53 protein-coding genes and 1 pseudogene (2 of these 54 running past the window's edge) are annotated in these 56,547 nt (G+C 63.9%); 32 read left to right on the plus strand and 22 right to left on the minus strand.

Features of this window, described 5'->3' with window-relative positions:
• The 5 genes in view from lepA to recO are tightly spaced (at most 23 nt apart) and all read left to right on the plus strand, a layout consistent with a single transcriptional unit that may run on beyond the window.
• A protein-coding gene (gene lepA / locus CAL22_RS06460) for a translation elongation factor 4 (RefSeq protein ID WP_094811533.1) crosses the window boundary here: on the plus strand, positions 1-992 show its 3' portion. 802 nt of this gene lie to the left of the window's left edge; 992 of the gene's 1,794 nt are visible here — the last part of the coding sequence; the start codon falls outside the window, past its left edge; it ends in the stop codon at positions 990-992.
• A 23-nt stretch (positions 993-1,015) separates the two neighbouring features.
• Entirely contained in the window at positions 1,016-1,900 is an 885-nt protein-coding gene (gene lepB, locus CAL22_RS06465; protein ID WP_094811535.1) for a signal peptidase I, read from the plus strand.
• Between the two features lie 5 nt (positions 1,901-1,905).
• Positions 1,906-2,661, plus strand: coding sequence for a ribonuclease III (gene rnc, locus CAL22_RS06470; protein ID WP_167383570.1), 756 nt, complete (start codon positions 1,906-1,908; stop codon positions 2,659-2,661).
• A complete protein-coding gene (gene era, locus CAL22_RS06475) occupies positions 2,658-3,548 on the plus strand; it encodes a GTPase Era (RefSeq protein WP_094811539.1) in 891 nt (296 codons plus the stop codon). Before rnc ends, era begins: the two co-directional genes overlap by 4 nt.
• Positions 3,541-4,128 carry a DNA repair protein RecO gene (recO, locus tag CAL22_RS06480; protein ID WP_094811541.1) on the plus strand — a complete coding sequence of 196 codons (588 nt, stop codon included), beginning with the start codon at positions 3,541-3,543 and terminating at the stop codon, positions 4,126-4,128. The genes era and recO overlap by 8 nt, the downstream gene beginning before the upstream one ends.
• A 16-nt stretch (positions 4,129-4,144) precedes the next feature.
• Here the strand turns inward: recO and CAL22_RS06485 are convergent.
• The 5 genes and pseudogenes from CAL22_RS06485 to CAL22_RS06505 form a co-directional block, all read right to left on the minus strand.
• A pseudogene (locus CAL22_RS06485) lies at positions 4,145-5,340 on the minus strand (GGDEF domain-containing protein).
• A 193-nt stretch (positions 5,341-5,533) separates the two neighbouring features.
• On the minus strand, positions 5,534-6,244 hold the full coding sequence (locus CAL22_RS06490; RefSeq protein WP_094811543.1) for a Bax inhibitor-1/YccA family protein: 711 nt from the start codon (positions 6,242-6,244) through the stop codon (positions 5,534-5,536).
• A gap of 94 nt (positions 6,245-6,338) precedes the next feature.
• Entirely contained in the window at positions 6,339-6,587 is a 249-nt protein-coding gene (locus CAL22_RS06495) for a hypothetical protein (protein ID WP_094811544.1), read from the minus strand.
• Between the two features lie 18 nt (positions 6,588-6,605).
• Entirely contained in the window at positions 6,606-7,046 is a 441-nt protein-coding gene (locus tag CAL22_RS06500) for a DNA polymerase III subunit chi (RefSeq protein WP_094811546.1), read from the minus strand.
• Positions 7,047-7,062: 16 nt separating this feature from the next.
• Positions 7,063-8,574, minus strand: a complete 1,512-nt coding sequence (locus CAL22_RS06505; RefSeq protein WP_094811548.1) for a leucyl aminopeptidase — start codon at positions 8,572-8,574, stop codon at positions 7,063-7,065.
• Between the two features lie 54 nt (positions 8,575-8,628).
• On the opposite strand from CAL22_RS06505, the gene lptF reads away from it, so the two are divergent.
• Positions 8,629-9,747 carry an LPS export ABC transporter permease LptF gene (gene lptF / locus CAL22_RS06510; RefSeq protein WP_094811550.1) on the plus strand — a complete coding sequence of 373 codons (1,119 nt, stop codon included), beginning with the start codon at positions 8,629-8,631 and terminating at the stop codon, positions 9,745-9,747.
• A 2-nt stretch (positions 9,748-9,749) separates the two neighbouring features.
• On the opposite strand, the gene CAL22_RS06515 is transcribed toward lptF, so the two are convergent.
• Positions 9,750-10,673 carry a LysR family transcriptional regulator gene (locus CAL22_RS06515; RefSeq protein ID WP_094811552.1) on the minus strand — a complete coding sequence of 308 codons (924 nt, stop codon included), beginning with the start codon at positions 10,671-10,673 and terminating at the stop codon, positions 9,750-9,752.
• Between the two features lie 158 nt (positions 10,674-10,831).
• Between CAL22_RS06515 and CAL22_RS06520 the strand changes: the two genes are divergently transcribed.
• From CAL22_RS06520 to CAL22_RS06535, 4 genes are all read left to right on the plus strand, one after another.
• Positions 10,832-12,049 carry an ABC transporter substrate-binding protein gene (locus CAL22_RS06520; RefSeq protein ID WP_094811554.1) on the plus strand — a complete coding sequence of 406 codons (1,218 nt, stop codon included), beginning with the start codon at positions 10,832-10,834 and terminating at the stop codon, positions 12,047-12,049.
• 63 nt (positions 12,050-12,112) lie between these two features.
• Positions 12,113-13,606, plus strand: coding sequence for a CoA-acylating methylmalonate-semialdehyde dehydrogenase (locus CAL22_RS06525; protein WP_094811556.1), 1,494 nt, complete (start codon positions 12,113-12,115; stop codon positions 13,604-13,606).
• 158 nt (positions 13,607-13,764) lie between these two features.
• The gene (locus CAL22_RS06530; protein ID WP_094811558.1) at positions 13,765-14,709 is read left to right on the plus strand and encodes a CysB family HTH-type transcriptional regulator; all 945 of its coding nucleotides are present in this window, start codon (positions 13,765-13,767) and stop codon (positions 14,707-14,709) included.
• Between the two features lie 199 nt (positions 14,710-14,908).
• On the plus strand, positions 14,909-15,244 hold the full coding sequence (locus tag CAL22_RS06535; protein ID WP_094811560.1) for a DUF2325 domain-containing protein: 336 nt from the start codon (positions 14,909-14,911) through the stop codon (positions 15,242-15,244).
• Between the two features lie 197 nt (positions 15,245-15,441).
• Here the strand turns inward: CAL22_RS06535 and CAL22_RS06540 are convergent, their stop codons facing one another.
• Positions 15,442-16,107, minus strand: a complete 666-nt coding sequence (locus CAL22_RS06540) for a C40 family peptidase (RefSeq protein ID WP_094811562.1) — start codon at positions 16,105-16,107, stop codon at positions 15,442-15,444.
• A 180-nt stretch (positions 16,108-16,287) separates the two neighbouring features.
• On the opposite strand from CAL22_RS06540, the gene CAL22_RS06545 reads away from it, so the two are divergent.
• The 6 genes from CAL22_RS06545 to ltaE all read left to right on the plus strand — a co-directional run bounded on the left by CAL22_RS06545 (position 16,288) and on the right by ltaE (position 24,100).
• A complete protein-coding gene (locus CAL22_RS06545; RefSeq protein WP_094811564.1) occupies positions 16,288-18,243 on the plus strand; it encodes a propionate--CoA ligase in 1,956 nt (651 codons plus the stop codon).
• Positions 18,240-18,647, plus strand: coding sequence for a heme-binding protein (locus CAL22_RS06550; RefSeq protein WP_094811566.1), 408 nt, complete (start codon positions 18,240-18,242; stop codon positions 18,645-18,647). The genes CAL22_RS06545 and CAL22_RS06550 overlap by 4 nt, the downstream gene beginning before the upstream one ends.
• Positions 18,648-18,730: 83 nt before the next feature.
• Positions 18,731-19,957 carry an MFS transporter gene (locus tag CAL22_RS06555; RefSeq protein WP_094813465.1) on the plus strand — a complete coding sequence of 409 codons (1,227 nt, stop codon included), beginning with the start codon at positions 18,731-18,733 and terminating at the stop codon, positions 19,955-19,957.
• A gap of 150 nt (positions 19,958-20,107) precedes the next feature.
• Complete coding sequence (acs, locus tag CAL22_RS06560) at positions 20,108-22,087, plus strand: acetate--CoA ligase (RefSeq protein ID WP_094811568.1); 1,980 nt, start codon at positions 20,108-20,110, stop codon at positions 22,085-22,087.
• A 96-nt stretch (positions 22,088-22,183) separates the two neighbouring features.
• Complete coding sequence (locus CAL22_RS06565) at positions 22,184-23,068, plus strand: DMT family transporter (protein WP_094811570.1); 885 nt, start codon at positions 22,184-22,186, stop codon at positions 23,066-23,068.
• 18 nt (positions 23,069-23,086) lie between these two features.
• Positions 23,087-24,100, plus strand: a complete 1,014-nt coding sequence (gene ltaE / locus CAL22_RS06570; RefSeq protein WP_094811572.1) for a low-specificity L-threonine aldolase — start codon at positions 23,087-23,089, stop codon at positions 24,098-24,100.
• A gap of 19 nt (positions 24,101-24,119) precedes the next feature.
• On the opposite strand, the gene CAL22_RS06575 is transcribed toward ltaE, so the two are convergent.
• Positions 24,120-24,953 (minus strand): NAD-dependent epimerase/dehydratase family protein, encoded by an 834-nt coding sequence (locus CAL22_RS06575; RefSeq protein WP_094811574.1) that lies wholly within the window; start codon positions 24,951-24,953, stop codon positions 24,120-24,122.
• A 51-nt stretch (positions 24,954-25,004) separates the two neighbouring features.
• Positions 25,005-26,651: an electron transfer flavoprotein-ubiquinone oxidoreductase gene (locus CAL22_RS06580; protein ID WP_167383571.1), complete on the minus strand. Its 1,647-nt coding sequence runs from the start codon at positions 26,649-26,651 to the stop codon at positions 25,005-25,007.
• Positions 26,652-26,783: 132 nt separating this feature from the next.
• Between CAL22_RS06580 and CAL22_RS06585 the strand changes: the two genes are divergently transcribed.
• From CAL22_RS06585 to ftsB, 16 genes are all read left to right on the plus strand, one after another.
• Positions 26,784-27,230 (plus strand): acyl-CoA thioesterase, encoded by a 447-nt coding sequence (locus CAL22_RS06585; protein ID WP_094813469.1) that lies wholly within the window; start codon positions 26,784-26,786, stop codon positions 27,228-27,230.
• Positions 27,231-27,342: 112 nt separating this feature from the next.
• Positions 27,343-28,041: a CoA transferase subunit A gene (locus CAL22_RS06590; RefSeq protein ID WP_094811576.1), complete on the plus strand. Its 699-nt coding sequence runs from the start codon at positions 27,343-27,345 to the stop codon at positions 28,039-28,041.
• A 12-nt stretch (positions 28,042-28,053) separates the two neighbouring features.
• Entirely contained in the window at positions 28,054-28,707 is a 654-nt protein-coding gene (locus tag CAL22_RS06595) for a CoA transferase subunit B (protein WP_094811578.1), read from the plus strand.
• A gap of 200 nt (positions 28,708-28,907) precedes the next feature.
• Positions 28,908-29,792 carry a MurR/RpiR family transcriptional regulator gene (locus CAL22_RS06600; RefSeq protein ID WP_094811580.1) on the plus strand — a complete coding sequence of 295 codons (885 nt, stop codon included), beginning with the start codon at positions 28,908-28,910 and terminating at the stop codon, positions 29,790-29,792.
• Positions 29,789-30,769 carry an isoaspartyl peptidase/L-asparaginase family protein gene (locus CAL22_RS06605; protein ID WP_094811582.1) on the plus strand — a complete coding sequence of 327 codons (981 nt, stop codon included), beginning with the start codon at positions 29,789-29,791 and terminating at the stop codon, positions 30,767-30,769. The genes CAL22_RS06600 and CAL22_RS06605 overlap by 4 nt, the downstream gene beginning before the upstream one ends.
• 37 nt (positions 30,770-30,806) lie before the next feature.
• Positions 30,807-32,687 (plus strand): dipeptide ABC transporter ATP-binding protein, encoded by a 1,881-nt coding sequence (locus CAL22_RS06610; protein ID WP_094811584.1) that lies wholly within the window; start codon positions 30,807-30,809, stop codon positions 32,685-32,687.
• A gap of 74 nt (positions 32,688-32,761) precedes the next feature.
• Positions 32,762-34,315 carry a glutathione ABC transporter substrate-binding protein GsiB gene (gene gsiB, locus CAL22_RS06615; protein WP_094811586.1) on the plus strand — a complete coding sequence of 518 codons (1,554 nt, stop codon included), beginning with the start codon at positions 32,762-32,764 and terminating at the stop codon, positions 34,313-34,315.
• A 62-nt stretch (positions 34,316-34,377) separates the two neighbouring features.
• Complete coding sequence (gene gsiC / locus CAL22_RS06620; RefSeq protein ID WP_094811588.1) at positions 34,378-35,298, plus strand: glutathione ABC transporter permease GsiC; 921 nt, start codon at positions 34,378-34,380, stop codon at positions 35,296-35,298.
• A 7-nt stretch (positions 35,299-35,305) separates the two neighbouring features.
• Positions 35,306-36,199: a glutathione ABC transporter permease GsiD gene (gene gsiD, locus CAL22_RS06625; RefSeq protein WP_094811590.1), complete on the plus strand. Its 894-nt coding sequence runs from the start codon at positions 35,306-35,308 to the stop codon at positions 36,197-36,199.
• A gap of 76 nt (positions 36,200-36,275) precedes the next feature.
• The gene (locus CAL22_RS06630; protein WP_244193804.1) at positions 36,276-37,358 is read left to right on the plus strand and encodes a P1 family peptidase; all 1,083 of its coding nucleotides are present in this window, start codon (positions 36,276-36,278) and stop codon (positions 37,356-37,358) included.
• Positions 37,359-37,369: 11 nt separating this feature from the next.
• Positions 37,370-38,188: a M55 family metallopeptidase gene (locus CAL22_RS06635; RefSeq protein ID WP_094811592.1), complete on the plus strand. Its 819-nt coding sequence runs from the start codon at positions 37,370-37,372 to the stop codon at positions 38,186-38,188.
• A 14-nt stretch (positions 38,189-38,202) separates the two neighbouring features.
• Positions 38,203-39,999 carry an aminopeptidase P family protein gene (locus CAL22_RS06640; protein WP_094811594.1) on the plus strand — a complete coding sequence of 599 codons (1,797 nt, stop codon included), beginning with the start codon at positions 38,203-38,205 and terminating at the stop codon, positions 39,997-39,999.
• 239 nt (positions 40,000-40,238) lie between these two features.
• Positions 40,239-41,891: a CTP synthase gene (locus CAL22_RS06645; RefSeq protein ID WP_094811596.1), complete on the plus strand. Its 1,653-nt coding sequence runs from the start codon at positions 40,239-40,241 to the stop codon at positions 41,889-41,891.
• A 172-nt stretch (positions 41,892-42,063) separates the two neighbouring features.
• Positions 42,064-42,348: a DUF1330 domain-containing protein gene (locus tag CAL22_RS06650; RefSeq protein ID WP_094811598.1), complete on the plus strand. Its 285-nt coding sequence runs from the start codon at positions 42,064-42,066 to the stop codon at positions 42,346-42,348.
• 4 nt (positions 42,349-42,352) lie between these two features.
• Positions 42,353-43,639: a phosphopyruvate hydratase gene (gene eno, locus CAL22_RS06655; protein WP_094811600.1), complete on the plus strand. Its 1,287-nt coding sequence runs from the start codon at positions 42,353-42,355 to the stop codon at positions 43,637-43,639.
• A gap of 74 nt (positions 43,640-43,713) precedes the next feature.
• Entirely contained in the window at positions 43,714-44,079 is a 366-nt protein-coding gene (ftsB, locus tag CAL22_RS06660) for a cell division protein FtsB (protein ID WP_094811602.1), read from the plus strand.
• Positions 44,080-44,098: 19 nt separating this feature from the next.
• On the opposite strand, the gene CAL22_RS06665 is transcribed toward ftsB, so the two are convergent.
• The 13 genes from CAL22_RS06665 to CAL22_RS06725 all read right to left on the minus strand — a co-directional run.
• Positions 44,099-44,755, minus strand: a complete 657-nt coding sequence (locus tag CAL22_RS06665) for a hypothetical protein (protein ID WP_094811604.1) — start codon at positions 44,753-44,755, stop codon at positions 44,099-44,101.
• A gap of 54 nt (positions 44,756-44,809) precedes the next feature.
• Entirely contained in the window at positions 44,810-45,730 is a 921-nt protein-coding gene (hslO, locus tag CAL22_RS06670) for an Hsp33 family molecular chaperone HslO (RefSeq protein ID WP_094811607.1), read from the minus strand.
• A 38-nt stretch (positions 45,731-45,768) separates the two neighbouring features.
• On the minus strand, positions 45,769-46,290 hold the full coding sequence (locus tag CAL22_RS06675) for a gamma carbonic anhydrase family protein (protein ID WP_094811609.1): 522 nt from the start codon (positions 46,288-46,290) through the stop codon (positions 45,769-45,771).
• 21 nt (positions 46,291-46,311) lie between these two features.
• Positions 46,312-47,976, minus strand: coding sequence for an acyl-CoA synthetase (locus tag CAL22_RS06680; protein WP_094811611.1), 1,665 nt, complete (start codon positions 47,974-47,976; stop codon positions 46,312-46,314).
• 195 nt (positions 47,977-48,171) lie between these two features.
• Positions 48,172-49,011, minus strand: a complete 840-nt coding sequence (locus CAL22_RS06685; RefSeq protein WP_094811613.1) for a UDP-2,3-diacylglucosamine diphosphatase — start codon at positions 49,009-49,011, stop codon at positions 48,172-48,174.
• Positions 49,012-49,092: 81 nt separating this feature from the next.
• Positions 49,093-49,617 (minus strand): RDD family protein, encoded by a 525-nt coding sequence (locus tag CAL22_RS06690; protein ID WP_094811615.1) that lies wholly within the window; start codon positions 49,615-49,617, stop codon positions 49,093-49,095.
• Positions 49,618-49,800: 183 nt separating this feature from the next.
• Complete coding sequence (locus tag CAL22_RS06695) at positions 49,801-49,986, minus strand: hypothetical protein (protein ID WP_167383572.1); 186 nt, start codon at positions 49,984-49,986, stop codon at positions 49,801-49,803.
• 233 nt (positions 49,987-50,219) lie between these two features.
• On the minus strand, positions 50,220-51,854 hold the full coding sequence (locus CAL22_RS06700) for a THUMP domain-containing class I SAM-dependent RNA methyltransferase (protein WP_094811617.1): 1,635 nt from the start codon (positions 51,852-51,854) through the stop codon (positions 50,220-50,222).
• Between the two features lie 27 nt (positions 51,855-51,881).
• Positions 51,882-52,304 (minus strand): CopD family protein, encoded by a 423-nt coding sequence (locus CAL22_RS06705; RefSeq protein ID WP_094813476.1) that lies wholly within the window; start codon positions 52,302-52,304, stop codon positions 51,882-51,884.
• 59 nt (positions 52,305-52,363) lie between these two features.
• Positions 52,364-53,824, minus strand: a complete 1,461-nt coding sequence (locus CAL22_RS06710) for a bifunctional 2-methylcitrate dehydratase/aconitate hydratase (protein WP_094811619.1) — start codon at positions 53,822-53,824, stop codon at positions 52,364-52,366.
• Positions 53,825-53,879: 55 nt separating this feature from the next.
• Complete coding sequence (gene prpC / locus CAL22_RS06715) at positions 53,880-55,070, minus strand: bifunctional 2-methylcitrate synthase/citrate synthase (protein WP_094811621.1); 1,191 nt, start codon at positions 55,068-55,070, stop codon at positions 53,880-53,882.
• Between the two features lie 73 nt (positions 55,071-55,143).
• A complete protein-coding gene (gene prpB / locus CAL22_RS06720; protein WP_094811623.1) occupies positions 55,144-56,037 on the minus strand; it encodes a methylisocitrate lyase in 894 nt (297 codons plus the stop codon).
• 208 nt (positions 56,038-56,245) lie between these two features.
• Positions 56,246-56,547, minus strand: the end of a protein-coding gene (locus CAL22_RS06725) for a malate dehydrogenase (RefSeq protein WP_094811625.1). The gene runs 688 nt beyond the window's last position; the window shows 302 of its 990 coding nt (coding positions 689-990); its start codon lies off the right edge, out of view; it ends in the stop codon at positions 56,246-56,248.

The following is a 56,547-nucleotide window of genomic DNA, read 5'->3' on the forward strand; positions in this document are numbered from 1 at the left end:
CCAAGGTAGGCGATACGATCACGCTGGCTGGCAAGCCCGCGGCCGAACCGCTGCCGGGTTTCAAAGAGGTCAAGCCGCAGGTGTTCGCCGGCCTGTATCCGGTGGAAAGCTCCGAGTATGACCAGCTGCGCGACTCGCTGGAAAAACTCAAACTCAACGACGCCGCGCTGATGTTCGAGCCCGAAGTCTCGCAGGCGCTGGGTTTTGGTTTCCGTTGCGGCTTCCTGGGCTTGCTGCACATGGAGATCGTGCAGGAGCGGCTCGAGCGCGAGTTCGACATGGACATCATCACCACCGCTCCGTCGGTGGTCTATGAGGTCCAGGAGCGCGATGGCTCGGTGCTGACCATCGAAAGCCCGTCGCGCATGCCGGAAGTGGGCAAGATCGCGGATATCCGCGAGCCCATCGTCAAGGTCACTTTGTTCATGCCCCAGGAGTATGTGGGGCCGGTCATGACGCTGTGCAACAACAAGCGCGGCTCGCAGATCAACATGAGCTATCACGGCCGCCAGGTGCATCTCACCTATGAGATCCCGCTCGCCGAGATCGTGCTGGATTTCTTCGACCGCCTCAAATCCGTGTCGCGCGGTTATGCCTCCATGGACTATGAGTTCCTGGAGTATCGCTCGGCGGACGTGGTCAAGGTGGATTTGCTGATCAACGGCGACCGCGTGGATGCGCTGGCCATGATCGTTCACCGCTCCAATGCCCGCTACCGTGCGCGCGAGGTGGTCTCGCGCATGCGCGAACTCATCCCGCGCCAGATGTATGACGTGGCCATTCAGGCCGCCATCGGCGCGGAAGTGATCGCGCGCGAGAACGTCAAGGCATTGCGCAAGAACGTGTTGGCCAAGTGCTATGGCGGCGATATCACCCGCAAGAAGAAACTGCTGGAAAAGCAGAAGGCCGGCAAGAAACGCATGAAGCAGGTCGGGACGGTTGAAATCCCGCAAGAGGCCTTTCTCGCCATTCTGCAAGTCGAAGACAAGTAGCAAACGTATAGGCGGTAGAGACAATGAGTTGGAATTTCGCCCTCATCCTTTTCGTGCTGTTGGTCGTGACCGGCGTCATCTGGGCGCTGGATCTGCTGATCTGGCGCAAGGCGCGCCGCCGTCGCGCGCAGGTCGCGGCCGAGCAGGTTCAGGCCGCCGGCATCAGCGATCCGGTGGAAGCCGAGCGCCAGCGCCAGGAGGCGGTGGACCGCGCCAACAAGATGCCCTGGTGGATCGAGTATGCCGTGAGTTTTTTTCCGGTCATTCTCTTCGTGTTCGTGCTGCGCTCTTTTGTGGTCGAGCCGTTCCGCATCCCCTCGGGTTCGATGCTGCCCACCTTGCAATCGGGCGATCTCATCCTGGTCAACAAGTTTGGCTATGGCATCCGGCTGCCAGTCATCGATAAGAAGATCATTGATCTGGGCTCGCCCCAGCGTGGCGACGTGGTGGTGTTCCGTTACCCTGTCGATCCCGATGTGGATTACATCAAGCGTATCGTCGGCTTGCCGGGTGACGAGGTTGCCTACCTGGACAAGAAACTCTATATCAACGGCGAGTTGGTGCCCCACGTGCGTGATGGTGACTACTTCGAGCCGGACAGGGTGTCTTACGTGGCGCAGTACAAAGAAAAATTAGGCGACGTTGAGCACAAAATCCTGCTGGATGAGAACAAGTTCCAGGATTATGGGCCGATTTGGAAGTTTCCTAACCAGGAAAACTGCCAGTATTTGCGCAATGGAGTACGCTGCAAGGTACCCGAAGGCCAGTACTTCGCCATGGGTGATAACCGTGACAATAGTGCCGATAGCCGTTACTGGGGTTTCGTGCCTGACAGTAATATCGTAGGCAAAGCATTCTTTGTCTGGATGAATTTTGGCGACTTGAGCCGCATAGGCCGTTTTCACTGATAGTCATGTCCCTAGCCACGCTGGAAACCCGCCTCGGTCATCATTTTGGCGACCAGGCCTTGCTTGAGCAGGCGCTCACGCACCGTAGCCACGGTGCGCGCCATAACGAGCGCCTGGAGTTTCTTGGCGACTCCGTGCTGAACTTTGTCGTTGCCGCCATGCTGTTCGAGCGGTACGCCAAGCTCGATGAGGGCGATCTGTCGCGCGTGCGTGCCAATCTCGTCAAGCAGGCCTCCCTGGCCGATATTGCGCAGCGGCTGGATCTGTCGCCCTATCTGCGTCTTGGCGAGGGCGAATTGAAGAGCGGCGGATTTCGCCGGCCGTCCATCCTGGCCGATACGGTGGAGGCGCTCTTTGGCGCGGTGTTTCTGGATGCCGGATTCGCCGCCGCGCGTGCGGTGATCGAGCGGCAGTACGATCCCGTGCTGGCCAGTGTGGATCTGCAAACCCTGGGCAAGGATGCCAAGACGCTGCTGCAGGAGTTTCTCCAAGGCCGCAAGATGGCTTTGCCCGTCTATACGGTTGTGGCCACGCACGGTGCCGCCCACAGCCAGCAGTTCGAGGTGGAGTGCGCCATTCCACCGCTCGAGATCAAAGTGACGGCCGCCGGCGCAAGCCGGCGTGCCGCCGAACAATCGGCTGCCAAGCTGGCCCTGGAGGCCGCGCAGGCGGTCAGTCCGCGCGTGGCACGCAAAGGCGGCCGCGCCCGCAAGACAGCACAACTGTCGCTGCCTGTGGCAGTGGCTCAAGAGGTTAAATGAGTTCTCCCGCTTTCCGTACCGGTTTCGTCGCCATCGTGGGCCGCCCCAATGTGGGCAAGTCCACGCTGACCAATGCCTTGATCGGTTCGAAGATTTCCATCGTCTCGCGTAAGGCGCAGACCACCCGCCATCGTATTCATGGCGTGCTCACGCGCGAGGACGAGCAGTTCGTGTTCGTCGATACGCCAGGGTTTCAGACGCGGCATGGCGGCGCGATGAACCGCATGATGAATCGCGTCGTGACGCAGGCCCTGGCCGACGTCGACGTGGTCGTGCATGTGGTGGAGGCCGGGAAGTGGTCAGACGGCGACGCCAAACTGCTGCCGCTGCTGCCCAAGGCGGAGCGCACCATTCTGGCCATCAGCAAGATTGATGCCCTGAAGAATCGCGACGACCTGTTCCCCTTTGTGGCCAAGATCATGGCCCAGCATCCTTACGGGGCCGTGGTGCCGGTCAGCGCTACCAAGAATCAGCAGCTCGATCAGTTGCTCGCCGAAATCGCGCAGCGCCTGCCGGAAGGCGAGGCCATGTTCGAGGAGGATACGCTGACGGACCGCTCCATGCGTTTCATCGCCGCTGAACTCGTGCGCGAGAAGATCTTCCGCCTGGTCGGCGATGAGTTGCCCTATGGCTGCACGGTGGTCATCGAGCAATGGGAAGAAAGCGAGGCCCATGCGCGCATTGCCGCCTGTGTCGTGGTCGAACGCGACAGCCATCGGCCGATTCTTCTTGGCTCGGGCGGCCAGCACATGAAGCGCATCGCCACCGAAGCGCGCCAGGATATTGCCAAGCTGCTGGATAAGCCGGTGCATCTGGAGGTGTATATCAAGGTGCGCAAGGGTTGGTCGGATCGCGAAGGCGCGTTGCGCGATCTGGGTTATGAGTAAGCGCGCTCAGCGCATTCACGATAATCGTGCCTATATGCTCCACGCCACGGCGTGGCGCGAAACCTCACTCATCGTTCAGGCTTTTTCGCGTGATCACGGCTGTGTGGCCCTGGTCGCCAAGGGCGCAAAACGGCCTTATTCCGTGTTGCGTCCGGTGCTGTCGGCTTTTCAGCCGCTGCTGATGTCCTGGACGGGCGGAGGCGAGGTCAAAACGCTGACGCGTGCCGAGGTGGCTGGGGTGCACCCGCTGGGCGGCGCTTCGTTGATGTCGGCCTGGTATTTGAATGAGCTGTTGCTACGGCTCTTGCCGCGTGAAGACGCGCATCCGCTGTTGTTCGATGCCTATGAGACCGCGTTGCAGCAACTGGCAGGCGGCACGCGGGCGGCGGGCGCATTGCGGCGTTTCGAGTGGATTTTGCTGCGCGAGACCGGCTACGGCGTCGATGAGCGGGAGCCGGATTTCAATGATCCTCGTATCGAACCGGAGTTGCGCCGCGAGTTGCGCGAGCGGCTGGAAACCCATCTGGTGGGCCGTCCGCTTGCGACCCGGCGCGTACTGATGGAATTGCAGCGTCTCTGACGACCGTTGGGCCGGCCTAGGCGGGGAAGGCCTCCATCACGGCTTGCGGCGTGACCACCTCGATGCGATTGCGCCCGGCTGTTTTCCCGCGATAGAGCGCCGCGTCGGCTTCATCCAAGGCGGCATCCAGCGCGAGGGCGTCATGAAAAGGGCGGGACACCGCCACGGTCGCCGTGCAACGGATCGGCGTGCCCCGCTCGTCGGGAAGGGGAGCCGCAGGGGGATCGCCGCATGCGCGATGGCCGCGCGGACGGCTTCGGCCAGCGCCAGCACGTCTGCCTCTTCTGAGCCCAGACGGACGATCACGAACTCTTCGCCCCCCATTCGGCATATCAGATCCGTTTGCCGGCAGGTGGCGGTGAGTACGCGGCCGATGTGGCTCAACACGCGGTCGCCGGCCAGATGGCCATGGTGGTCGTTGATGCGCTTGAAGTGATCGATATCGATCATCAGGATCTGCCCGGGAGGGGCAGCACGAGACGCGAAATGGTGCTCCAGGCGCGAGGCCAAGCCGCGGCGATTCAGGAGTTCGGTCAGGGGATCCTGTGTCGCGAGCCTGTGCAGTTCATCGGTCAGGCGGCGCAGCACCAGCCATACGGTCGCGGGCGGCAGCACCGTGCCCAGAAACGACATGTAGAGATAGAACACCATCTGGAAGCGGCTGCCCATATCCAGCAGGCCCCCGCTGATGATCATCACCAGTTTGATGGCGTTGAGCACGCAGATGCCACCGATCAGGCCGGTGAAGATAGCCATTTCCACGGGCATGTCCCGGGCATAGGTTTTCATGCCGCGCAGCGCGCCTAGCGACATGCCCAGGAAAAGCAGGGCGCAAGCGCCTGCCAGCAGCGCATGGCGCGCCTGCGTTCCCCACCATGTCTGCACGATCCATTGGGCTGCGGTATAGAGCAGGGCCAGGGTCAGCAAGGGCCGGTAGACCGCGGTTGGCCGATTGAAAAATTGCATGGCGCCCAGCAAGTAGGCCACGGGTGCACAGAGGGTCAGCGTATGGTTGAGGAAGCTGAGAGCCGTCCAGTCGCGCGAGGCGCCCAGTAATTGCAGCACATAGGCACAGCCCAGCATGAGGTTGCCGAAAGCGAAAACCTCCAAGCCCATTTTTCTGCCGTGCAATCGTGTGCTGATCAGCTTGAACATCAAGCAGAAGCAGAACAGATGCAGGCAAAGCATGCCGAGAATGACGGAGGCAACCAAGGGCGGGCTCTCAGGGAAGGGGCAGGCCCTGCAGACGGGCCTGAGCTCGGCGAGCAAGAAGGGGGCGGGGCATTTTATCCCCGCGCGGAAAAGGGCGAGGCCAGGCAGCGGCCGGATGGCGCGCAAGCAAAAAAAACCCGCCCAAGCGGGCGGGTTGGCAAGCCCGTCCGCAAGGCGGGCGGGCGCGTCCATCTCAGTCGCGGTTGCCGCCGAAAATACCCAGCAGCATCAGCAGGTTGGAGAATACGTTGTAGACATCCAGGTAAATGGCCAGGGTGGCGGAGATATAGTTGGTTTCGCCGCCGTTGACCACGCGCTGCAAGTCGACCAGCATGAAGGCCGAGAAGATGACGATGGCCAGCACGGAGATCGTCAGCATCAGGGCGGGCAGTTGCAGGAAGATATTGGCCAGCGCGGCCAGAATGATGACCACCGCGCCCGTGAACAGCCATTTCTGCATGCTGGACAGGTCGCGCTTGATGGTGGTGGCCAGCGTCGCCATGGTGCCAAAAACAATGGCCGTGCCGCCAAAGGCGGTCATGACGAGTTGCGAGCCGTTGCTCATGCCCAGCACGAAGCCGAGCAGGCGTGACAGCATGATGCCCATGAAGAAGGTGAAGGCCAGCAGCAGCACCACCCCCAGCGAGCTGTTTTTGTTTTTCTCGATGGCGAACATCAGGCCGAAGGCACCGATCAGGAAGACGATGGCCGACATGCCCGGGCTGGCGCCCATGACGCGATTGATGCCGGTGTACAGGCCGACGGCCGCGCCCAGCACGGTGGGAATCAGGGACAGGGCGAGCAGCCAGTAGGTGTTGCGCAACACCTGGTTGCGGACGACTTCGCCCGGCGCGCCGGCGATGGGGCCGGAGCGATTGAAGGGGGACGGACGGTATTCGTTCATGTGGACTCCTGTTTGGCGTAGTTCGCCTGACAATACTTAGAGAGAAAGCATACCTGACAGTTCCCTGAAAAATCCAGTTGGGGAAAGCGCAGGGTCAGCCTGGGCGCAGGCGTTGCAGCGCACGCGCCACGATATCGGGCAGTTCGGCTTGCAGGCGGCTACGCATGTCGGCGGCCGCCTGCGCCGCAGCCTGTTCGATGGCGTGCTCGAGCTCGGCCTGCAGCAAGGCGCGCAGTACCGGATCGGCGGCCAGGTCAGGGACACGGTCTGCCGAGCTGTCGTGAGGCTCCGGGAGCCGGTCGGTCAGGGTGGGAATGCCGGGATCTGAAAAGGGGGCAGACATGATGAGGCAGGGCCGGGTTCAAGCCGCGCGGCTCAGGTCGTGGCTTTGCGGTTGATGCCCGGCGGCAAGGTAATCGCGCCAGCGCGCCCGCGCGGCGGCTTTGTCTTCGGCGCGGTCGGAAACGATCTCCAGGACGCGAGCAAAACCCTCGTAGTGCGGGGGGCAAGCATCGTCCAGGTTGAGTAGCCAGGCGTCGGGGGCAAGCGCCAGGGCCTGCCCGGGGTCGGCAGCGGTGAGCACGATGGGGGTGTCGGCCGCCAGGGCGTCTTGCGCCAGTACGTGCGGCACGAAGGCGGTCTCGTCAAAGGCCCACAGCATCCGGTCGAAGGCGGTGAGGCGATTGCCGTCAGAGCAATAAACAATCAGCCGCTGGCCTGCCAGATAGCGCTTGCGTGCTGTCTGGCAGGCCGCCCGCAGGCGGTCCGGGGCGCCAACGGCGAAATCGATCCGGGTCGTCATGCGGGCAGCGGGTCCGTCAGTCGTTCGTGTTGAGCAGGTATTGCATCAGCAGGGGGACGGGGCGGCCGGTGGCGCCCTTGTCCTTGCCGCCGCGCCAGGCCGTGCCCGCGATATCCAGATGGGCCCAGGGATAGGCCTTGGCGAAGCGCGACAGGAAGCAAGCCGCCGTGACCGCGCCGGCCTGCGGGCCGCCGATATTGGCGATATCGGCGAAATTGGACTTGAGCTGATCCTGGTAGGCATCGTCCAGCGGCATGCGCCACACAGTGTCCTGAGCCTGGCGGCCGGCGGCCAGCAGGGCGTCGGCCAGGGCGTCGTCCTTGGAGAACAGGCCGCTGTTGACGCTGCCCAGGGCCACCACGCAGGCGCCGGTCAGGGTGGCGATATCGATCACGGCCGAAGGCTTGAAACGCTCGGCATAGGTCAGGGCATCGCACAGAACCAGCCGGCCCTCGGCGTCGGTATTAAGGATCTCGATGGTCTGGCCCGACATGCTGGTGACGACGTCGCCCGGCTTGTTGGCCTTGCCACTGGGCAGGTTTTCGCAGGCGGCCACCAGGCCAATGACCTCCATGGCCGGGGCCAGCTCGCCCAGGGCCCTGAAGGTGCCCAGCACGCTGGCGGCGCCGCACATGTCGTACTTCATCTCGTCCATGGTGGCGGCGGGCTTGAGCGAGATGCCGCCGGCATCGAAGGTGATGCCCTTGCCGACCAAAACCACGGGGCCGGCGGCCTTGGCCTTTCTGGCCGCGGCCGGCTTGCCGTTATAGCGCAGCACGATGAAGCGCAGCGGCTCGTCGGAGCCGCGTGCCACGGACAGGAAGGAACCCATGCCCAGGGCCTCGATCTGCTTGCGATCCAGCACGTCGACCTTGATCAGGGTTTTGAAGTCGCGCGCCAGCTTGCGCGCGGTGTCGCCCAGATAGGAGGGCGTGCAGATGTTGCCCGGCAGATTGCCCAGGGTGCGGGCCAACTCCATGCCATGGGCAATGGCCTGGCCCTCGCGCAGGCCCAGTTGGGCCTGCGCCGTATCGGCGCGCTCGACGATCTGGGTGATCTTCTTGAGTTTGGGGCGGGCGTCACGATCGGGTTTGCCGAACGTGGCGTCGTAGTGGTAGGAGGCCTGGCCTGCGGCGATGGCGGCCGCCCGGGCGCGGTCACGCACCCCGGTGTTGTCCAGCGGCAGCGAAACCAGGGTCGACACCCCTTCGCTCAGTTGGGCGCCCACGCAATAAGCCGCGAAGGCCTGTTCGGCGCCGCTGTGGGCGCGGGCGTTGTATTCTTCCTGTTTGCCAAGACCGACCAGGATCACGCGCTGGGCGGAGACACCGGCCAGATTGCGCAGCACCAGGGTGCTGCCGGCGCGGCCGCGGAACTCGGTTTTGGTGACGGCGCGGATAGCGCCATTGCTCGCCCGATCGATCATCTCGGCGGCGGGGCTGAGTACGCCGTCGGCGTAGACGCCCACGGCCAGGGCCGCCGTCTTGATCTGGTGCAGGGAAGCTGTGGTCTGTGTGCTAAATTCCATGAAGATTTCCCGAGTGCGTCGCACGTTGCGGACGATTATCCCGCATATTCTCACATGTCTCTATTCAAACGGTCTGTCGTCAGCGAGATTACAAGTCACGCCGGCGTGGTGTTTTCCACTCTTGTAGTGGTATGGCTGAGCGTCCTGTTGGTGCGCTTGCTGGGCGAGGCCGCGGGCGGGTCCATCGGCGCCGACGTCGTGCTCGGCCTGGCGGCGTTTTCCACCATTACGGCCTTGCCCACGATTCTCGCGGTGTCGCTGTTCATCGCGGTGCTGACCACGGTCACCCGCAACTATCGCGAATCCGAAATGGTGGTGTGGTTCGCCAGCGGCTTGTCGTTGGCCGATTGGCTGCGTCCGGTGCTGCGCGTCGCCGTGCCGGTGGCGGCCGTGGTGGCGGGCCTGACGCTGGTGGCTTCGCCGTGGGCTTATCGCCAGATCGGCGAGTACCGCGAGCGCTTCGAGCAGCGCTCCGATCTGTCCAAGGTGGCGGCGGGCCAGTTCGCCGAATCAGGCCGCGGCGACCGGGTTTTCTTTGCCGAGGATCCGGTCAATCCGCGCGATGAGCTCGGTGCGGTGTTTGCCCGCGCCATCGACCCGGAGTGGTTCAGCGTGCTGACCGCCAAGAGCGCGCGCGGCGAGACCCTGGACAATGGCGATCGCTTTCTGGTGCTGTCGGGCGGGCATCGCTATGACCTCAAGCCTGGCACGCCCGAGGTGCGGCTCACCAATTTCGAGGAGTACGGCATCCGCCTGGAGAGCAAGGCCGGGGACGACCCGATCGCCGAGGCGCGCGCGGCGGCGGAGCGGTCGAGCAAGGCACGCTCCACGACGCAATTGATGCAGGACAACACGGACAGCTCCTGGTCGCAGATCATGTGGCGGGTGTCCATGCCGCTTGCGGCCTTGAACCTGGCCTTGTTGGCGATTCCGCTCGGCGCGGTCAACCCGCGTCTGGGGCGCTCGGGCGATCTGTTGATCGCTGGCCTGGTCGGGCTGCTGTATATGAATCTCATCAATCTGTCGCGCGCCTGGATCAGCAGCGGCAAGCTACCCTTCGGTATCGGGGTCTGGGTGATTCATGCCTGTGTGCTGGCTTTCACCATTTTCCTGCTCTATAAGCGTTTGCGCGTGAAGGCGCCCAAACCGCCCAAGGCCCTCAAGGCCGCTTGAGATCAGGCCCGGTCCGTGGCCAGTTGGCCGGCCCGGCCGGCGAACAGCGCCTGATTGCGTTCGGCCGCCTCACGCATGAAGTCCCACAACAGGCTCACGCGCTTGAGGCGGTAGAGATCTTCATGGCAATACATCCAGAAGCTGCGCGTAATGGCGACCTCGGCGCTGAGCACGGGCGTGAGCCTGGGATCTTGCGCGGCGATGAAACAGGGCAGGATGGCCAGCGACTGGCCCTGCAGGGCCGCATGGTATTGGGCCACCACACTGGTGCTGCGCAACACCACCCGGCTGTTGGGCAACAGATCTTCCAGATAGCGCAGCCGTTCGCTAAAGAGTAGTTCGTCGACATAACCGATGAAGCTGTGGCCGGCGAGGTCGGCGCGCGTGCGGATGGCCGGATGACGCGCCAGATACTGCGGCGTGCCGTACAGCATGAGGGTGTAATCGCACAGGCGGCTGCACACATAGGGGCCGCGTTGCGGGCGTTCGATGGTGATGGCCAGATCCGCTTCGCGCTTGGATAGGCTGACAAAGCGCGGCACCGGCAGGATGTCCAACGTGATGTGGGGGTAGCGGCGCTGGAAGTCCGCCGCCAGCGGCGTGACCACATAACTGCCGAAGCCTTCGGTGGCGCCGATGCGGATATGGCCCGATAGCGCCTGGCCGATGCCGGACAGGCTTTCGCGCGCGGAGTGCACGGTGCTTTCCAGTTGCTCGGCATAGACGAAGAGGCGCTGCCCATCCTCGGTCAGGATAAAACCGGCGCTGCGGGATTTTTCGAACAGCAGGCTGCCCAGCTCGGCCTCCAGCGCGCGGACGCGCCGCGCGACCGTGGTGTGTTCGACCCCCAGAATGCGCGCTGCCGCGCTGACGCGCTGGCTGCGCGCCACCTCCAGAAAGTAACGCAGGCTGTCCCAGTCGAGCATGGCGGTATGTCTCCCGGAGTCGGGATTTTTCGTTGTGTATTTATGCACAAGACATGTGCATTATTGGCGTTGCTTGTGGATTTTCACACATCTACACTAGCTTGAGCCACCGCCTTTAAGGACGGCAGGCCTAAAAAAAATCCACAGGAGACAAAGTCATGAAAATGCGCGCGCGCGGAATTGCCGCAGGTCTGTGCCTGGGCGCCTTGCTGGTGGGGCAGGCCATGGCGGCTGACAAGCCGCCCGTCAAAATCGGTGTGTTGACGGATATGTCGGGGACTTATGCCGCCATGGGGGGGGCGGGATCGGTGGCCGCGGCGCAACTGGCCATCGATGATTGTCTGGCCGCCGAGTGCAAGGGCATGAAGATCGAACTGGTCTCCGCCGACAACCAGAACAAGGCGGATGTGGGCGCGGCGCGGGCGCGCGAGTGGTTCGACCGTGACGGCGTGACCGCGATCACCGACCTGACCAACTCCGCCGTGGCGCTGGCGGTGCAGGGCATCGCGCGCGAGAAGAATAAGGTCGTGATGTTTTCAGGGCCGGCCACCACCGCCCTGACCAATAAAGAGTGTTCGCCGGTGGGTTTCCACTGGATGTTCGACACTTACTCTCAGTCGGCCGGTGGCGCCAAGGCCACTGTGAAGGCCGGCGGCAAGTCCTGGTATTTCGTGACGGTGGACTACGCCTTTGGCCATTCGCTGGAAGCCGATACGGCCAAGGCCGTCAAAGCGCTGGGCGGCACGGTGGCGGGCAGCGTGCGCCACCCGCTCAATGCGCCGGACTTCGCTTCCTATCTGCTGCAGGCGCAAAGCTCCAAGGCGCAGGTGGTGGCGCTGGCCAACGGCGGCCAGGATACGGTCAACGCGGTCAAGCAAGCGCGCGAGTTCGGCATCGTCGATGGCGGCCAGCGGCTGGTGTCGCTGCTGATATTCCTGTCCGACCTGCGCGCCCTGGGGCTGGAGAACGCCCAGGGCCTGTCGTATGTCGACGGCTTTTATTGGGATTATGACGACGCCTCGCGTCAGTGGTCGGCGCGTTTCGAGAAAGCCTTCCGGGGCCTGAAACCCACGATGACGCAAGCTGGGGTGTATTCCAGCGTCCTGCACTATCTGCGCGCCGTGGCTGCCTCCGGCAGCACGGATGGCAAGGTGGTGGCCGACAAGATGCGCGAGCTGCCCATCAAGGATCCCATCATGCGCAACGCCTCCATTCGTCCCGACGGACGGGTGATCCACGACATGTATCTGTACGAGGTCAAAAAGCCCGCGGACTCCAAGGGCGGCTGGGATTACTCCAAGCTGGTGGCGACCATTCCCGCCGCCGAGGCCTTCCAGCCGCTGGCCGATTCCAGCTGCCCGCTGGTCAAGCAATGATCGCAATGCATTCAACACGCGCGGCCTGAGGGCCGCCTATCCAAGCAGTCTGAGGAGCAAGCAATGAGCGAAGTCCCCCGCGTGCCGCTATTGATCGGCGGCAAACTGGTGCAGTCCAAGAGCACGCAATGGCGTGATGTCATCAATCCGGCCACTCAGGAAGTCGTGGCCCAAGTGCCTTTTGCCACGCGCGAGGAACTGGACCTGGCCGTCGCCAATGCCAAGGAGGCCTTTCAGACCTGGCGTAACGCTGGCCAGGGCCAGCGCATGCGTGTCATGCTGAAGTTCCAGCAACTGCTGCGAGACAACACCGGCAAGCTTGCCGAGATGATTACCCGCGAGCATGGCAAAACCCTGCCTGACGCCGAAGGGGAGGTCGGGCGCGGGCTGGAGGTCGTCGAGCACGCCTGCTCGATCGCCAGCCTGCAGTTGGGCGAGTATGCCGAGAATGCAGCCTCGGGCATCGACGTCTACACCCTCATCCAGCCTCTGGGCGTATGCGCCGGTATCACCGCATTCAATTTTCCGGTGATGCTGCCTTGCTTCATGTTCCCGATTGCCGTGTCTTGCGGCAATACGTTTGTGCTCAAGCCGTCGGAGCAGGACCCGACGGCATCGCTGTATCTGGCGCAGCTGGCGCTGGAAGCAGGCCTGCCGCCGGGCGTGCTCAACGTCGTGCATGGCGGTCCGGATATCGCCAACGGGCTGTGCGAGCATCCCGACATCAAGGCGGTGTCGTTCATCGGCTCCACGCGGGTGGGCACGGAGATCTATGACCGCGCCTCCAAGGCCGGCAAGCGTTGTCAGTCCATGATGGGCGCGAAGAATCACTGCGTGGTGCTGCCCGATGCCGATCCCGAAGTGGCGTTGAATCAACTCGTGGGCGCGGCGTTTGGCGCGGCGGGCCAGCGTTGCATGGCCACCTCGGTGGCGGTGTTGGTGGGCGAGGCGCGCAACTGGTTGCCGGACTTCGTCGAGCGCTCGAAAAAGCTTAAGGTCAATGCCGGCACCGATCGCAAGGCCGATGTGGGTCCGCTGGTGTCGATCAATGCACGCAAGCGCGTCGAAAGCCTGATTCAAAAAGGGGTGGATGAGGGCGCCAAGCTCTTGCTGGATGGGCGTGGCGTGAAGGTCGAGGGCTATGGCGAAGGCAATTTCGTCGGGCCGACGATTTTCGACGGCGTCACCGAAGAAATGACCATCTATCAGGATGAGATTTTCGGCCCCGTGTTGTGCGTGGTCGGCGTGGAGACGCTGGAAGAGGCGGTCGCCTTTGTCAATCGCAACCCGAATGGCAATGGCGTGGCTCTGTTCACCCAGGACGGCGGCGCGGCGCGTTACTTCCAGAACAATATCGATGTCGGCCAGGTCGGCATCAATATCCCGATTCCGGTGCCGGTCGCATGGTTCAGCTTCACGGGCTCACGCGGTTCCAAACTGGGCGATCTGGGACCCAACGGCAAGCAGGCCGTGCAGTTCTGGACCCAGACCAAAACGATTACCGCGCGCTGGTCGGCGCACGGCCGGTCGGTCAACACCACCATCACCATGCGTTGATTGGGGCGCTTCCAACCCTGTCCGTCACGGCATGCTGCCGCGGCGGGCAGGGTTGCCGCGGCCTGGCGGCCCTGCGTGCAGTGCACAAGCTTATTCAAATAAGTAATATAAGATAGTTCTTATATTACTTATAATAAGCTGCACGAATAGGGGCCACTATGAACCTCCAGCAATTCCGCTTTGTGCGCGAAACCATCCGCCGGGACTTCAACCTCACTGAAGCCGCGCGCATGCTCTATACCTCCCAGCCTGGCGTATCCAAGGCCATCATCGAGTTCGAAGACGAGCTGGGCATCAAGATTTTCGAGCGTCATGGCAAACGCATCAAAGGCCTGACCAAGCCCGGCCTGGCCGTGTCGCAAGTCATCGACCGCATCATGCGCGAGGTCGACAACCTGAAAAAGGTCAGCGACGAATTCGCCCGGCGGGATGAAGGCGGGCTCGTCATCGCTTGTACGCACACGCAGGCGCGCTATCTCCTGCCGCGCGTCATTCCGGCCTTTCGCAAACAGTTTCCCAAGGTGCATCTCTCGCTGGCCGAAGGCAGCCCGGCGCAATTGGCCGAAATGGTGCTGCATGAGCAGGCCGATCTGGCCCTGGCCACGGAGTCGCTGGCCTTGACGCCGGGGCTGGCGACCTTGCCGGTCTACACCTGGGAGCACACCGTGGTGGTCCGGCCCGACCATCCCTTGGCCGAGTTGAAGTCTTCCGAAGCCAAACGGCTGAGCCTGGCGCAGTTGGCCGAGTACCCCATCGTCACCTACGACCGCGCGTTCACGGGCCGCAGCACCATCGATGAGGTTTTTGCCAATCAGGCCATCCATCCCGACATCGTGCTCGAGGCCATCGATGCCGATGTCATCAAGACCTATGTCGATGTGGGCCTGGGTATCGGCATCATCGCCGGCGTGGCCTACGATCCGCGCCGCGACGGCAATCTGGTGGGCCTGCCGGTGGGGCATCTGTTTGGCACCCATACGACCCGTGTGGGCGTGAAATCGGGCGTCTTCCTGCGCGACTATGTCTACACCTTCCTCGAGATGCTGGCGCCGTCCTTGACGCGTCAGGTTGTCACGGAGGCCGTCCAAGGCCTGCCCCGCTGAGCGGGCGCATCCGGCAAAACCGCCCTTGGGGCGGTTTTTTTTTGGGCGCGGCCGGGGCCGAGGGCGGGGGGTACTCAAGGAAGCTATGCCCGCAGCGAAACCGATAAAAAGAATTGAATAAGAATGACTCTCATTTGATTTGACTAAACAATAGGAATCATTATCATTACCAAACACGCAACAACAGATGAGGTGAATCATGGTGGCAGGCTTGAGCGCGGTGGTGGTCGGTGCAGACCGGCTGGGCAATATCCCGGACCTCCTGAAGGGACACAATATTTCGATCACGCACCACATCAGTGGGCGCGATCCCTCGCACCAGAAAAAGACCTTGCAGCTGCCCTCAGGCACGCAACTGGTCATTCTGCTGACTGATTTTCTGGGCCATAACGTCATGAAAACCTTCCGCAACGCCGCGCAGCGCGGGGGCATCAAGGTCGTCGCTTGTCGGCGCTCCGTCTGCAGCATGCAGCAGGCCTTGCAGCAATGCGGCCTGTGCACGCAGAGCTGCGAAAAGAAAATGACCCGCCACTGAGTTTTTATGCCCCACCATTTTTCACCGCGGCCTGCGGCTGGCAGCGACCCGAGATCGCGCCAACAGTCTTGAGCTGAAGTGGCGGCTTTGCCGCCCGGTTTTACAGCGCCCCTAGCGGGCGCTTTTTTTGTGGGTCAGATCCGCTGGCCCAACAAAAAACGCCGGCAGGGCCGGCGTTTTTGCGTAAAGCGGCGTGATCAATCGTTGGAAGCGCGTGCCGAGGCCAGCAGGCTGCCATCGAGGCGGCGGGCACCGTTAAAGCGCTTGGACCAATAGGCCAGCGTCATGTCTTCGACGCGGACCACGCCGCCGGCGCTGGGCGAATGGACAAAGCGGTTTTCGCCCATATAAATGCCCACGTGCGAGTAGCGGCGCCCCAGCGTATTGAAAAACACGAGGTCGCCAGGCCGCAATTCCTTGCGGTCGATGACCGTTGCCTGGCGGGCGATGTCGGCGGCATTGCGGGGAACTTTCAAGCCCAGCGAACGCTCAACGGAATAGGCGACCAGACCACTGCAATCGAAACCGGTCGCCGGGGAGCTGCCGCCGAAGCGATAGCGCACGCCAAGCTGATTGAGGGCCTCAGCCACCAGCGCGCTGTCGCTGGCAAAGGGCGCCTGCACCTGACGCTGCCGCTCGCGTTTGAGCTTGTGGGTGACCAGCAGGCCGATCGGGTCATCCGAGGTGGCCACCCATTCGGTTTCGTACGGGTCGATCTCGGAGTCGTAGGCGGAGGTTTGAGTCCCCTTGGTCGCGCAGCCGGCCATCACCGCCACGCAGAGTGCCGGCGCGAACAAGCGCAGGCCCCGGCGAAGGAGGCGGGAGGAGGCTTCAGGTAGCGCGAGGAAGGAGTGTCGATGCATGCTCGCCGAGACCGATCCGGCGCCCAACAACGGGGGGCGGAACAGAATTAGAAAAAATTTATCGGGAGATTCTACCAAACCTATTATTACATCCGGGTGTAAGCATAGGCGAAAAAGGGTCTTTTCTGCCCGGATGCTCTTGGGGGAATCCCCAGGAGAGGCGGCAAGCCTGGTGCAAGCTTGACCACCGAGAATAAGGTAAGGCAAGTTACCAAAGAGCTACCGAACCATAACAGGAGACAAGGAATGGATAAAACCCGGGATTTCCACTATCGCTCCCTGCATGAGCGCGATGCCTTCTGGCGTGAGCAGGCCCAGCGGATTCACTGGGAAACCCCCTTCGACGAGGTTCTGGATTTCAGCCGTCCGCCGTTTGCCCGATGGTTCGTCGGCGGGCGCACCAATCTTTGCTACAACGCGGTCGACCGCTGGCTGCCGCAGCAAGCCGACGCGCCTGCCTTGATCTGGGTGTCGACCGAAGTGGATCAGGAGCGCACTTACAGCCGGCGCGATCTGTATGACGAAGTCAATGCGGTGGCCGCCATGTTGCGTGAGCAAGGGGTCGGGCGCGGCGACCGGGTGCTGCTTTACATGCCCATGGTGCCGGAGGCGGTGTTCACCATGCTGGCCTGTGCCCGTCTGGGTGCCATCCATTCGGTGGTGTTCGGTGGATTTGCCTCGGTCAATCTGGCGCAGCGTATCGACGATGCCCAGCCGAAGGTGGTGGTCTGCACCGATGGCGGTTCGCGCGGCGGCAAAGTCATGGCCTACAAGCCCTTGCTCGACAAGGCCTTGTCGCTGGCGCAACACCCGCCCGGGGCGGTGATCGTGCTTGATCGCGGGTTGGCGCCTTGCGAGCGTCAAGCCGGGCGCGATCTGGATTACGCGCAACTGCGCGCTCGCCACGAGGGCGCCCAGGTCCCCGTGACCTGGCTGGAGTCCTCCGAGCCCAGCTACATTCTCTATACCTCGGGTACCACCGGACGCCCCAAAGGCGTGCAGCGTGACACCGGCGGTTATGCCGTGGCGCTGGCTTCCTCGATGGAGTATTTGTTCGACGGGCGGCCGGGGGACACTTTTTTCTGCACCAGCGACATCGGCTGGGTGGTGGGCCACTCTTATATCGTCTATGGCCCATTGATCGGCGGGCAGGCGTCCATTCTCTACGAGGGCACGCCGGTGCGACCGGACGGCGCCATCCTCTGGCGTCTGGTGGAGCGGTTTGGCGTCAACACCCTGTTTTCGGCACCCACCGCGGTGCGGGTGCTCAAGCGCCAGGACCCCGCGCTGCTCACGCGCCATGATCTGTCTTCGCTGCGGGCCTTGTATCTGGCAGGCGAACCCCTGGACGAACCCACGGCGCAATGGATCGCGCAGGGGCTGGGCAAACCGGTGATCGACAACTACTGGCAAACCGAGTCCGGCTGGCCGATTCTGTCCGCCCAGCCCGGCGTCGAACGGGTTCCCACGCGCTTTGGCAGCCCGTCGTTTCCGGTCTACGGGTTCGATGTGCGTGTGGTGAGCGAATCCACCGGCGAGGATCTGGGTCCCAACGAGAAGGGGGTGGTCGCCATCGTGCCGCCGCTGCCGCCCGGCGCCTTGTCGACGGTGTGGGGCGATGACGACCGTTTTGTGCAGACGTATTTTTCGTCCATCCCGGGCAGACAACTGTATTCGACGTTCGATTGGGGGTTGCGCGACGAGGAGGGCTATTGGTTCATCTTGGGGCGAACCGACGACGTCATCAATGTGGCCGGACATCGTCTCGGCACCCGCGAGATCGAGGAGTCGGTCAATAGTCACGCCGGGGTGGCCGAGTGCGCCGTCGTGGGGGTGGCCGATAGCCTCAAAGGCCAGGTCGCTCTGGCGTTCGTGGTGCTCAAGCGACCCGAGGACGGCGAGGCGCAGGCCGCGGCGCGGAGCCTGGAAGGGGATATCATGCGCGTGGTGGAAGATCAGTTGGGCGCCGTCGCCCGGCCCGCTCGCATCCGTTTTGTCGGCGCGCTGCCCAAAACACGCTCGGGCAAAGTGCTGCGGCGCGCGATCGTGGCGATTTGTGAAGGCCGTGATCCCGGCGATCTCACCACCATAGAAGACCCCTCATCACTCGAACAGATCAAGGAATCGCTGCAATGAAATCCAAACCGGTGCTGGCTGCGGAAGACGTCAAGAAGATCCTCGCTGCGGCCGAGGCGCATGCGCTGGCTCATCAATGGGCCGTGTCCATTGCTGTCGTCGACGACGGGGGGCATCTGCTGGGCATGTTGCGCGGCGACGGTGCTGCGCCCATCTCCGCGCACATCGCGCCGGCCAAGGCCCGCACCGCGGCGCTGGGACGGCGTGAGTCGCGTGTCTACGAAGAGATCATCAACAACGGTCGCTATTCCTTCCTGTCCGCACCGGAAATCGAAGGCATGCTGGAAGGCGGCGTGCCGGTGGTAGCCGAGGGTGAGGTGGTGGGCGCCGTCGGGGTCTCGGGCGTGAAGTCCAGCGAGGACGCCGAGATTGCCCGCGCCGGCATTGCCGCGCTGGGTCTGTGAGTCTGTCCGCAGCAGACGGCGCCGCGCAAGCGCGGCGCTTGCTGAACCCCGGCGTGCGCCGGCGCGAAGTCTGGGCCTGGGCCATGTACGACTTCGCCAACTCCGGCTACACCACGGTCATCCTGACCACGGTTTTCAGCACGTATTTCGTTGCCGTCGTGGGCCAGCGTGCCCATTGGGCAACCCTGGCCTGGACGGCGGCGCTGTCGCTGTCCTATCTGGCCATCATGCTGACCATGCCGACCTTGGGCGCGCGTGCCGACGCGCAGGCCGGTAAGCGGCGGCTGCTTTACACCAGCACGGTGGGCTGTGTGCTGGCCACCCTGGTGCTCACCCGCGTGGGGCCGGGCGATGTCTGGCTGGCGCTGGCGGCCGTCGCGGTGTCGAATTACTGTTATTGCATCGGCGAGTCGGTCGTGGCGGCCTTTCTGCCCGAGCTGGCGCGGCCGCAGGCGCTGGGGCGGGTTTCCGGCTGGGGCTGGAGTTTCGGTTATTGCGGCGGCATGTTGACGCTGGGCTTATGCCTGGCGGTGGTGACGCACGGTGAGGCGATCGGGCAAAGTGCGCAACAGTACGTGCCCTGGGTGATCCTGGTGACCTGCGTGGTCTTCGCCCTGGCCGCCTTGCCGTCGTTTTTCCTGCTGCGCGAGCGGGCCCGGCCGCACGCCATGACGCTCGCGGCACCTGACATGTTGCGGCGGCTGGCGCGGGCCTGGCGCGAGACGGGCGAGCACTTTCCGGAGTTTCGCCGGCTGCTGATCTGCGGCGCCTGCTATCAGGCCGGCATCGCGGTGGTGATCACCCTGGCGGCCATCTATGCCGAACAGGTGATGGGTTTTTCCATGCCTCAGATCATGCTGCTGGTCTTTACGGTCAATATCGCGGCGGCGGTCGGTGCCTTCAGTTTTGGCTATGTCCAGGATCGCATCGGGCACAAGCGGGCGCTGGGTCTGACGCTGGTGGGCTGGATCATCATGGTGCTGGTGGCCTATGCCGCCACGACGGTGCCGGTCTTCTGGGTGGCGGCCACGCTCGCTGGCCTGTGCATGGGTACCAGCCAGAGCGCCGGGCGCGCCATGACGGGCGCGCTGGCGCCTGCCGGACGCCTGGCCGAGTTCTTCGCGCTGTGGACCTTCGCCGTGCAGCTGGCTGCGGTGATCGGTCCCCTGACTTATGGGATAGTCACCTGGCTGACGGCGGGCAATCACCGCCTGGCGATTCTGGTGACGGGCCTGTTCTTCGTCGGCGGCCTGCTCTTGCTGGCCCGCGTGGACCTGGAACGCGGCATTGCCCGCAGCCAGTCGGCCTGAGGCGGGCTGCTATTCTTATGTTCTGGCCACCATGCACAGCGCCGCGCGATCCGGGTTATCCGCCTTTCGTAAGGTGCTCGTAAGAGCATGGCGATACGGTTGCGAGTCGGCAAAACGGCAGCACCATAATCACGAATCGGAGACAAAACCATGTCGAACGCCATCCAATCCGTTTTGGTGGAAACCCGCGTGTTTCCTCCCCCCGAGCGCGCCGTTGAGGGCGCGACGATTTCAGGCATGGATGCCTACCGTGCCCTGGCCGAGGAGGCCGAGCGCGACCCCGATGGTTTCTGGGCGCGTCATGCGCGCGAGAACCTCCAGTGGACCAAACCCTTTACCGAAGTGCTCGACGAGAGCCAGGCGCCGTTTTATCGCTGGTTTGGCGATGGCGAACTCAATGTCTCGGCCAACTGCCTCGACGTTCATCTGACCAACGGCAATGCCGACAAGACGGCCATCATCTTCGAGTCGGATGACGGCAAGGTGGAGAAGGTCAGCTACCGCGAGTTGCTGGCGCGGGTTTGCCGTTTTGCCAACGGCTTGAAGGAGTTGGGCTACAAGAAGGGCGACCGCGCCATCATCTACATGCCCATGTCGGTCGAGGCCGTGGTGGCCATGCAGGCCTGCGCCCGCCTGGGCGTGACCCATTCGGTGGTGTTTGGCGGTTTTTCGGCCAAGAGTCTGCAGGAACGCATCGTCGATGTGGGCGCGTCGCTGGTCATCACCGCCGACGAGCAGGTGCGCGGCGGCAAGGTCATTCCGCTCAAGCCCGCGGTCGAGGATGCGATCGCCATGGGCGGCTGCGAAGCCGTCACCAAGGTCATCGTCTACCGCCGTACCGGCGGCAAGGTCGCCTGGACGGAAGGCCGTGATCTGTGGATGCACGACGTGCAGGCCGGTCAGGCCGATACCTGCGAACCGGTGCCGGTCAATGCCGAGCATCCTTTGTTCATCCTTTATACCTCCGGCTCGACCGGCAAGCCCAAGGGCGTGCAGCACGCTTCTGCCGGCTATCTGCTGTGGGCATTGTTGACGGTCAAATGGACCTTCGATGCGCGCGCCGACGACGTCTACTGGTGCACGGCGGACGTGGGCTGGATTACCGGGCATACCTATATCAGCTACGGTCCTCTGGCTGCCGGCCTGACCCAGGTTGTCTTCGAAGGCGTGCCGACATTTCCCAATGCCGGCCGCTTCTGGGACATGGTGGCACGCCACAAGGTCAGCGTTTTCTATACGGCGCCGACGGCCATCCGGTCGCTCATCAAGGCTGCCGAGGCCGCGCCGCAGACCCATCCGCGCAACTTTGATCTCGACAGCCTGCGCATCATCGGCACGGTGGGCGAGCCCATCAATCCCGAAGCCTGGATCTGGTATCACAAGAATGTGGGGCGCGAGCGTTGCCCCATCGTGGACACCTGGTGGCAGACCGAAACCGGCGGCCACATGATCACGCCGCTGCCGGGCGCCACGCCGCTCAAGCCGGGCTCGTGCACCTTGCCGCTACCGGGGATCGCCGCGGCAATCGTGGACGAGACGGGCGGGGATGTCGAGCCGGGCAATGGCGGGTTTCTGGTCATCAAGCGTCCGTGGCCGGCCATGATCCGCACGATCTGGGGTGACCCGGAGCGCTTCAAGAAAAGCTATTTCCCGTCCGAACTGCGCGGCTATTACCTCGCCGGCGATGGCGCGCAGCGCGATGCCGATGGCTATTTCTGGATCATGGGCCGTATCGACGATGTGCTCAACGTGTCGGGTCACCGGCTAGGCACGATGGAGGTCGAGTCGGCGCTGGTGGCGCATGAATTGGTGGCCGAGGCCGCCGTGGTGGGCCGGCCCGACGACACGACGGGCGAAGCCGTGGTGGCCTTCGTGGTGCTCAAGAGCGCTCGTCCCGAGGGCGATGAGGCCCAGGCCATCGCCAAGCAGCTGCGCGACTGGGTCGCGCGCGAGATCGGCCCCATTGCCAAGCCCAAGGACATCCGTTTTGGCGACAACCTGCCCAAAACGCGTTCGGGCAAGATCATGCGCCGCCTGTTGCGCGTGGTCGCGAAGGGGGAGGAGGTCACGCAAGATGTGTCCACGCTGGAAAATCCTGCCATCCTGGAGCAACTGTCCAAGCCTTTGTAAGCTGGCGGACAAGTTCCAGAGAGCATAATGAAAGCCTGCGCCGCGTGCGCAGGCTTTTTTTTGTCCATACGTTTTGTCTGTCAGAGGGAGTACGCAGTGAGTCGCAGCAGTTTCGACCGCTCAGGCCTGGGCCTGATGCTAGCCACGGTGTTGGTGTGGGCGGGAAGCTGGATCGCGATGAAGCTGGTGGTGCCCTATATTGGTCCGTATGATTTCGTGGTGGTGCGCTATCTGAGCGGCGCGCTGGTGTTGTTCGTCGGTGCGGCGCTGACGGCGCGGCCGCTGGCCATGCCGCCCTGGCGGCTGACGGTGCTGGTCGGTTTGCTGCAGACCGCGGGCTTTCAGGGCTTTGTGCAGACCGCGCTGGTGACCGGCGGCGTGGGCAAGGTGGCATTGATGGCCTACACCATGCCTTTCTGGGTGATCCTGCTGGCCTGGCTGATTCTCAACGAGCGGCCCACTCGCATGCACTGGGCCGGTATCGCCCTGGCGGCTTGCGGTCTGGTGTGCTTCGCGCAACCGTGGAACGGTATGGGCCGTGATGTCCTGCCCATGGCCTTGGGGGTGGGCAGCGGGCTGTGCTGGGGGATAGGCACCGTGCTGTCCAAACGCATGTTCGACCGGCATGCTCCTGACGTCGTGACGTTCACGGCCTGGCAGATGCTCATCGGTGCGCTGGTGATGACGCCGGTGGCCTTGATGGTGCCGCAGATCGAAGCGGTGTGGGGCTGGCAGTTGATGACCGGAATGGCCTATATCATTCTGGTGGCCACGGCCTTGGCCTGGGTGATGTGGCTGCTGGTGGTCAGGCGAGTGCCGGCGTCGATCGCCGGGCTATCCGCCCTGGGCGTGCCGGTGGTCGCGGTACTGCTGGCCTGGTTGATTTTGCACGAGCGCCCGACCCTGAATGATCTGGCGGGCATGTTGTTCATTATGGCCGGCATTGCCGTGGTGAGCCGTGCGCGGCCACGCAAAGCCTGAGACGAAACTGGAACCAAGATGATCGATTTTCGCAGCGATACCGTGACGCGCCCCTCGGCCGCCATGTTGCAGGCCATGACGGGCGCGCCCGTGGGCGACGATGTGATGGGTGATGACCCTAGCGTCATTGCCCTGCAGCAGGCGGTGGCCGCGCGCGCCGGCAAAGAGGCGGGCCTGTTCTTTCCCACCGGAACGCAGAGCAATCTGGCGGGCATCATGGCCCATTGTGGCCGCGGCGACGAGTATCTGGTGGGGCAACTGGCCCATACCTATAAGTATGAAGGCGGGGGCGCCGCCGTGCTGGGCAGCATCCAGCCTCAGCCCATCGAGCACGAGGCGGACGGGACGCTGCCCATCGCCAAGCTGGAGGCGGCCGTCAAACCCGTGGGCGACGCGCACTATGCGCGCACGCGCCTGCTGGCGCTGGAGAACACCTTTCACGGCAAGGTCATCCCCCAGGCCTATGTCCTGGAAGCCACAGCCTTTGCGCGCAGCCGTGGCCTGGCCACCCATCTGGATGGCGCGCGCGTCTTCAATGCCAGCGTGGCCAGCGGCCTGTCCCTGAGCGAGTTGTGCCAGCCTTTCGATACGGTGTCGATCTGTTTTTCCAAGGGCCTGGGAGCGCCGGTGGGGTCGGTGCTGGTCGGCAGCCAGGCGCTGATCGACCAGGCCCGGCGCTGGCGCAAGGTGCTGGGCGGCGGCATGCGGCAGTCGGGCGTACTGGCCGCCGCGGCGCATTATGCCCTGGAACACAACGTGGCCCGACTGGCCGACGATCACGACAATGCGCATCGCTTGGGTCAGGGGCTGGCGGCCCTGCCCGGCGTCCAAGTGCTGGCGCAGAGCACCAATATGGTGTTCGTGAGCTTTGCTCCCGCGCACCGTGCCGCACTGAATCAGGGCTTGAAAGAGGCCGGTATCTTGATGAGTGCCGTGTATGACGGACCGGTGCGCCTGGTCACCCACCTGGATATCTCCCGCGCGGATATCGATCGCGCGCTGCAGGTTTTCGCGCGCTTGCTGGGCGCCTGAAGGCAGGGCTGCGGCGGTGTCACTCGCCGCCGCCCTCGATCAAGGCCTGGTAACCGCTGAGCGAATCCGGCCAGCGCGGCGTCCAGCCGCTGGCCTTGAGTCGGTGGTTGCGGATGCGCTTGCTGCCGACATTGGCTGGGGCAGGGCCCACGGGCGGCGGCGGGGCCTGCAGCCGCCGTGCGAGTTCGCCATAAAGATGGTCCAGCCGCATGGGGGTGTCGTCGGCGCCCAGATAGCAGGGCAGGGGATCTGGCAGGTGCAGCAGGTGGTCGACGGCCGCGGCGGCGTCGTCGATATGGATACGGTTGGCCCAATGGTCCGGCGCCGCGCGCGCCTGTCCTTGGCGCAGACGTTGCAGCAACTGTGTTCTGCCCGGACCGTAAAGGCCCGCGAGCCGCAAGCTGACCGCCGTGGGAACCGCGGCGCTCAGGGTCTGTTCGGCCTCAAGCAGAATCCGGCCATTGAAGCCCAAGGGAAGGGTGGGGGTGGTCTCATCGATCCATTGCCCGGCATGCTCGCCGTAGACGGCTGACGAAGACACGAAAACCCAGCGCATGGGGCGGCGCGTGAGCGCCGCCAGCAAGTGGCGCTGGCCATCGATGAATAGCGCACGGTAAAGCGCCGGATCACGCGCCCCCGGAGCGGGTAGATAGACCACCCGTTCGATATGCGGGGGGAGGTCGCGCAGACTGGCCGGGTCGGCCAGATCGGCCTGGATCCAGCGCAGCCCGGCCGGCGTGGCCGCAGGGCTTCCGCGGCGCAGGGCCCAGACTTCGATGTCCCGCGCCAGCAGGCGTTGCGCCACGCGCAGGCCCAGATCGCCGCAGCCGGCCAGCAATACCGCTTGCGCCATGATGCCCCCAAAAGAAACAAGCGCTCCGGGCGGGAGCGCTTGCCACAACCCTTACATGCCGTTGTAGACCGGCCCTTCGCCGCCCTGCGGTGCTACCCAAACGATGTTCTGCTTGGGATCCTTGATGTCGCAGGTTTTGCAGTGCACGCAGTTCTGCGCGTTGATCTGCAGGCGGTCGGCGCCGTGGTCGTCCTTGATGAACTCGTAGACGCCCGCCGGGCAATAACGCGCCTCCGGCCCGCCGTAAGTGGCCAGGTTGACCTCCACGGGGATGTCCGGATTCTTGAGCGTCAGATGGATGGGCTGGTTTTCCTCATGATTGGTGTTCGAGATGAACACCGAGCTGAGGCGGTCGAACGTGAGCTTGCCGTCCGGCTTGGGGTAATCGATGCGCGCACATTGGGAGGCGGGCTGCAGCGCGACGTGATCGGGCTTGTCGTTGCGCAGGCTCCAGGGCATCTTGCCCTTGAGCAGCCATTGTTCGACGCCGGTCATGAGGGTGCCGACGCTGCGCCCCTTCTTGAACCATTGCTTGAAGTTGCGCGCCTTGTTGAGTTCTTCGTGCAGCCAGGACGATTCGAAAGCCTCGGGATAAGCGGCCAGTTCATCGCCGCGGCGGTCGGCCACGATGGCGTCGAAGGCGGCTTCTGCGGCCATCTTGCCGGACTTGATGGCGGCGTGGCTGCCCTTGATGCGCGAGGCATTCAGGAAACCCGCCTCACAGCCGATGAGGGCGCCGCCCGGGAAGACCAGCTTGGGCAGCGACATGAGCCCGCCCGCGGTGATCGCGCGCGCGCCGTAGGCGATGCGTTTGCCGCCTTCGAAGGTGCCCCGGATGGCCGGATGGGTTTTGTAGCGCTGAAACTCTTCGAAAGGCGACAGCCAGGGATTGGCGTAGTCCAGGCCCACGATGAGGCCGACCACCACGATGTTGTTGTCCAGATGGTAGAGAAAGGACCCGCCATAGGTGTCGGAGTCCAGCGGCCAGCCGGCGGTGTGCACCACCAGGCCCGGGCGCGATTGGGCCGGGTCGACCTCCCACATTTCCTTGACGCCGATGCCATAGGATTGCGCATTGCGTCCTTCGGCCAGTTTGAAGCGATCGGTCAGCTGGCGGCCGAGTTGGCCGCGCGCGCCTTCGGCAAACAGCGTGTAGCGCGCCAGCAGTTCCATGCCGGGCTGATAGTGATCGGTGTGAGAGCCGTCGCGGGCCACCCCCATGTCGCCGGTGGCCACGCCGCGCACGGCGCCATTGTCGTCGTAGAGCACTTCGACCGCGGCAAAGCCGGGGAAGATGTCCACGCCCAGGGCTTCGGCCTGTTCGCCCAGCCATTTGGCCACCTCGCCCAGACGGACGATGTAATTGCCCTTGTTGTGAAAACAGGCCGGCAGCAGCCAGTCGGGGGTGCTGCGCGCGCCTTTGTCGGAGAGAAACAGGAACTTATCCTGGGTGACCGGCACGTTCAGCGGGGCGCCTTTTTCTTTCCAGTCGGGAATCAGTTCGTTCAGGGCGATCGGGTCCATGACCGCGCCGGACAGGATATGCGCGCCGATCTCGGCGCCTTTCTCCAGCACACAAACGCTGATTTCATGGTTCTTTTCGGCGGCCAGTTGTTTCAGGCGGATGGCGCTGGCGAGGCCGGCGGGACCACCGCCCACGACGACCACGTCATATTCCATCGACTCGCGTTCGGACATTTGTAAAGCTCCCCTTATTTCAGTCCCACTGCTGCAGGAAGTATCATCAATGATCCGTCGATTGTATTGCAGCTAGCGCCGGGCCGCCGTTGCGGGCCGGCGCTGACGGAAAACGAATTTCAGGAGCAGGTTTTGGACCGCGTGATAACCGAGGCAGCGCCGCTTGCAGAAGGCGCTTGGCACCAGATCGATCTGCCTTTGCGCTGGGGCGATATGGATGCCCTGAATCATTTGAACAACACGATTTATTTCCGCGTGATGGAAGAGGCGCGCATTTCCATCCTGTTGCAGGCCGGCTTGAAGCTGCCGGACAGCGAAGGGCCCATTCTGGCGCACGCCTCCTGTGACTTCATCAAGCCTTTCGGCTACCCGGCCACCGTGCGCGTGACGCACCGCCTGGTACGTCTGGGCCGCTCGAGCATGGAGCTGGACCTCACGCTGGAGAAAGTCGGCGACGACAGCGGACCCTATGCCCGCGGGCGCAATGTGTTGGTCTGGATGGATTACGTGGCCAATTGCTCCAAAGCCTGGCCGGCCGATGTATTGGCGCGGCTTGCCGCCCAGTTCACCCCCGCCTGACCATTCGGCGGTCTCTACCGCTAAAATCTGCGGCAAAGCACAAAAATGATGGCCGGGGGGCTGTCCTCCTGGCGGATAGCCGATCTGAGGATCTCAACAAGGAGCTGGAGCAATGGACAAGGTTTATGCAAGCGCCACCGAGGCGCTGGCAGGCATCGTCAAAGACGGGCAGATGATCGCGGTCGGAGGCTTCGGCCTTTGCGGCATCCCCGAGGCGCTGATTGCTGCACTGCGTGATTCGGGCGTCAAAGACCTGACCTGCGTGAGCAATAACGCGGGGGTGGACGGCTTCGGTCTGGGGCAGTTGCTCAATACCCGTCAGGTACGCAAGATGATCGCCTCCTATGTGGGCGAGAACAAAGAATTCGAGCGTCAATACCTGTCCGGCGAACTGGAGCTCGAGTTCACGCCGCAGGGCACGCTGGCCGAGAAACTGCGCGCCGGCGGCGCCGGTATCCCGGCCTTCTTCACGCGGACCGGCGTGGGCACCATCGTGGCCGACGGCAAGGAAATCCGCGAGTTCGACGGCCAGCAATACGTGATGGAGCGTTCCCTGGCGCCGGACGTTTCGCTGGTCAAGGCCCATATCGCCGACCGCAGCGGCAACCTGGTGTTCCGCAAGACGGCGCGCAACTTCAATCCCAATGTCGCCATGGCCGGCAAGATCACGGTGGTCGAAGTCGAGCAGATCGTCGACACCGGCAGCCTGGACCCCGACCAGATTCATCTGCCCGGCATCTATGTGCACCGGATCGTGCTCAACACCAGTCCGGAAAAGCGCATCGAACAACGCACCACCCGCCCGGCATAAGGAGACAACGACATGGCATGGTCCCGCGATGAAATGGCAGCCCGCGCGGCGCGCGAGCTGCAAGACGGTTTTTATGTGAACCTGGGTATCGGCCTGCCGACCCTGGTTGCCAATCATGTGCCCAAGGGCGTGGAAGTGTGGCTGCAGTCCGAGAACGGACTGCTGGGCATCGGCCCGTTTCCGACCGACGATGAGGTCGATCCCGATCTGATCAACGCCGGCAAGCAGACGGTCACGACGCTGCCGGGCTCGTCCATTTTTTCGTCCGCGGATTCGTTCGCGATGATCCGGGGCGGCAAGATCAATCTGGCCATCCTGGGGGCGATGCAGGTCTCCGAGACTGGCGACCTGGCCAACTGGATGATTCCTGGCAAGATGGTCAAGGGCATGGGCGGCGCCATGGACCTGGTGGCGGGCGTGGGGCGGGTCGTGGTGCTGATGGAACACGTGGCCAAGAAGAAAGACGGCAGCGAAGACATCAAGCTGTTGCCCGAGTGCACCTTGCCGCTGACCGGAGTGGGCGTGGTCAACCTCATCATTACTGATCTGGGCGTGATGGAAGTCACGCCGGCAGGGTTGAAGCTGCTCGAAGTGGCCCCGGGCGTCACGGTCGAAGAAGTGCAGGCCAAGACCCAAGCCAAGCTGGACGTCTCCGCCGTTCGCTAAGCGCCGGGGCGTCGAAAACCCTGTCTGTGTTCGCAGGCAGGGTTTTTTTGAACTCGAAAAACCATTTTAGCAAGATGGTTAATTGCGCCTTGCGAGGGTAATCCCTAAATATGAAAATTTATTTTCTTTTCTAAAATGCGCGGGTAAACATATTTACATTTTCGCCTTGCGGCAAGCCCTTTCCTGTAAGAACCCAACCGATGTCCAAGGCCGCCGCTTCCATCGCTGACCGGATTGCCCGAGCCCAGCCCAGTTTCAGCCGCACGCAGCACCGCATGGCCGATTATGTGCTGGCGCACCCCTTCCGGGTCGCCACCATGACCATCGATGAATTTGCCATCGCGGCGGGCGTGTCGGTGGCCACGGCCAATCGCTTTGCGCGCGCGCTGGATCTGCCGGGCTATCCGCAGTTTCGCGCCGAACTGGCGCGCGGCTTCGAGGCAGCGCTGGAGCCGGTCGAGAAACTGCGCGTGGAGCTGGCGCACTCGGCGAGCGCCGTGCAGATTTTCGCGGCCACATTGCAGGAAGATATCCAGAATGCCCAGCGCACGCTGCAGAGCCTGGATGAAGACGCCTGTGAGCGCGCGGTGACGTCCATTCTGCAGGCCGAGCGCGTGTTCATCCTCGGTTTCGGCGCCAGCGGCTTTCTGGCGGGCCTCTTGCAGCGCGGGCTGTGCATGCATTTGCATTCGGTGGAATCCCTGGCCGGGCCGGGCGGCGTGTCGCATGCCGCGCGCCAGATGGCACGCATGACGGCGCGCGATCTGGTCATCGCCATCGCCTATCCGCGCTACCTGGCGGATACGGTTACGCTGGCCCGCGCCGCGCAGCAGGCGGGCGTGCCGGTGCTGGTCCTGACCGACCGCCCCACCTCGCCGCTGGCGCCCTGTGCCACCGTGGCGCTCTACGCGCCTAGTGCGCGGCAATTCTCCTCCAACGCGGAAACCGCGGCTTTGGGTTTGATCGAAGCCTTGTCGGCCGCCGTGGCGCATCGCGCCAAAGATTCGATCGAAGCCGCCGTGGGCGTGACGCAGTCCGTCATGCCCTGGCTGATTCATGGTGTAGCTGGAACTGGAAAACGATGATTACCCCCGTTATCGCGATACATGGTGGGGCCGGCGCGATGTCGCGCGCGGCCATGTCGCCTGAAAAAGAGCAGGAATATCTGCAGGCTTTGCGCGGCATCGTGCAGGCCGGCCAGGCTGTGCTGGCTGCCGGCGGCAGTGCCCTGGACGCGGTGACCGAAGCGGTTCGCCTGCTCGAGGACTGTCCGTTGTTCAACGCCGGCCATGGCGCGGTGTTCACCAGCGCCGGCACCCATGAACTGGATGCTTCCATCATGGACGGCGCCACGCTGCGCTCCGGCGCCATTGCCAATGTGGATTGCGTGCGCAATCCCGTGCTGGCGGCGCGCCGGGTGATGGAGCACAGCAAACATGTGTTCTTCGTGGGCCAGGGGGCGGCGGACTTTGCCCGCGCCGAGGGCCTGGATATGGTCGACCCGGCGTACTTTTCCACCGATGCGCGGCGCGAGCAGCTGTTGCGCGTGCAGCGCGAAACCCCCGACGCGGCGGTGCTGGACCATGATGGCCAGGCCATGGTGGCGCGCGGCCAGCCCGCGCCGGCCGATCCCTTGGATTCGGACCGCAAGTTCGGCACCGTCGGCGCGGTCGCCGTGGACGCTCAGGGCAATCTGGCAGCCGCGACCTCCACGGGCGGCATCACCAATAAACAGGTCGGCCGCGTGGGCGACGCTCCGCTGATCGGCGCGGGCTGCTATGCCAATAATCGCAGTTGCGCCGTTTCGACCACCGGCACGGGCGAGATGTTCATTCGCATGGTGGCCGCTTACGACGTGTCGGCGCAGATGGAGTATCTCGGTGCCACGCTGCAGGACGCCGCGCAGCGCGTCGTACAGGAAAAGCTGCCCACCATCGGTGGCAAGGGCGGGCTGATCGCCGTGGACGGGCAGGGCAATGTGGCGCTGCCCTTTAACACCGAAGGCATGTATCGCGGCTACGGCCGGGTAGGCGAGGACGCTGTCGTCGCCATTTACCGATGATGTTTGCGTCATCGAGCATTTAGGAACGGAATTCAATATGGTTGATCGCGCTCAGACGCTGGCGCTGCCGGATAACCGCGTGGTCCAGGTCGAAGACCTGACGGTGCGTTTCGTGACCTCCGAAAGGACGGTCGAGGCAGTACGCAATCTGTCTTTTCACGTCGATCGCGGCGAAACCCTGGCCATCGTCGGCGAGTCCGGTTCGGGCAAGTCGGTGACGTCCTTGTCGCTCATGCGCCTGATCGAACACGGCGGCGGCCGCATCGCGCAAGGCCGCATGGCCCTGTGCCGGCGCAACGGCTCGGTCATCGATCTGACCGCAGCGTCCTCGCGGACCATGCGCAGCGTGCGTGGCGCCGACATGGCGATGATCTTCCAGGAGCCCATGACGTCGTTGAACCCGGTGTTCACGGCGGGCGACCAGATCGCCGAGACCATACGCCTGCACCAGGGCAAGGATGCCGGTGCGGCGCGCGCTGAGGCTTTGCGCATGCTCGAGCAGGTGCGCATCCCCGAGGCGAAATCGGTGTTGGACCGCTATCCCCACCAGCTCTCCGGCGGCATGCGGCAGCGCGTCATGATCGCCATGGCGCTGGCGTGCAAACCGGCGCTGCTGATTGCCGACGAGCCCACCACGGCGCTGGATGTGACCATTCAGGCACAGATCCTGCAACTGATACGTGAGTTGCAGGATGAAATGCACATGGGCGTGGTGTTCATTACGCACGACATGGGTGTGGTGGCCGAAGTCGCCGACCGCGTGCTGGTGATGTATCGCGGCGACAAAGTCGAAGAGGGCCCCTCGGAGCAGATTTTCTCCGCTCCGCAGCATCATTACACGCAGGCTTTGCTGTCGGCCGTGCCGCGCTTGGGTGCGATGCAGGGCACGGACCTGCCTGCACGCTTTCCGCTGCTGCGCGCCGATGGCCAGGAGATGCCGCAGGCCGAGCATGGCAGTGCGGGGCAGCCCCCCCGCACCGAGCAGGGACCGATTCTCAGTGTGCGCAACCTGGTCACGCGTTTCGATCTGCGCGGCGGCATCCTGAGCCGGGTACAACGCCGGGTCCATGCGGTCGAGCAGGTCAGCTTCGATCTGTATCCGGGCGAGACGCTGTCGCTGGTGGGCGAATCCGGTTGCGGCAAGTCCACGACCGGCCGGTCCTTGCTGCGCCTGGTTGACAGCCAGAGTGGCGAGATCCTGTTCGGCGGGCGTGACATCGTCAAGCTCAAGAACGCGCAGCTGCAGTCCTTGCGCCGCGACATCCAATTCGTCTTCCAGGATCCCTTCGCCTCGCTGGACCCGCGCGTGACGGTGGGCTTTTCCATCATGGAACCCCTGCTGGTGCACGGGGTGGCCACGGGCCGCGCGGCGCAAGCGCGCGTGGCCGAATTGCTCGAACGGGTGGGGCTGCCGTCCGAAATGGCACAGCGCTATCCGCATGAGTTCTCGGGCGGCCAGCGGCAGCGGATCTGCATCGCGCGCGCGCTGGCCCTGAATCCCAAGGTCGTGATCGCCGACGAATCGGTGTCCGCCCTGGATGTGTCGATTCAGGCTCAGATCGTCAACCTGCTCATCGATCTGCAGCGTGACCTGGGCGTGTCCTTTCTCTTCATCTCGCACGATATGGCGGTGGTCGAGCGCATCAGTCACCGGGTCGCCGTCATGTACCTGGGGCAGATCGTCGAAATCGGGCCGCGCCGCGAGATCTTCGAGAACCCGCAGCATCCCTATACCAAGAAGCTTATGTCGGCGGTTCCAATCGCCGATCCGGCGCGCCGTCACCTCAAGCGTGCTTTGCTGTCCGACGAAATTCCTAGCCCCATCCGCAAGTTGGGCGACGAGCCCGTCGTTCAACCCCTGGTGCAGGTCGGGCCAGGGCATTTCGTCGCGCGCCATGCTGTCGGTGGCGCTTATTAATGTAGTGGCCGGCGCTTCGTCGCCGTCCTGTTTTGTCCACCAAGCCGTCTCTCCTTTCTGATTCAGGAGTTGCAATGAACAAAGTACTGCGCCCCACCAAGCTGATTGCCGCCGCCGCGCTGGCTTTCGGTGTGCTCGCCTCGCCGCTGGCCCACGCCAGCAAGGACGTGACTTTCGCCGTTTCGATCGCGCTCGAAACGCTGGATCCCTACAACACCAACAGCACGCTGAACCAGGCGGTGGGCAAGGCCTATTACGAGGGCCTGCTGGAGTTCGACAAGGATCTGAAGATCCAGAAAGTGCTGGCGACCGACTACAGCGTCAGCGATGACGGTCTGGTCTACACGTTCAAGCTGCGTCCGGGCGTCAAGTTCCATGACGGCACGGACTTCAACGCCGAAGCCGTCAAGATCAACTTCGAGCGTCCCGCCAATCCCGACAATCGCCTGTCGCGCTACATCCAGTTCAGCGTGGTCGACAAAGTCGAAGCCGTTGACCCCCTGACCGTCAAGATCACGCTGAAGAAGCCGTTCTCGGCCTTCCCGAACGCCCTGGCCCACCCCGCCGCGATGATGATCTCGCCGGCCGCGCTGGCCAAGTACGGCAAGGAAATCGGTTTCCATCCGGTGGGAACCGGCCCGTTCGAGTTCGTCGAGTGGAAGCCGGCTGAGTACCTCAAGGTCAAGAAGTTCGACGGTTACTGGAACAAGGGCAAGCCCAAGGTCGACAGCATCACCTTCCGCACCGTGACCGACAACAACACGCGTGCCGCCGTGGTGCAGACCGGCGAGGCCCAGTTCGCCTTCCCCGTGCCGTTCGAGCAGGCCGCCATTCTGGCCAAGAACGACAAGCTGGATGTGGTCGACCACAAGAATTCGATCATGGCCCGCTACATGTCCATGAACACCCAGGTCAAGCCCTTTGACGACGTGCGCGTGCGCCAGGCCATCAACTACGCCATCAATAAGGATGCGCTGGCCAAGGTCGCTTTCAACGGCTACGCCACCAAGGTCGATGGCGTCGTGCCCGCCGGTGTGGACTACGCCCACAAGAACGGCCCGTGGCCTTACGATCCCGCCAAGGCCCGCCAGTTGCTCAAGGAAGCCGGCTACGAGAAGGGCTTTGAGACCACGTTGTGGTCGGCCTACAACGACGGTACCTCGGTCAAGGTGGTGCAGTTCCTGCAGCAGCAGCTGGCTCAGGTCGGCATCAAGGCCTCGGTCGAAGTGCTGGAGTCGGGTCAGCGCGTGCAGCGCGTGCAGCAAGTGCAAAAGCCCGAGGACGCCAAGGTTCGCCTCTACTACGCTGGCTGGTCGTCTTCCACGGGTGAAGCCGATTGGGGGCTGCGTCCGCTGCTGACGACCGGTGCATTCCCGCCGGTGCTCAACAACGTCTCCTACTACTCGAACAAGGCGGTCGACGATGGCGTGCAGGAAGCGCTGGCCACCACCGATCGTGCCAAGAAGACGGAAATCTACGGCAAGGTACAGGACACCATCTGGAATGATGCGCCCTGGGCCTTCCTGGTGACGCAGAACAACGTCTACGTCAAGTCCAAGAACCTGTCCGGCGTCTATGTCGAACCCGATACCTCGTTCTGGTTCGGCGACATCGACCTCAAGCAGTAAGCCAAGCAGTAAACGCGGCCCGGCGGGGGCATGGTGCCTCCGCCGGCGTCTCAGGAATTTCAATGCTGACCTATATCGTCAAACGACTTTTGGGCATGATCCCGACGCTGTTGCTCGTCGCGGTGGTCGTGTTCCTGTTTGTGCACATGCTGCCCGGCGACCCGGCGCGTCTGGCCGCTGGCCAGGATGCGGACCAGGCGACCGTCGAGCTGGTGCGCAAAGAGCTCGGGCTGGATCTGCCTTTGCCGCAGCAGTTCGTGCGTTACTTCAGCCATATGCTGCATGGTGACCTCGGCGTGTCGCTGCGCACCAAGCGACCGGTCGCCACGGAGATCGCCGAGCGCTTCATGCCCACGCTGTGGTTGACGATCACCAGCATGATCTGGTCGGTCTCCTTCGGGATGATCTTCGGCATCGTGTCAGCGGTCTGGCGCAATCGATGGCCGGATCGCCTGTTGATGACGCTGGCGGTGTCGGGGATTTCCTTTCCCGCGTTTGCGCTGGGGATGATGCTGATGCAGATTTTCTCGGTCAATCTGGGGTGGCTGCCGACGGTGGGCGCATCGAGCTGGAAGCACTACATCCTGCCCTCGATCACGCTGGGCGCAGCGGTGGCCGCGGTAATGGCCCGCTTCACGCGCGCCTCATTCGTCGAAGTGATCCAGGAAGACTTTGTGCGCACCGCCCGCGCCAAGGGGCTGACCGAGCGCCGGGTAGTGATCAAGCATGCGCTGCGCAACGCGTTGATCCCGGTGGTGACCATGATGGGCCTGCAGTTCGGCTTTCTGCTGGGCGGCTCGATCGTGGTCGAGACGGTCTTCAACTGGCCCGGCCTGGGCCGCTTGCTGGTCGATGCCGTGACGCAGCGGGATTACCCGGTCATTCAGGGCCTGGTGTTGCTGTTCTCGCTGGAGTTCATTCTGATCAACCTGATTGTCGACGTGCTCTATGGCGTCATCAATCCCAGTATCCGTTATAAGTGAGGCGGCCATGAGCAATACGACTACCGCCGCTGTTGCGACCAAGCAGGATGACGTCCGCACCCCGCTGACGGAGTTCTGGCGCAAGTTCAAAAAGCAGAAGTTGGCCGTTGCCGCGGGCCTCTTCGTGCTGATCCTCATCGCCGTGGCGATTTTCGCTCCCTGGATCGTGCCTTACGATCCGGAGAATTTCTTCGACTACGATGCCCTGAACGCGGGCCCGTCCTGGCAGCACTGGCTGGGCGTGGATTCGCTGGGACGCGACATCTTCAGCCGCATTCTCATGGGCGCGCGCATCTCGCTGGCCGCCGGCTTTATGTCGGTTGCCATGGGCGCGGTGGTGGGGACGTTCATGGGCCTGATGGCCGGCTACTACCAGGGTTGGTGGGAGCGCATCACCATGCGCATCTCGGATGTGCTGCTGGCCTTTCCGGGCATGCTGCTGGCCATCGGCGTGGTGGCCATCCTGGGCTCGAACATGGTCAACGTCATTGTTGCCGTGGCCGTGTTCAGCGTGCCCGCCTTCGCACGCCTGGTGCGCGGCAATACCCTGGCCATCAAGCAGATGACCTATGTCGAGGCGGTGCGCAGTGTGGGCGCCTCGGACTGGACCATCATCATGCGGCATATCCTGCCAGGCACGATCTCCCCCATCGTGGTCTACGGCACGATGCGTATCGGCACCTCCATCATCACGGCGGCCAGCCTGTCCTTTCTCGGCATGGGCGCGCAGCCGCCCACACCGGAGTGGGGGGCCATGCTCAACGAAGCGCGCGCCGATATGGTGCTGGCCCCGCATGTGGCCATCTTTCCGGCATTGGCCATCTTCCTGACGGTGCTGGCATTCAATCTGCTGGGTGATGGTCTGCGCGATGCGCTCGATCCCAAGATCGACCGGCGCTAGGCGCGGCTGATCGAAACGCGAAAGGGGCGCGGCGCAAGCCGTGCCCTTTTTTCCTGAGGGTTTTGAAGGAGGCCGCATGGGCGGCAACATCATGACGAAGATCGAGAACCAGGCCGAGCTGCCGCGCATCGGGCGTTTGCCGTCCGGCCCGCGCGATGCCATCAGCGATGTGGACGGGGTCAGCGTGGGACACGCCACGCGGGCCGAGGGCGCATGCCAGACTGGCGTGACCGTGCTGCGGCCGCACCGCGGCGATCCCTACCGCGATAAGGTGCCGGCCGCGGCCAGCATCATCAACGGCTTCGGCAAGAGCGTGGGCCTGGTGCAAGTGCAGGAACTCGGTGTGCTGGAAACCCCCATCTCCCTGACCAACACCTTCGGCGTGGGCACCGTGGCCAATGCCCAGATCCGGCAGGCGATCGCGGCCAATCCGGCCATCGGGCGCGACTGGGCGACCGTCAACCCGCTGGTATTCGAGTGCAACGATGGCTACTTGAACGATATCCAGACGCTGGCCATTACCGAGGACGACTACCTCCAGGCGCATGCGGCCGCCGGCGCGGATTTTGCGCAGGGATCGGTGGGCGCCGGCCGGGGGATGTCCAGTTTTTCGCTCAAGGGCGGCATCGGTTCGGCCTCGCGCATCGCCCGGTTCAAGTCCGGTGCGAACCACACGGTGGGCGCCCTGGTGTTGTCCAATTTCGGGCGCTTGCCGTTGATGACGATTGCCGGCCGGCCCTTCGGCCAGCGCCTGGCGCAACGCGACGACCAGGCCCCCGAGAAGGGGTCCATCATTCTCATTCTGGCTACCGATGCGCCGTTGGACGCCCGCCAGTTGGGCCGGCTGTCCTTGCGCGCCGGCGCCGGCCTGGCCCGCACGGGTTCGGTATTCGGCCATGGCAGCGGTGATATCGCGCTGGCGTTCTCGACGGCCTACACCGTTCCGCATGAGGCCGAGCGCGCAATGCCTGCGCTAGCCATGCTGCACGAAGCCTGCATGGACCCGCTGTTCGAGGCCGCCGCCGAGGCCTGCGAGCAAGCCATCGTCAGCGCCCTGTGGCGCGCGCAGACGGTGCAGGGCCGTGATGGCCATGTCCGCCGCGCGCTGACGGACGTCATTCCGGATTGGCGGCAGTGGCTGGCCGATCGCGATTTCTGAGGAAGCACATCATGAAAATTCTGATTTCAACCGATATCGAGGGCGTGGCCGGCGTGTTTCATGCCGAACAGGTGCGCGCCGGCAATGGCGAGTATGAGCGCGCGCGCGCCTGGATGACGGGTGAAGCCAATGCCGCCGTGGCGGGCGCCTTCGCGGGAGGGGCCAGCGAAGTGCTGGTCAACGATTCGCACGGCGGCTTTCGCAATCTGCTGCCGGACCAGATCGACGAACGGGCGCGCCTGGTGTTGGGCAAACCCCGCTATCTGGGCATGATGGGCGGCCTGGAAGAGGGCTGCGACGCGGTCATGATGGTGGGCTATCACACGCGCTCGCAGGGGCGCGGCGTGCTGGCGCACACCATCAACAGTTTTGCCTTTGCGCGCGTCAGCATCAACGGCATGGAGCTGGGCGAAGCGGGGCTGTATGGCGCGCTGGCCGGCGAGTTGGGGGTGCCCGTGATATTTGCCAGCGGCGACGATGCCTTCATCGAAGAAACGCGGCCCTTGTTCCCTGCGGCGCAATGGGTGCAGACCAAAGTGGCGCATGGGCAGGGGAGCGGCGTCACATTGACCCCAGCCGCCGCGCGCCGCGCCATCGCCGCGGGCGCCGAGGCCGCCACGCGCCATCTGGCCCAGGCGGTTCCTTTCCGTATCGCCGGCCCGATAGAATGCCGGCTGCAGGCACAGTCCTCGGCGCTGGCGGATCTGTTCTGCATGTGGCCGACGCTTGAGCGCGTCGACGGCGTCACCCTGAGCTTCCAGGTTCCCACCATGCAGGCCGCCATCCGTACGCTCAACAGTCTGGCCGCGATGTCATTCATGCTGCGCTAAGTCCCGAGGAAACCATGTCGACCACCGATCAACGCATTGCCGCTCTGCGCCAGGCCATGCGCCGCCACAAGCTGGATGCCTATGTCGTGCCATCCGCCGATCCGCATCTGTCGGAGTATCTGCCCGAACGTTGGCAGGCACGGCGCTGGCTCAGCGGCTTTACCGGATCGGTGGGTACGCTGGTCGTGACCGAGCATTTTGCGGGCCTGTGGGTGGACAGCCGATACTGGGTGCAGGCCGAGGCGCAGTTGGCCGGCACGGGTGTGGCGCTCATGAAAATCGCCCTGGCCACTACCCCGGGCCACGTGGATTGGCTGGCGGGCAACGTGCCGGCCGGCGGCCGTGTCGGCGTGGATGGCAATGTGCTCGGGCTGGCTGCTTTTCGGGCCTTGTCGCGGGGACTCGCGCCGGCACAGGTGGCCTTGGCCATCGGCCCGGACCTGATCGACGAGATCTGGGCCGATCGGCCCGGATTGCCGACCGCGCCGGTGTACGAACATCTGGCGCCCTATGCCTGCCAGTCCCGCGCCGAACGCCTGAGCCTGGTGCGCCAGGCCATGGACGAGAAGGGCGCGGACACGCATCTGGTCAGCACGCTGGATGATATCGCCTGGATTTTTAATCTGCGCGGCGCCGATGTCAGTTACAACCCGGTGTTCCTGGCGCATGCGCTCATCGGCCGGGACGACGCCACCTTGTTCGTGGCCGAGGGCAAGATAGACGCCGCCCTGGCGGCTGCCCTGGCGGCTGACGGCGTGGACGTGGCGCCTTACGATCAGGTGGCCGAGGCCCTGGGGACGCTCGAACGCGACCAGCCGCTGCTTATCGATCCGGCCCGGGTGACCTGCGGCGTGTTTCATGCCATGGATCCCGAGATCCCCCGAGTCGAGGACATCAACCCCTCGACGCTGCTGAAGTCTCGCAAAAGCGAGGCCGAGCTGGCCAATGTGCGCGAGGCCATGGCTCAGGACGGCGCGGCCCTGTGTGAGTTCTTTGCCTGGTTCGAGGCGGCGCAAGGGCGCGAAACCATCACCGAGCTCACCATCGACGAACAGATTACCCAGGCGCGCGCGCGCCGTCCGGGTTATGTCTGCCCCAGCTTCGCCACCATCGCGGGCTACAACGCCAACGGCGCGATGCCGCATTACCGCGCCACGGAGGACAGCCATGCCGTCATCGAGGGCAACGGGCTGTTGCTGATCGACTCGGGCGGGCAGTACCTCAGCGGCACGACGGACATCACCCGCGTGGTGGCGGTGGGCACGCCCACGGCCGACCAGAAAGTGGACTTCACCTTGGTGCTCAAAGGCATGATCGCCTTGTCCCGTGCCAGTTTTCCGCGCGGCATCGCATCTCCCATGCTCGATGCGCTGGCGCGCGCGCCCATCTGGGCCGGCGGGGCCGAGTATGGGCACGGCACGGGCCATGGCGTCGGCTACTTCCTCAATGTGCATGAGGGGCCGCAGGTCATTTCCTACCGCGCCGCGCCCGGGGCGCATACGGCCATGGAGCCGGGCATGATCACTTCCAATGAGCCCGGCATCTATCGCCCCGGCCGTTGGGGCGTGCGCATCGAGAATCTGGTGGCCAACCGGCGGTGGTTCGACGGCGAACTGGGCGAGTTTCTGTGCTTCGAGACCCTGACCTTGTGCCCGATCGACACGCGCTGCATCGAGCCGGCGCTCTTGCGCGCCGACGAAATCGCCTGGCTGGATGACTACCATCGCCTGGTGCGCGAGCGCCTGGCGCCGCGGGTCGAAGGCGCCGCCCTGGACTGGCTCGTGACGCGCACCGCGCCACTGGCCGGCTGATCGCAGCGGGTGTTGGCCGCAAGCCACACCCCGGGCGGCGGCGTGCATCCGCCGCCCGGGGTGTCGCCCCCGTGAACTTCCGGCTTCAGGCGTTAAAGTCAGGCCAAGCGCCGCGCGTGTCCTTTGCCGGGGCCGGGCGGGGGTGTTTGCAGGTGTAAGGGAAAACCCAAGCATCTTGCGCCACACAGGTATAATCCAAATTTCCCGCTAGCGCCCGCTTAACCCGGGCGCCACTAACGATGACCAAATACGTATTTGTCACCGGCGGTGTGGTGTCCTCCCTGGGCAAGGGTATCGCCGCCGCGTCTCTCGCCGCGATCCTCGAATCGCGCGGTCTGCAAGTCACTCTGCTCAAGCTCGATCCCTACATCAACGTCGATCCTGGCACCATGAGCCCCTTCCAGCACGGAGAGGTGTTCGTGACGGAAGACGGCGCCGAGACCGACCTGGACCTGGGCCACTACGAGCGCTTCATCTCCACGAAGATGCGCAAGGTGAATAATTTCACCACCGGCCAGATCTATGAATCGGTGCTGCGCAAAGAGCGCCGTGGCGATTACCTGGGCAAGACTGTCCAGGTGATCCCGCACATCACCAACGAGATCCAGGATTTCGTGGCGCGTGGGGCTGACTCCGCCTGGCAGGGCCATACCGATGTCGCTATCGTCGAGATCGGCGGTACTGTGGGCGATATCGAGTCGCTGCCCTTCCTGGAAGCTGCCCGTCAGATGAGCCTGCGCCTGGGCCGCAACAATGCGGCCTTCGTGCACCTGACGCTGGTGCCCTACATCGCCTCGGCGGGTGAGCTCAAGACCAAGCCCACCCAGCACTCGGTGCAAAAGCTGCGCGAAATCGGGATCTACCCGAATGCGCTGCTGTGCCGGGCCGACCGCCGCATTCCGGATGACGAGCGCGCCAAGATCTCGATGTTCTCCAACGTGCCGCTGGATGCCGTCATTTCGGTCTGGGACGTGGATTCGATCTACAAGATCCCGGCCATGCTGCATCAGCAAGGTGTGGACAACATCGTCTGCGAAGCCCTGGGCCTGACCCCGCCGCCGGCGGATCTGTCCATGTGGGACAACCTGGTCGATGCGCTGGAGCATCCGCAGCATGAGGTCACCATCGGCATGGTCGGCAAGTATGTCGACCTGACCGAATCGTACAAATCCCTGAGCGAGGCACTCGTCCACGCCGGCATCCATACGCGTTCCAAGGTCAAGATCGAGTACATCGATTCCGAGGACATCGAAGCGCGCGGTACGGAGCAATTGCAGCATCTGGATGCCATTCTGGTGCCGGGTGGTTTCGGCAAGCGCGGCACGGAAGGCAAGATCGCCGCCATCCGTTATGCGCGCGAAAACGGTGTTCCGTATCTGGGCATCTGCCTGGGGATGCAACTGGCCGTCATCGAGTTTGCCCGCCATGTGGCCGGTCTGGGCGGCGCCAATTCCACCGAGTTCGATCCTTCGGCCCCGCACCCCGTGGTGGCCTTGATCACCGAATGGATGGACCGCGAAGGCAAGGTCGAGAAGCGCGACAACAGCTCCGATCTGGGCGGCACCATGCGCAAGGGTGCGCAGCGCTGCCCCATCAAGGCTGGCACGCTGGCACAGGCCATCTATGGCGATGAGGTCAACGAACGTCACCGCCATCGTTACGAGGTCAACAACGTCTACGTGCCCCGTCTCGAAGAGGCGGGTATGGTGATCAGCGCCCGCACGCCGACCGAAAACCTGCCGGAAATGATGGAGCTGCCGAACCATCCGTGGTTCGTGGGTGTGCAGTTCCACCCCGAGTTCACCTCGACCCCGCGTGACGGTCATCCGCTCTTTTCGAGCTATATCCGTGCCGCGCTCGAAGGCAAGACTCGCCGCGGCCAGAAGGCCTGAAGCAAGGGAGCCTGCGGGCTCCCTTGCCGCTTGAGTGGCAGCAGCAGTACCCCAGGAAAGCCGCTTTCGGATACAAGCAACTTCTGTCCGGCGTGCTTTCCCTGGCTATCATGCGAAGTTGGCCGGGCAGCTCCGCGGCCGCTTTGCCCCAAATTTGACTGAAAGGAAGTGCATGAGTGCTTATCTGATCGCCGAGGTCACCGTTACCAAGCCCGCGCAATATGAAGACTACAAGCGTCTGTCCACGCTCGCCATGCGAGCCTACGACGCCAAGGTTCTCGTGCGTGGCGGCGAATCCAAGCACCTTGAAGGCCGTCAGCCTGGCCGTACCGTGGTGTTGGAGTTTCCCACCATGGCCGCCGCTCAGGCCTTCTATGACTCCTGGCAGTACCGCCGTGCCCGTAACGCCCGTGAGGGCGCGGCCGTCATGAATATGTTCATCGTTCAGGGAATGTAAAACAATGAGTGCAATCGTCGATATCATCGGCCGCGAGATTCTGGATTCGCGCGGCAACCCCACCGTCGAGTGCGACGTGCTGCTGGAGTCTGGCGCCATGGGGCGCGCCGCCGTGCCTTCGGGCGCCTCCACCGGCGCCCGCGAAGCCATCGAGCTGCGCGACGGCGACAAGAACCGTTATCTGGGCAAGGGCGTGCTGCGCGCCGTCGAGAATCTCAATACCGAGATCTCCGAAGCGCTGATGGGCCTGGATGCCCAGGAGCAGACCTTCGTCGATCGCACGCTGATCGAGCTGGACGGCACCGACAGCAAAGAGCGCCTGGGTGCCAACGCCATCCTGGCCGCCAGCATGGCCGTGGCGCGTGCCGCCGCCGATGAGTCCGGTCTGTCGCTTTACCGTTATTTTGGTGGCAGCGGCCCCATGAGCATGCCTGTGCCCATGATGAACGTCATCAATGGCGGCGCGCACGCCAACAACACGCTCGACCTGCAGGAATTCATGATTCTGCCGGTGGGCGCAGGCAGCTTCCGCGAAGCCATGCGTTGGGGCGCCGAAGTCTTCCACATGCTCAAGAAGCTGATTCACGGCCAGGGCATGTCGACCGCCGTGGGCGACGAAGGCGGTTTTGCACCCAATGTGGCCAATCATGAGGCTGCCATTCAGCTCATCCTCAAGGCCATCACCGAAGCCGGCTACGAGCCGGGCACGCAGATCGCCCTGGGCCTGGATTGCGCCAGCTCGGAGTTCTTCCGCGACGGCAAATACACCCTGGCTGGCGAAGGCGGCGTGTCGCTGTCCTCGCAAGAGTTCGCCAATCTGCTGGCCACCTGGTGCGACAAGTACCCCATCATTTCGATCGAAGACGGCATGGCCGAAAACGATTGGGACGGCTGGAAGCTGCTGACCGAGCAACTGGGTAAAAAGGTCCAGCTGGTGGGCGATGATCTCTTCGTCACCAACACGCGCATCCTGCGTGAAGGCATCCAGAAGGGGGTGGCCAACTCCATTCTGATCAAGATCAATCAGATCGGCACCCTGACCGAGACGTTCGCCGCCATCGAAATGGCCAAGCGCGCCGGCTACACCGCCGTCGTGTCGCACCGTTCGGGCGAGACCGAAGACTCGACCATCGCCGATATCGCCGTGGCCACCAACGCCATGCAGATCAAGACGGGTTCGCTGTCGCGTTCGGACCGCATGGCCAAGTACAACCAGTTGCTGCGTATCGAAGAAGAACTCGCCGAGGTGGCTTCCTACCCCGGCATCGAAGCGTTCTACAATCTGCGTTGATGCCTGGGCCGGGGCGGCAAGCCCCGGCCTTTGTTATCTAGGATCTGTTTACTTTAAACCTGGGTACCCGCTTTATGCGCCTGCTGTTCCTGGTGCTTCTCGTGCTGGTTGGTCTGATCCAGTACCCGCTTTGGCTCGGCAAAGGCGGGTGGTTCAAGGTTTGGGATTACCAGCATGACGTGGCCGCCCAGCGCGAGGTCAACGAAGGCTTGCGGGCCCGCAATGCGGCGCTCGAAGCCGAAGTGCGGGATCTGGATAGCGGTACCGGGGCCATCGAAGAGCGGGCCCGCGGCGATCTGGGCATGATGCGCGAAGGCGAAGTCTTCGTGCATGTGCTGCCGCCGGGCTCTCCCTTGCCCTCGGCCAATGCCGTCCCGCAGGCAACGGCCCCCAAACCGCCGCCCAAGCCCGGCACGGCCGCCACACCGCCCCGGCGCTGATTTCCGTTGACGTTGCGCGTCAGCCGCAAGGCCGGCTGAGCGTGTGCACGCCCTCGATCTCCGGCCAGCGCGCCGGATGACTATGCATTTCCATGGAGAGTTCCAGTCTGATGGCCAGCCACCCGGCGGCCAGCAGGGCCCGCTGACACGCGTCGCCAGCCAGCGGCGCCAGGCCGGGCAGCAGGGCTGCCAGCAGGCTGGTGGCCGGCGCGCTGGCGTAGGTCAGGCGCAGGCGCAGCGTATTGGCTTCGTGGATGGAGGGCGAGCCCGGACGGGCCCGCGCCTGCTCGGCCTGGTAGTCATTGTTGATGGCGGGAGCGGGCAGCCCGGGCTGGCGCTGTCCGTGGCGGCGATAGTGGACCTCGGCGGGTTGCAGCACCTCCAGCCGCCAGGGCAGCAGGCCCGCCGCCCTGGCGTCCGCGTGCCGGGGCTGAGGCGGCAAGGGCGCCAGCGCGGCAAGGAACGCCCGCCGCATGGCATCGGGGTGCAGATGCGTCACGCTGCCGGCGCGTGCCGCCTCGATGAGCGCCAGATACAGCAGCTGCCGTTGGCGTTGCCATTGCAAGACCTCGAACAGCGCGCTGGCGGCCAGTAACAAGACCAGGATCGCGAGGGTGAACTCGATGGCGGCTTGGCCGCGATGACGGCAACGGAAAACATAAAGGCCTGGCGACATGGGCCGCAGTATGCGGTCCTTGCCGGCAGGCCGTCGATTGTGGGTGCTACGCGTTCAGTGGACGGTAGGCGGATCCTGTTCGGGATGCGGCGAGGCGGCTGCAAACAGGCCGGCGCAATCGACGCTATCGAACAGATAGGGTTTGCCGCAGAAGTCGCAATGGACCTCGACCTTGCCTTGTTCGGCCAGGATGTCTTGCACCTCGTGCTGTCCCAGAGTGCGCAACATGCCGGCCACGCGCTCGCGCGTGCACGGACAGAACCAGCGCACGGGCGCAGGCTCGAAGGCGATCAGCGTTTCTTCCCAGAAGAGGCGATGGATCAAGGTGTCGATATCCGTGGCCAGGAGTTCTTCCGACGTCAGGGTGCCGGCCAGATGTAGGGCGCGGTTCCAGGTTTCGCCGGGGGCCTCGTCGTCGGCTTCATTGCCGCCTTGGTCTGGCAGGCGCTGCACCAGCAGCCCGGCGGCCACGTTGCCGTCGGCGGCCAGCCACAAACGGGTGTCCAGTTGCTCGGACGCCTTCATGTAGTGCTGCAGCGCTTCGGCCACGGTGTCGCCTTCCAGCGGTACGATGCCTTGATAGGGCTGCTGGCCCGGAACTTTGCGTTCGGGATCCAGCACGACGATGAAGCGTCCCCCTCCCTCGGCATTGAGCAGGGATTGCATGGTGCCGTCTGCCGGGATGTCGTGGCCCTCGCGCACCTTGACGGTGGCGCGCAGGCTCAGGTCAGAGCGGCACTCGACCACCAGCAGGGCAATGGGGCCGTCTCCCTGGATCTGCAGCACCAGGGAGCCCTCGAATTTGATATTGGCCGCGAGCAGCGTGGAGGCCGCCACCATTTCGCCCAGCAGGCGTGTGATGGCTTCAGGGTACTGCTGATGAGACTGCGCCTGTTTCCAGGTGTCCTGCAGACGCACGGATTGCACGCGCACGGTGCGCGCCTCGAAGAGGTATTTCTTGAGTAAATCGGTCATGCAGGAATGTTAGCCGATCGACGAGTCCGCCGGCAGTTTCACCCTATGCGCTTCAAGGCCGTCTTGTAGTGCCGCCCGCGCTCGGCATAAACCCGGGTGCCGGCATGCATGCCCTCGATTTCTTCCGGGGACAGTTCACGGACGATCTTGCCCACGCCGATCACCAGGGAGTTGTCGGGAATCCGGCGCCCCTCCGGCACGATGGCGCCGGCGCCGATCAGACAATTTTTGCCGACCACGGCATTGTTGAGCACGATGGCCTGCATGCCTATCAGTGCGCCGGTTTCGATGGTGCAACCATGCAACATGGCCTGGTGGCCGACGGTTACGCCGGGCCCGATATGCATCGGACAGCCGCGGTCGACGTGCAGCACACTGCCTTCCTGAACGTTGCTGTCGCGGCCGATGACGATGGGTTCGTTATCGGCGCGGATGGCGACATGCGACCAGATGCTGACCCCCGCTTCGAGCACCACCTGGCCGATCAGGTCAGCACTGTCGGCGATATAGGCGCTGGGATCGATGCGGGGAATGTAGTCGTCGAGCTGGTAGATGGGCATGGGCGGAGCGGGCAAACGCGGTCAGGAGTTGCGGTTGGCGGCGCGTTCGTGTTCGAGGCGCCTGAGCACGGCGCGCTGGATCTTGCCCGTTGTGGTCATGGGCAGATGCGTGACGTATTCGATTTCCTTGGGGTACTCGTAAGGCGCGAGACGGGCGCGGACATGGTCTTGCAGCGCCTGAGTGATGCCGTCGGTGTCGCGGCCCAGATAGTCGTCGGTGAGCACAACGTAGGCTTTGACCAGCGCTCCGCGTTCGGGGTCGGGCTTGGGCACGACTGCCGCATTGGCCACGGCCGGATGGGACAGCAGGCAGTTTTCGATCTCGCCCGGCCCGATCCGATACCCTGCCGACTTGAAAACATCGTCGGCCCGGCCGGCATACCAGAGGTAGCCGTCGGCATCGATGGAGGCCAAGTCGCCGGTGCGGCACCAGTCACCGGTGTATTTGTCGGCGGTGGCCGCGTCGTTGCGCCAATAGCCGATGAACATCACCGGGTCGGGGTAGCCATGAATGTCCAGGCGGTTGAGCGCGACTTCGCCCACCTCGTCCGGGGCGACGGGCTGGCCCAGATCGTCGATCACGGCCACGTTGTGGCCGGGATAGGGCTTGCCCATGCTGCCCGGACGCGCCGGCCAGCGCTTGTGGCTGTTGCCCACGATGTAATTCATTTCGGTCTGGCCGAACATCTCGTTGGGTTTGATGCCCAAGGCGCTTTCGCACCACGAAAAGACGGTCTCTCCCACGCTTTCGCCGGCGCTCATGATGGCGCGCAGCGCCAGCTTGTAACGGCTGCGCGGATCCGGCACTGATTTCATCATCATCTTCAGCGCGGTGGGAAAGAGGAAGGTATTGGTGATCTGGTAGCGCTCCATCAGCTCGAAAGCCCGCTCCGGCGAAAAGCGGCCGCGGGTGCCGACGATGGGGTGACCGAAGTACAGCGTGGGCAGCAGGGCGTCCATCATGCCGCCGGTCCAGGCCCAGTCGGCCGGAGACCAGAACACATCGGCCGGACGCGGGAACCAATCCTGCGAGGCCACAAAACCGGGAAGATTGCCGATCAGGACGCTGTGCGGCAGCAGCGCGCCCTTGGGCGCGCCGGTCGTGCCCGAGGTGTACAGCAGGATGGCCGGGTCGGTGGCCCGCGTGGCGACGGGTTTGAACTCCCCGGGCTGACGAGCCAGCAGGCTGCGCCAAGGCAGCACCCGCTCGTCGGCAAAGTCGATGCCGATGATCTGCTGCAGATGCGGGCAATGATCGCTGACGGCCATGAGATTGGCGCTGGAGGCGGCATCGACGATGGCGACCCGGGTTTCGGAGTCGCGCAGCCGGGACTCCAGGGCTTCCGGGCCGAACAGCGATGACAGCGGCAGGACAACGGCCCCAACGCTGTAGATCGCCATGTGCGCGACGACGGTTTCGGGGCGTTGTCCTAACACCACACCGATGCGGTCGCCGCGTTCCACGCCCATCTTGGTCAGGCCGTGAGCCAGTTGATTGGCGGCCTCGGCGAGCCGGGCGTAGGTCCAGACCTCGCGGTTGCCGGCTTCATCCTCGTAGAAGATGGCGATACGGCGTGCGTCCGCACTGCTGGATGCCCAGCGGTGGCAGCAGACTTCCGCGATGTTGAACTGTGTCGGAACCAGCCAGCGGAAAGATTGGTAAAGCGCCTGATATTGGTCGTTCATGGCCCTTTGTTGTGAGCTCGGTGGCAACGAGTGGCAGGAATGCTCCCTGAGCCCCGGCACGGGCGATCTCGCCTCGGGCCGGCCCGGCTGCGGGAAAACGGCATCCCTGTGACCGATTTCTGCAACTGCAAGCATGAACGAGAGGGACGGGAACTGCAACATTCCCGTATCCGTAAGGGGGACGTATAAGGGTATTTACGGGGGCGGACCCTGCCGCCGCAGCGTCGAGGGCAGGGCCGGCAGGGTCAGGGAGCGCCGGGCCGCCGTGGCGGCCGGGCGCTCGGCCAACTGGCTGGCCCAGTCCAGCAGGCGCAGCTCTCCCTCGTGGTCTTCGGCCAGCGCCGACAGGCTTTCGACCCAATCGCCATCGTTGCAATAAAGCACACCATCGACCTCGCGCATCGCGGGTTTATGGATGTGGCCGCAGATCACCCCGTCCAGCCCCCGGCGCCGAGCCTCGGCGGCCAAGGTCTGCTCGAAACCATCGATGAAGGCCACCGCGTTCTTGACCTTGTGCTTGAGGTACTGGGACAACGACCAGTAATGCAGGCCCAGCCGGTGCCGCAGGCGGTTGAAGTGATTGTTCAGCCATAGCGCCAGCTGATAGAGGTTGTCGCCCAGGTGCGCCAGCCACTTGCTGTGCTGGATCACGCCATCGAACTGGTCGCCATGCAGCACCAGCAGGCGCCGGCCAGCTGCCGTGGTGTGGACGTCTTCATCCAGGATCTCGATATCGCCGAAGGCCAGCCCGACGAATTCGCGCGCAAACTCGTCGTGGTTGCCCGGCACGAAAACCACGCGGGTGCCGTTGCGCGCCTTGCGCAGAATCCGTTGCACCACGTCGTTGTGGGCCCGCGGCCAATGCCAATGCTTGCGCAGTTGCCAGCCGTCGATGATGTCGCCGACCAGGTAGAGCGTGTCGCAATCGTTATGCTCGAGAAAATCGAGCAGGAATTCAGCTTTGCAACCTGCGCTGCCAAGGTGGATGTCGGATATCCACAGCGTGCGCCAATGTGTAGGGCGAATCTCGTTCACGGCGTTTCCCTCCTGACCTGACGGCCAGGCTATGAAAACAGTTCCACATGACGCCTGGATGAAAAAACAGTGACGAGGGGATTACGTCCTGGCCTCGGGCACGTTGACCAGCCGGGTGCCCAGCAAGCGATCGTGGAGAAAGCTGCCCTGCGGATCCAGCCAGGTGGGGAGGAAGAGGGCGAATGGCGCGGCGACGATGAACAGGTCCATCGAGGGCCAGCCGCTCAGATGGGAGGCCAGCGCGACCAGCCCGGCCGCTGCCAGCGGCAAAGGCCAGAGCAGCAGATAGCGCAGCAACAGGATAGGCAGGCCCGGTATGCGCCCCTGGCGGTCCCGTAGTTGCATATGCCACGTCTTCATGGGCAGTGTTTGCCCTCGATAGCGCCAGCTCAGCACGAAGTAGATGCCTATCACCAGGAAGAGCCAGGCCTGCCGGGCATGGCGCAGCGCCAGGGCATGGCGGCTCTGCGTCAGGGTGTCGAAAAGATAGCCCGCCAAAAACACGACCCCGAACAACAGCACGCCTTCGTACATCATGCAGGCGAAACGGCGCAGGCGGCTGGGCGTACTCGTCAGGGGCAGGGGAGCGGCAAGGGTGGCGGTCATGGCTGCCTATTATGCAAGCCTTGCACGGGTCATGCCCGTTTGCGCGTCCGGATGCGAGATAAAAAAAACCCGCCGGTTAGGGCGGGTCTTAAAAGGGGCTTTGCAGCCCCCAAGGGGAAAACTGACAATACTGAATTCGGTACAGCTCGTATACGACAGCACAGCCCACCAGGGGCCTGTGCCTCAGGCGGCGGTGTGCGCGGCCGAGTCGGTCTTGCCAAACAGCGACTTGATGCCATGGCCCAGCTTGCGCAGGCCATGGGCCAGGGCACGCAGGGGATGCGGGCGGAACTGCTCTTCCATCGCCTGCAACATCAATTGGCGTTCAAGTTCGTCGGTCAGGCGGGTAGTGTTGTTCAGGTTGATCACGGTAGCCTCCAGCGGGCTGACTGATGCTTCTGTCTAGGGTTAACCCGAATTATAGGGTTAACCCTAGAGCAATGCAAGCCTTGCCGTGATTCTGTGCAACACGCGCCTTCCTGGTGCTGATGATGCCCCAATTCGGCGCCGCTGTGCCCGCCTGGGCACCTTATTGTTGCGACGTTGCAGCAGTTTTACAACTTGGCACGGGGGCCGGGACCGCTGCAACCCTATGTTTATGTCTAAGCCTCGGGGGTGGCGCCGTCGCGATAGCTGGCACGCACCAGTTCGAAGGCAAACAAACGGCAATCCAGCGAACCGTTGTGCAGCGGGATGCGGCGCACGGGCTTGAGCCGCATCCGCTGGGGCAGCTTCATGTCGCTCGAAATCACATGGGCCTGCCAGCCAGCGAACTGATGCTTCAGGCAGGCGGACCATTCGCGCCAGAACTCGTCGGCGATCTCCATGCGTTCGCCATAGGGCGGGTTGGTCACGATCCAGCCCTGTTCGACCGGAGCCTGGATGTGGCGGGCGTCACCCACTTCGAAGCGTATTGTGTCTTCGGTCAGCCAGGCGCGCTCGGCATTGGCGCGCGCGAACTCGATGGCGCGCTCGTCGATGTCGTAGCCCACGATCGGGGTCTCGAGTTGCGTGCGGATGCGCGAGCGGGCGTCGTCCTTGAGGTCGCGCCAACGGCGCGCGTCGTGCTGGCGCATGCGTTCGAAACCGAAGGGCCGGGAAATACCCGGCGGCACGCCCAGAGCGATCCAGGCCGCCTCGATCAAGATCGTGCCGCTGCCGCAGAAGGGATCGACCAGCGCGGCGGCCGGATCCCAGCCGGCCAGGGCCAGCATGCCGGCGGCCAGATTCTCACGCAGCGGCGCTTCGCCCTTGTCCAGGCGCCAGCCGCGCTTGAACAGCGACTCGCCCGACGTGTCCAGATACAGCGTGGCGTGCGTGCCTTCCATGAAGAGTTGCACGCGGGCGTCGGGGCGCACGGTGTCGATGCTGGGGCGTGCGCCTTCCCGGTCGCGCAGCCGGTCGCAGATGCCATCTTTGACGCGCAGATTGCAGTACTGCAGGCTGTGGACGGGGCTTTTGATGGCCGAGGTGTCCACGCGCAGCGTGTCTTCGGGGCCAAACCAGCGCTCCCAGGGCACGCTGTAAGCGAGGTCGAGCAGTTCGTCCTCGTGGTTGAGGTTGCCCTGGCCGACCTGCACCAGAATGCGCGTGGCCAGGCGCGAATAGAGGTTGGCCCGCTGGATGCCGGACCAGTCGCTACTGAATGCACAGCCGGCGCGGCCGGCCTGGGCGTCGTCAAAGCCCAGGGCTTGCATTTCGGCGGTGAGCGCGTCCTCCAGGCCCTGGGGGCAGGGGGCATAACAGCGGAAAGTCTCGGCCTGGCGGCCCATGTGCCGGCGCTGGCGATAGGCCTGCGGCGTATCGATGACAGGCGCGTCTTGCTCCGCGCTGCCGTCCTGGCCGTCGAGCACGTCATCCCAGTCCGGGGCCGGCTGCACGACGTGGGGCGCTTCGTCGCGCACCACGCCCATGCCGCTGCGGCGCCGGTTCTCGCCGGCTGCGTCGTCGCCGCGCGAGCGCGTGCCGCGTTCGGCTGCCGCGTAGGGCTGCGGCTTGCGTCGCTGCGCGGGGCGTTCGGCGTAACCTGCGGCCGCTTCGGGCTGCTGCGGCGCGGGCCGCTCGTCGTCGCGTTGGGTGGCGTAGGCGGCGCGCTCGATCTGCGCGGCCTGGCGGGCGCGGGCGCCGCTGCGCTTGCGCCGGGCGGGTTCGCCAGTGTCGCCGGGCTCGCTGCTGGCGGCGGGTTTGGCTTTGAGCGTCAGCGTCTTGCGCGGACGGTCGTTTTCATCTTGGGACATACGGGCGGGCCTTGGCCGGCTAGGCAATCAAAATGGTTTGAGGACGACGAGCGCCACCACCGCCACGAGCAGCAAGACGGGAACCTCGTTGAACCAGCGATAAAACTTGTGCGAGCGCTTGTTGCGCCCTTGTTCGAATTTGCGCAGCATCACACCGCAGGCGTGATGGTAGCCGATGAGCAGCAGCACCAGGAAAAGCTTGGCGTGCATCCAGCCGTTGCCCGGACCTACGCCGATGCGGTAGCCGACGTAGAGCCACAGGCCCAGCAGAATCGCCGGCACGGCGATGATGGTCATGAAGCGATAGAGACGGCGGGCCATGCCCAGCAAACAGCTCTGGATGGCCGGGTCCGACTGTTGCGCGAGGTTGACGTAGATGCGCGGCAGATAGAAAAGCCCCGCAAACCACGAAGCCACAAACACGATGTGGAAGGTCTTGACCCAGAGCATGCCCATGATGCGCGTGTCCTTATTCGAAAACACGCCATTGTAGGCGAGAGCGGCAGGGGTCAGATGACGTAGAGATCGACGTACTCGTGCACCGGCATGGCCTGCAGGCGCGCCGGATCCAGAGAAACGTCGAGAATGCGCTGCTGCTGGCGCGCCGGCAGCATGCGGGCCAGATTGCGGCGGAATTTTTCTTCCAGCAAGGGGATGCCCTCTGCCCGGCGGCGTTTATGCCCCAGCGGATACTCGCAGACCACCTCGGGCAGCGTGCTGCCGTCATGAAATTCCACGCTCAGGGCATTGGCGATGGAACGCTTGTCGGGGTCGTGGTAATCCCGCGTGAACGCAGGGTCTTCCACGCAATGGATGCGCGCGCGCAGCGCGTCGATGCGCGGGTCGGCGGCGGCCGCGTCCTCATAGTCGGCTGCCGTCAGGCGGCCGAACAGCAGCGGCACCGCGACCATGTATTGGATGCAATGGTCGCGGTCGGCCGGATTGCTCAGGGGGCCGCTTTTGTCGATGATACGCAGGCAGGCTTCATGGGTGCGGATGGTGATGCGGCGGATGTCCTGGGCCGAACGCCCCAGGGAATCGAGTTGGCGGTGGATCTGCATGGCGCACTCCACCGCGGTTTGCGCATGGAATTCTGCGGGGTAGGAAATCTTGAACAGCACGTTTTCCATCACGTAGCTGCCGTAGGGCCGTTGAAAGCGCAAGGGCTGGCCCTTGAGCAGCACATCGTAAAAGCCCCAGGTCTTGGCGGTCAGCACGGTGGGGTAGCCCATTTCGCCGGTTCTGGCGATGAGCGCCAGGCGCAGGGCGCGGCTGGTGGCGTCGCCCGCGGCCCAGCTTTTGCGGCTGCCGGTATTCGGGGCGTGGCGGTAGGTGCGCAGGCTTTGGCCGTCCACCCAGGCCAGGGATACCGCATTGATGATCTCGTCGCGTGACAAGCCCAGCATCCGCGCGACCACGGCGGTCGAGGCCACCTTGACCAGCACGACGTGATCCAGCCCGACCTTGTTAAAGGCGTTCTCGAGCGCCAGGCAGCCTTGAATTTCATGGGCTTTGATCATTGCCACGAGGACGTCGTGCATGCGCAGGGCGGGCTTGCCCGCCGCCACGGCGGTGCGCGACAGCCAATCGGCCGTGGCCAGGATGGCCCCCAGATTGTCCGAGGGGTGGCCCCATTCGGCGGCCAGCCAGGTGTCATTGAAGTCCAGCCAGCGGATCATGGCGCCGATGTTGAAGGCCGCCTGCACGGGATCGAGCTGGAAGGAGGTGCCGGGGACTTTGGCGCCATGGGGCACGACGGTGCCTGGCACGACCGGGCCGAGCAGTTTCTTGCAGGCCGGGTACTCGAGTGCCTCCAGGCCGCAGCCCAGTGTGTCGATCAGGCAGTTGCGGGCCGTCTCGAAGGCAAGCGGGCTCTGGATGTCGTAGCCGATCACGTAGTCGGCAATATCCGTCAGGACCTGATCGACCGCGGAGGGCCCGGCAGGCGCGGGGGGCAAAGAGGCAGACATAGAAGCGTGACCCCTATGTGGGGGCGGAGCCCTCAGGCCCCGCCCGGTCGGAGAGTTACTTGCGCTTTTCGATCGGCACGAACTTCAGGTTCTCCGGGCCGGTGTAATTCGCGGTGGGCCGGATGATCTTGTTGTCGATGCGTTGCTCGATGATGTGGGCCGACCAGCCCGCCGTGCGCGCGATGACAAACAGCGGCGTGAACATGGCGGTGGGCACGCCCATCATGTGATAGCTCACGGCCGAGAACCAGTCCAGGTTGGGGAACATCTTCTTGATATCCCACATGACCGTCTCCAGACGTTCCGCAATGTCGAACATCTTGGTGCTGCCGGCTTTGCGCGAAAGCTTGCGGGAGACCTCTTTGATCACCTTGTTGCGGGGGTCGGAGATGGTATAGACCGGATGGCCGAAACCAATGATGACTTCCTTGTTTTCGACCCGTTTGCGGATGTCGGCCTCGGCCTCCTCCGGCGAGTCATAGCGCTTCTGGACGTCGAAAGCGACTTCGTTGGCGCCGCCATGCTTGGGGCCGCGCAGCGCACCGATGGCACCGGTGATGGCCGAATACATGTCGGAGCCGGTGCCCGCGATGACGCGGCCGGTGAAGGTCGAGGCGTTGAATTCGTGCTCTGCGTACAGAATGAGCGAGGTGTGCATCGCGCGCACCCAATCGTCGCTGGGCTTCTGGCCGTGCAGCAGATGCAGAAAATGGCCGCCGATGCTGTCATCGTCCGTCTGCACGTCGATGATGCGCCCATTGTGGCTGTAGTGATACCAGTACAGCAGGGCCGAACCCAGATTGGCCATCAGGCGGTCGGCGATGTCGCGTGCCCCCGGGGTGTTGTGGTCATCCTTTTCGGGCAGCACGCAGCCCAGCACCGACACGGCGGTGCGCATGACATCCATGGGATGGCTGGCAGCGGGCAGCGATTCGAGCGCGGTCTGCAACTGGGCCGGCAGGCCGCGCAGCGAGCGCAGCTTTTCTTTGTAGGCCTTGAGCTCGGCCTTCGTGGGCAATTTGCCGTGCACCAGCAAGTGAGCGATTTCCTCGAATTCGGCCGTGTCGGCGAAGTCCAGGATGTCATAGCCGCGGTAGTGCAGATCGTTGCCGGTACGGCCTACGGTGCAAAGCGCCGTGTTGCCTGCGACCACGCCCGACAGGGCCACGGATTTCTTGGGTTTGAAGCCAGCCTTCTCTTCGGTTTGCGCCGGGGCGGGCGCTGCCTTTTTTTGCGAGGTGCTCATAGTCTCTCGTTCTCCTTCCGATGGAATAGACACAGACGACACTGACCCGGCCGGCTGACCGGGCCAGCACGCTTTACTTCGACTTGTCCTTGGCAAACAGCGAGTCCAGCTGCGACTCGAAAGCGTGATAGCCGATACGATCGTAGAGTTCGTCGCGGGTTTGCATCAAGTCCAGCACGTTTTTCTGGTGGCCGTCGCGGCGGATGGCCTGGTAGACCGATTCCGCTGCCTTGTTCATGGCGCGGAAGGCCGACAGCGGATAGAGCACCATGCCCACGCCGGCGCTGGCGAGCTCATCGACGGTGAATAGCGGCGTCTTGCCGAACTCGGTGATGTTGGCCAGCACGGGCACTTTCACGGCATCGACAAAGCGGCGGTAGGTGGCCAGATCGTAGGCGGCTTCGGCAAAGATGGCATCGGCGCCCGCATCCACGCAGGCCAGCGCGCGTTCGATGGCAGCGTCCACGCCGTGCGAGGCGATGGCGTCGGTGCGCGCGATCAGGAAGAAGTCGCTGTCGGTGCGGGCATCGGCGGCCGCCTTGACGCGGTCGGCCATCTCCTCGGTACTGACGATTTCCTTGCCCGGGCGATGTCCGCAGCGCTTGGCGCCGACCTGGTCTTCGATGTGGCAGGCTGCCGCGCCGAACTTGATCAGGCTTTTGACGGTGCGGCCGATATTGAAGGCAGACGGCCCGAAGCCGGTGTCGATGTCGACCAGCAGCGGCAGGTCACAGACATCGGTAATGCGCCGTACGTCGGTGAGCACGTCGTCGAGCGTGTTGATGCCCAGGTCGGGCAGGCCCAGCGAGCCCGCCGCCACGCCGCCGCCGGAAAGATAGATGGCACGGTAGCCGGCGCGTTTTGCCAGCAGCGCATGGTTGGCGTTGATGGCGCCGATGATCTGCAGGGGGTGTTCGTCGGCCAAGGCGCGGCGAAAGAGGGCGCCGGGCGATTCGGGTCTGGACATGGTTGGGGTCTCCGAGTGTTGTGCTGGCCAGCCTGCGGGCGGCCAATGGATGTTGTCATGCCGGGCGTGGTCTTGACGCTCACCCTAGCGGTGTCCGGAAAATAAGTCTGTCCCCTCGGCGACTATTGCAAAGGGACACGCTCATGTTCCGGCATGGGCTCCTGGAAATTGGGCCCGCCGAAGCGGGCCCAATCGGGAGCTGGCTGAATTACTTCAGCAGATCCTTGATGCCGTCACGCTCTTCGAGCAGTTCCTTGAGCGTGAAGTCCATGCGCTCGCGGGAGAAGGCGTCGATTTCCAGATCCTTGATCATGGTGTATTCGCCATTGACCGTGGTGACCGGGAAGCCGTAGATGATGCCTTCGGGGATGCCGTAGGAGCCATCCGAGGGGATGCCCATGGTGACCCACTTGCCGTTGCTGCCCAGAACCCAGTCGCGGACGTGGTCGATGGCGGCGTTGGCGGCCGAAGCGGCCGAGGACAGGCCGCGGGCTTCGATGATGGCGGCGC

Source organism: Bordetella genomosp. 12 (assembly GCF_002261355.1).
Lineage (GTDB): Bacteria > Pseudomonadota > Gammaproteobacteria > Burkholderiales > Burkholderiaceae_B > Bordetella.

Bases quoted from the DNA above. Each gene is read 5' to 3' on its own strand.
- lepB (WP_094811535.1), top strand. From the start codon at position 1,016: ATGAGTTGGAATTTCGCCCTCATCCTTTTCGTGCTGTTGGTCGTGACC.
- rnc (WP_167383570.1), top strand. From the start codon at position 1,906: ATGTCCCTAGCCACGCTGGAAACCCGCCTCGGTCATCATTTTGGCGAC.
- era (WP_094811539.1), top strand. From the start codon at position 2,658: ATGAGTTCTCCCGCTTTCCGTACCGGTTTCGTCGCCATCGTGGGCCGC.
- recO (WP_094811541.1), top strand. From the start codon at position 3,541: ATGAGTAAGCGCGCTCAGCGCATTCACGATAATCGTGCCTATATGCTC.
- CAL22_RS06490 (WP_094811543.1), bottom strand. From the start codon at position 6,244: ATGAACGAATACCGTCCGTCCCCCTTCAATCGCTCCGGCCCCATCGCC.
- CAL22_RS06495 (WP_094811544.1), bottom strand. From the start codon at position 6,587: ATGTCTGCCCCCTTTTCAGATCCCGGCATTCCCACCCTGACCGACCGG.
- CAL22_RS06500 (WP_094811546.1), bottom strand. From the start codon at position 7,046: ATGACGACCCGGATCGATTTCGCCGTTGGCGCCCCGGACCGCCTGCGG.
- CAL22_RS06505 (WP_094811548.1), bottom strand. From the start codon at position 8,574: ATGGAATTTAGCACACAGACCACAGCTTCCCTGCACCAGATCAAGACG.
- lptF (WP_094811550.1), top strand. From the start codon at position 8,629: ATGTCTCTATTCAAACGGTCTGTCGTCAGCGAGATTACAAGTCACGCC.
- CAL22_RS06515 (WP_094811552.1), bottom strand. From the start codon at position 10,673: ATGCTCGACTGGGACAGCCTGCGTTACTTTCTGGAGGTGGCGCGCAGC.
- CAL22_RS06520 (WP_094811554.1), top strand. From the start codon at position 10,832: ATGAAAATGCGCGCGCGCGGAATTGCCGCAGGTCTGTGCCTGGGCGCC.
- CAL22_RS06525 (WP_094811556.1), top strand. From the start codon at position 12,113: ATGAGCGAAGTCCCCCGCGTGCCGCTATTGATCGGCGGCAAACTGGTG.
- CAL22_RS06530 (WP_094811558.1), top strand. From the start codon at position 13,765: ATGAACCTCCAGCAATTCCGCTTTGTGCGCGAAACCATCCGCCGGGAC.
- CAL22_RS06535 (WP_094811560.1), top strand. From the start codon at position 14,909: ATGGTGGCAGGCTTGAGCGCGGTGGTGGTCGGTGCAGACCGGCTGGGC.
- CAL22_RS06540 (WP_094811562.1), bottom strand. From the start codon at position 16,107: ATGCATCGACACTCCTTCCTCGCGCTACCTGAAGCCTCCTCCCGCCTC.
- CAL22_RS06550 (WP_094811566.1), top strand. From the start codon at position 18,240: ATGAAATCCAAACCGGTGCTGGCTGCGGAAGACGTCAAGAAGATCCTC.
- CAL22_RS06555 (WP_094813465.1), top strand. From the start codon at position 18,731: ATGTACGACTTCGCCAACTCCGGCTACACCACGGTCATCCTGACCACG.
- acs (WP_094811568.1), top strand. From the start codon at position 20,108: ATGTCGAACGCCATCCAATCCGTTTTGGTGGAAACCCGCGTGTTTCCT.
- ltaE (WP_094811572.1), top strand. From the start codon at position 23,087: ATGATCGATTTTCGCAGCGATACCGTGACGCGCCCCTCGGCCGCCATG.
- CAL22_RS06575 (WP_094811574.1), bottom strand. From the start codon at position 24,953: ATGGCGCAAGCGGTATTGCTGGCCGGCTGCGGCGATCTGGGCCTGCGC.
- CAL22_RS06580 (WP_167383571.1), bottom strand. From the start codon at position 26,651: ATGTCCGAACGCGAGTCGATGGAATATGACGTGGTCGTCGTGGGCGGT.
- CAL22_RS06590 (WP_094811576.1), top strand. From the start codon at position 27,343: ATGGACAAGGTTTATGCAAGCGCCACCGAGGCGCTGGCAGGCATCGTC.
- CAL22_RS06595 (WP_094811578.1), top strand. From the start codon at position 28,054: ATGGCATGGTCCCGCGATGAAATGGCAGCCCGCGCGGCGCGCGAGCTG.
- CAL22_RS06600 (WP_094811580.1), top strand. From the start codon at position 28,908: ATGTCCAAGGCCGCCGCTTCCATCGCTGACCGGATTGCCCGAGCCCAG.
- CAL22_RS06605 (WP_094811582.1), top strand. From the start codon at position 29,789: ATGATTACCCCCGTTATCGCGATACATGGTGGGGCCGGCGCGATGTCG.
- CAL22_RS06610 (WP_094811584.1), top strand. From the start codon at position 30,807: ATGGTTGATCGCGCTCAGACGCTGGCGCTGCCGGATAACCGCGTGGTC.
- gsiB (WP_094811586.1), top strand. From the start codon at position 32,762: ATGAACAAAGTACTGCGCCCCACCAAGCTGATTGCCGCCGCCGCGCTG.
- gsiC (WP_094811588.1), top strand. From the start codon at position 34,378: ATGCTGACCTATATCGTCAAACGACTTTTGGGCATGATCCCGACGCTG.
- gsiD (WP_094811590.1), top strand. From the start codon at position 35,306: ATGAGCAATACGACTACCGCCGCTGTTGCGACCAAGCAGGATGACGTC.
- CAL22_RS06630 (WP_244193804.1), top strand. From the start codon at position 36,276: ATGGGCGGCAACATCATGACGAAGATCGAGAACCAGGCCGAGCTGCCG.
- CAL22_RS06635 (WP_094811592.1), top strand. From the start codon at position 37,370: ATGAAAATTCTGATTTCAACCGATATCGAGGGCGTGGCCGGCGTGTTT.
- CAL22_RS06640 (WP_094811594.1), top strand. From the start codon at position 38,203: ATGTCGACCACCGATCAACGCATTGCCGCTCTGCGCCAGGCCATGCGC.
- CAL22_RS06645 (WP_094811596.1), top strand. From the start codon at position 40,239: ATGACCAAATACGTATTTGTCACCGGCGGTGTGGTGTCCTCCCTGGGC.
- CAL22_RS06650 (WP_094811598.1), top strand. From the start codon at position 42,064: ATGAGTGCTTATCTGATCGCCGAGGTCACCGTTACCAAGCCCGCGCAA.
- eno (WP_094811600.1), top strand. From the start codon at position 42,353: ATGAGTGCAATCGTCGATATCATCGGCCGCGAGATTCTGGATTCGCGC.
- ftsB (WP_094811602.1), top strand. From the start codon at position 43,714: ATGCGCCTGCTGTTCCTGGTGCTTCTCGTGCTGGTTGGTCTGATCCAG.
- CAL22_RS06665 (WP_094811604.1), bottom strand. From the start codon at position 44,755: ATGTCGCCAGGCCTTTATGTTTTCCGTTGCCGTCATCGCGGCCAAGCC.
- hslO (WP_094811607.1), bottom strand. From the start codon at position 45,730: ATGACCGATTTACTCAAGAAATACCTCTTCGAGGCGCGCACCGTGCGC.
- CAL22_RS06675 (WP_094811609.1), bottom strand. From the start codon at position 46,290: ATGCCCATCTACCAGCTCGACGACTACATTCCCCGCATCGATCCCAGC.
- CAL22_RS06680 (WP_094811611.1), bottom strand. From the start codon at position 47,976: ATGAACGACCAATATCAGGCGCTTTACCAATCTTTCCGCTGGCTGGTT.
- CAL22_RS06690 (WP_094811615.1), bottom strand. From the start codon at position 49,617: ATGACCGCCACCCTTGCCGCTCCCCTGCCCCTGACGAGTACGCCCAGC.
- CAL22_RS06700 (WP_094811617.1), bottom strand. From the start codon at position 51,854: ATGTCCCAAGATGAAAACGACCGTCCGCGCAAGACGCTGACGCTCAAA.
- CAL22_RS06705 (WP_094813476.1), bottom strand. From the start codon at position 52,304: ATGCTCTGGGTCAAGACCTTCCACATCGTGTTTGTGGCTTCGTGGTTT.
- CAL22_RS06710 (WP_094811619.1), bottom strand. From the start codon at position 53,824: ATGTCTGCCTCTTTGCCCCCCGCGCCTGCCGGGCCCTCCGCGGTCGAT.
- prpC (WP_094811621.1), bottom strand. From the start codon at position 55,070: ATGAGCACCTCGCAAAAAAAGGCAGCGCCCGCCCCGGCGCAAACCGAA.
- prpB (WP_094811623.1), bottom strand. From the start codon at position 56,037: ATGTCCAGACCCGAATCGCCCGGCGCCCTCTTTCGCCGCGCCTTGGCC.